The organism is Shinella sp. CPCC 101442, assembly GCF_024704725.1.
Lineage (GTDB): Bacteria > Pseudomonadota > Alphaproteobacteria > Rhizobiales > Rhizobiaceae > Shinella.
Map to the genome: position 1 here is coordinate 1 of NZ_JALIQS010000017.1, position 57,145 is coordinate 57,145.

A 57,145-nucleotide genomic window follows, 5' to 3' on the forward strand; every position below is an offset into this window, starting at 1 on the left:
AGAGCGAGTTCGTCGGCCGCCAGAAGCGCCGCCGCTCTCGTTCGATGGCCGGGTTATAGGCCCCCCCAACCCAATCCGTCAACACCCGTTTTCATAAAAAATGAGAAAATCGACAAGTGTCTGATTTTATTATTGGATTTTGAAAGTCAGGTGCGACGTCCACCCGAGATCCCCGCAAAAACTGCGATTCCGCAATTTAAAATCTTGTCCAGGTGGTAAAATTTTTTCGCCGGACCGCATAACGTGCTCTCGGCAGGCCGGAAGACCCTTTCAACCCTTTTCCGGACTTCACCAGCGGGCTATTCAAACGGAAACACACCGCTGGCCGGCCCCGAACATCACGGGCCCTTTTCCTATATATACGTGCGGGCACGATCATGGCGTCGATATCAGATACTCTGCCGAAGCTGCCGATAACGGACGTCCTGCCGGATCTGGGCGCAGCTCTGTCCGCGGGAGCGCGCGCGGTGCTGTCTGCGCCACCCGGCGCGGGCAAGACGACGCTGGTGCCGCTTTACCTGCTCGACCAGGCCTGGCGCGGCGATGGCAAGATCATCCTGCTCGAACCGCGGCGGCTCGCGGCGCGCGCGGCAGCGGGGCGCATGGCATCCCTGCTTGGTGAAAAGGTGGGCGAAACGGTCGGCTATCGCATGCGGCTCGACAACCGCGTTTCGTCGAGGACGCGCATCGAGGTGGTGACCGAGGGTGTCTTTGCCCGGATGATCCTCGACGATCCCGAACTGTCCGGTGTGTCCGCTGTCCTCTTCGACGAATTCCATGAGCGTTCGCTCGATGCGGATTTCGGACTGGCGCTGGCGCTCGACGTGCAGGCGGCGCTGCGCGAGGATCTGCGGATCGTCGTCATGTCCGCGACGCTCGACGTGGACAGGCTTTGCGCACTGCTCGACCACCCGCCCGCCATCGTCAGCGCGGGCCGCAGCTATCCCGTGGAAACCCGCTATCAGGACCGACCGACCGGCGAACGCATAGAGGACAGCATGGTGCGCGCTATAACAGAGGCGCATCGTGGGGAGGCCGGGTCGATCCTCGCCTTCCTGCCGGGCCAGGCCGAGGTCACCCGCACCGCCGAGCGGCTTGAGGGCCGGTTCGGGCCGGAGACGACGGTCGTTCCCCTTTACGGTAATCTCAGCCAGAAGGAACAGGACGCGGCCATCCGTCCCGCACTGGCAGGAACGCGCAAGATCGTTCTGGCGACCTCCATTGCCGAGACGTCGATTACCATCGACGGTGTTCGCATCGTCATCGACAGCGGGCTGCAGCGCCTGCCGGTCTTCGAGGCGGCGACCGGGATCACGCGGCTGGAAACGGTGCGCGTGTCGCGCGCTTCGGCCGACCAGCGCGCCGGCCGGGCCGGGCGAACGGAACCGGGCATCGCGATCCGGCTCTGGCATGCCGGCCAGACCGCCGCACTGCCGGCCTTCACGCCACCGCAGATCCTGTCCTCCGATCTCTCCGGCCTGGTGCTCGACCTCGCCCATTGGGGCGTGACCGATCCGGCGGCGCTCCGCTTCGTCGATCAGCCGCCGGCAGCAGCGATGGAGGAGGCGCGCAACCTTCTGCGCCTGCTTGGTGCGCTCGACGCGGATGGAGCGTTGACGCCCGCCGGAAAACGCATCCGCGCGCTCGCCCTGCCGCCCCGGCTTGCGGCGATGATCCTCAACGCCGCCCGGGACGGCGAGCAGGCGGCGGCCGCCCGGCTTGCGGTGTTGCTCACCGAGCAGGGGCTTGGCGGTTCAGGTATCGACATGGAAGAGCGTTTGCGACGGTTCGCCAACGAGCGTGGCGAGCGGGCGGATGCGGCGCGGCGGCTTGCCCAGCGCATGGCCGAAGGTTTTGGCACGGCGAAGGCCGCGACCGCCAGCACGCCGGGCGCTCTGCTGCTGCATGCCTTTCCCGACCGGATCGCCCTGCAACGTGGCGGCCGGGGACGCTTCGTCATGGCGAACGGCCGCGGCGGCGAATTGCCGGAGACGGAGCGACTGGCGGGCGCCGACATGATCGTCGTCGCCGATCTCACCGGCCAGGCCGGGCGGCAGCGCATTCTGGCCGCCGCCGAAATCGACCGCGCGACCGTCGAGGCCGAACTTGCGGACAAGATCGTGCGCGAGGATCAATGCGTCTTCGACCGGGCAAACCGCCAGGTCCGGGCGCGCCGTGTCGTGCGTCTTGGTGCGATGATTCTGGAGGAGACGCCGCTCAAGCGCCCGTCCGGGCCGAAGGCGGCTCAGGCATTGGCAGATGGCGTTCGCCAGCTCGGCATCCAGGTTCTGCCGTTTTCCCGCGAGGCGGCGCAGCTGCGCGACCGCATCGGCTTCCTGCACCGCTCGATCGGCGTGCCGTGGCCGGACACGGCCGACGACGCGCTGCTTGCCGATCTCGATACGTGGTTCGTGCCCTTCCAGGAAAACACCCGGGGGATCGACGACATCTCGGCGGCGAGCCTGCATGACGGCCTGATGGCGCTGGTGCCCTATGACATGCAGCGCGATATCGGCAAGCTTGTACCCACACATTTCGAGGCGCCGACGGGACAGCGTCATCCGATCCGCTATGATGGCGACGAGCCGGTGCTGGCGATCCGCGTGCAGGAGCTGTTCGGACTGAAGCAGCATCCCTCCGTTGCCGGCGGGCGGCTGCCGCTGCTGCTCGAACTCGTTTCGCCGGCCCACCGGCCGATCCAGACGACGCGCGACCTGCCCGGTTTCTGGGCGGGATCCTGGCGGGACGTGCGCGCCGACATGCGCGGACGCTATCCGAAACATCCCTGGCCGGAGGATCCGGCCGAGGCCATGCCGACGACGCGCGTCAAGCCGCGCGGCACATAGAGACAGAACGGAAGGACCGGGAATGACAGGCTATCAGGATATCGACTTCCAGGGCTCCGGCCGGCGGCTGCGCCTTGAAACGCTCATTCGCCTAAGATGGCTGGCCGTTGCCGGCCAGTCGATCAGCGTCATCGTCGTCGCATTCTGGCTGAAGTTCCCGTTGCCACTCCTGCCGGCGGCGGTGCTGATCGCGCTGCTTGCGGCGGTGAACTTCTTTCTTGCCGTGCGCTTTGCGCCGGCGCACCGGCTGACGCCGGCTTCGGCCTTCACGCTGCTTGCCTTCGATCTCTGCCAGCTGATGGCGCTGCTTTTCATAACCGGCGGCCTCGCCAATCCCTTCGCGCCGCTCGTCTGCGTGCCCGTCATCATCTCCTCGTCGCTGCAGCCGATCCGCTTCAGCCTGACGCTGGGCGGTCTTGCCGTCGCCGGCATCACCGCACTTGCCTTCACGCCGTTCCAGCTCCCCTGGTTTCCCGGAACCGTGCTCGTCGTACCGCCGATCCTGACGGCCGGCTTCTGGTTCGCCATCGTTTCCACCACGGCCTTCGCCGCCTTCTATTCCTACAGGGTGTCGCAGGAAGCCATCGAGCTTTCGGACGCGCTGGCGGCGACCGAGCTCATCCTCCAGCGCGAAAAGCACCTGTCGCAGCTCGATGGCCTTGCCGCCGCCGCCGCCCATGAGCTCGGCACGCCGCTCGCCACGATCAGCGTCGTCGCGCGCGAAATGGAGCGCGAACTCGGCACGGACGACCGCTTCAAGGAAGACGTGCAGCTTCTGCGCAGCCAGAGCGAACGCTGCCGTGACATCCTGCGCCGGCTGACGACGCTATCGACGGAAGACGAGGCGCATATGCGCATCCTGCCGCTTTCCTCGCTGATGGAGGAGGTTTTGGCGCCGCATCGCGAATTCGGCATCAAGCTCAACCTCGTCGAAAATGGCGAGCGCGCAGGCGAGCCCGTCGGCAACCGCAATCCCGGCATTCTCTACGGCCTCGGCAACCTCCTGGAAAACGCCGTGGACCACGCACGCGAGGACGTCACCGTCACCGTCGGCCACACGCAGGACCGGGTGACGATCGTCATCGAGGACGACGGCGACGGGTATGCCGCGGATATTCTCCAGCGCATCGGCGATCCCTATGTCACCAAACGACAGAAGGACGAGCGGGCGGGCGGGCTCGGGCTCGGACTGTTCATCGCAAAAACGCTGCTGGAGCGTTCCGGCGCCAAATTGACCTTCGGCAACCGCACCGGCGACCAGCCGGGCGCGCGCGTGTCGGTCGATTGGCCGCGGGCCCGCATGGAGGCCAAGGGCGCAAAATGACTTTACCGGCGCACCCTTAGGGGTGATAAGCTGATCCCGATCAAGAATGGACCAAATCCGCGACGGAAGACGAGACAATGGCAGAAAACACCGAACCGCAGATGGCACCCGACGATATCGGGCCGGACCCCTCGCTTCTTCTCGTCGATGACGACGCGCCGTTCCTCCGCCGTCTTGCGCGCGCCATGGAAACGCGCGGTTTTGCCGTCGATACCGCCGAGTCGGTCGCCGAGGGTATTGCCAAGGCCAAGACGAACCCGCCGAAATATGCCGTGGTCGATCTTCGCCTCGGCGACGGCAGCGGCCTCGACGTGATCTCCGCCATCCGCCAGCGCCGCGACGACACGCGCATCATCATGCTGACCGGCTACGGCAACATCGCCACCGCCGTGAACGCGGTGAAGCTCGGCGCCGTCGATTACCTCGCCAAGCCCGCCGACGCCGACGACATCTTTGCCGCGCTGACGCAGCGCCCCGGCGAAAAGGTCGAGCTGCCCGAGAACCCGATGTCGGCGGATCGCGTGCGCTGGGAACATATCCAGCGCGTCTATGAAATCTGCGACCGCAATGTTTCCGAGACGGCCCGCCGCCTCAACATGCACCGCCGCACGCTACAGCGCATTCTGGCGAAGCGCGCGCCGAAGTAAAACTAGGCAGGCTCGTCGCGCCGTCCCGAGACGATGGCGGAGATATCCGGCCCGTCGCGCTTGGAATCCATCGCAAATTCCGCCAGCAGCAGCCGGCCCGCGGCAACGCGGGCGAAGGCGAAGGTGACGGCCTTGCGTGTCGGGGCGGCCAGCTTGTGTTCCGGCGCTTCGCGCAGCATATGCGCGCCGTAGCCGTCCGAAAGGATCAGGCCGCATTCTTCCGGGAAGATATCGAGCGGCACATCCTTGTGCGTGGCGAAGAACAGCCGGTCGCAATGGCGGCGGTAATTCGGCCATTTACGGTCGACGCGAAAATCCTCGATCGAGGTCTTGATCTCAACGATCCAGATCTCGCCCTTGTCCGACAGACTGATGAGATCGGCGCGCCGGCCGCTCGCCAGCGTCAGCTCCGGCATCACGGCATGGCGCATCTCCATGAGCATGCGCTGCACGCCGCGGCGCACCATCATGGCACGGTCGGACTGCCGCCCGTCGAGCAGCGGATTGTCGTTGTGAATGGAAACGATCGTCATCGGTTCAAACCTCGCGAATCGCATTCTAACCGCGAATCATGCGGATTCGATCCGGCAATGCCGGAAACGTTAAGACAGCGGGCAAAACTGCGGCGAGAAAAAGGTTCTATTAACTGCGCGAAACTGTTCTTGTGCGGCTTGGGCACTCTCGGCCGCAAGGCCATTGAACGGCGCGGCGCGGCGTGCTTGGCATGATCCGGGCGCGGTGAAAGCGGCGGGACACCGGCATTGTTGTTGCAAAAAAACAATCCGGCAGCTTTTTGCTTTGGCCGAAGCCCATGCCGCAGCGCACACACTTGCATTGACTGGTTTAATCGAAAATAAACCATAATCGATGAAAGTTCCCGCGTCCCGGAACTTCTTAATTCCTTTACAAGAGAATCTCATGCGCTTCCGCAATGCCCTCCTCCTGTGCGGCCTCGCAGCAGCCGTCACGCTCGCTGGTTGCTCCTCGTCTTCGACCTCCCTTCCGGGCGAGAAGGTGGCGACCAATGCTATCTTCACGTCGGATTATGGCGCCGTCGAAGATAATGGCTATGCCCTGCCGGCAATCCCGATCAGCAAGGTGAACACCAAGTTCCACCGCCAGATCGTCGACTACGCCACCAGCGAAAAGCCCGGCACGATCGTCGTGAACACGCCGAACCGCTTCCTTTATTATGTGCTGCCCGGCGGCAAGGCCGTGCGCTACGGCATCGGCGTCGGCAAGTCCGGCTTCGCATGGAAGGGTGAGGCCTATATCGCCTGGAAGCAGGAATGGCCGAACTGGCATCCGCCGCAGGAAATGGCCGACCGCAAGCCGGAAGTTGCTCGCTACGTCAAGGACGGCATGGGTCCGGGCCTGAAGAACCCGCTCGGCGCCCGCGCGATGTATCTCTTCAACGAGAAGGGCCAGGACACGCTGTTCCGCCTGCACGGCACGCCGGAATGGGCCTCCATCGGCACGGCCGCCTCGTCGGGCTGCATTCGCCTGATGAACCAGGACATTATCGATCTCTACAGCCGCGTCCGTCCCGGCAAGGGCGCCCGCGTCGTCGTGCAGCAGTAAGCAAACGACACTCTCTTCATAAAGAAGCCGCCGGAGCGATCCGGCGGCTTCTTTCGTTCTGCGCTTTGGAAAGCGCAAGGCGGTCGAACCGCCTTGCCGCAAGACAAATCAGGCGCCGGCGGCCTTCAGCTCGAGGCGGCGGCGGTGCAGGACCGGCTCGGTATAGCCGTTCGGCTGCGCACGGCCCTTCAGCACGAGTTCGACGGCGGCCTGGAAGGCGATCGAGCCGTCGAAATTGCCTGCCATCGGGCGATAGAGCGAATCGCCGGCATTCTGCCCGTCGACGACGGCGGCCATGCGCTTCATCGTTTCGAGGATCTGCGCCTCGGTGATGACGCCGTGGTGCAGCCAGTTGGCGAGGTGCTGGGCGGAGATGCGCAGCGTCGCGCGGTCCTCCATCAGGCCGACATCGTTGATGTCGGGAACCTTCGAGCAGCCGACGCCCTGGTCGATCCAGCGCACGACATAGCCCAGGATGCCCTGCGCATTGTTGTCGAGTTCGCGCTGGATCTCCTCCGACGTCCAGTTCGGGCGCACCGCGACCGGGACGGAGAGGATATCGGTGAGCTTTGCCCGCGGGCGCGAGCGCAGCGCCGCCTGCACCTCGGCGACATTGACCTTGTGATAGTGGGTCGCGTGCAGCGTGGCGGCCGTCGGCGAGGGCACCCAGGCGGTGTTGGCACCGGCCTTGGGATGGGCGATCTTCTGCTCCAGCATGGCGGCCATCAGGTCCGGCATGGCCCACATGCCCTTGCCGATCTGCGCATGGCCGGACAGGCCGCATTCCAGGCCGATATCGACGTTCCAGTTCTCATAGGCGGATATCCAGGCGGCCTGCTTCATGTCGCCCTTGCGGATCATCGGACCCGCTTCCATCGAGGTGTGGATCTCGTCGCCCGTACGGTCGAGGAAGCCGGTATTGATGAAGACGACACGCTCCTTCGCGGCGCGGATCGCCTCCTTGAGATTGACCGTCGTGCGGCGTTCCTCGTCCATGATGCCCATCTTCATGGTGTTCTCCGCCATGCCGACGGCGGCCTCGGCGCGGCCGAACAGTTTTGAAGCGAAAGCAACCTCTTCCGGGCCATGCATCTTCGGCTTGACGACATACATCGAACCGGCCGGCGAATTCTGGCGGCGGCCGTTGACGCCGACATCGTGCAGCGCGATCAGCGCCGTCACCATGGCGTCCATGATGCCCTCGGGCACCTCGTTGCCGTTGCGGTCGCGGATCGCCGGATTGGTCATGAGGTGACCGACATTGCGCACCAGCATCAGCGAGCGGGCGCGCAGCGAGCCGGCCGAACCATCCGGCGCGGTGTAGGCGCGGTCCGGGTTGAGGCGGCGCGTGATGGTCTTGCCGCCCTTGGCAACCTCTTCGGACAGATCGCCCTTCATAAGGCCGAGCCAATTGCGGTAGACGACGACCTTGTCCTCGGCATCGACGGCGGCGACGGAGTCTTCGCAGTCCATGATCGTGGTCAGCGCCGATTCGATGATCAGGTCGGAAATATGCGCCGCATCGTCCTTACCGGTCGGCGTCGTGGCATCGATGCGGATCTCGATATGCAGGCCATTGTTGCGCAGGAGGACGCTCGTCGGCGTAGCCGTCTCGCCGAGATAGCCGGCGAACTTCCTTTCATCCGCAAGACCGGTCTTGCCGCCACCGACAAGCGCGACGACGAGTTTGCCGCCCTCGACGGACAGACCAGCCGCATCGCGCCAGGATGCGCCGGAAAGCGGTGCCGCATCGTCGAGGAAGCCGCGCGCCCAGGCGATGACCTTGGCGCCACGAACGGGATTGTAACCCTTGCCCTTTTCCGCGCCGTCGGTTTCGGCAATCGCGTCCGTGCCGTAGAGCGCATCGTAGAGGGAACCCCAGCGCGCATTGGCGGCGTTCAGCGCATAACGCGCATTCATGACGGGAACCACGAGCTGCGGGCCGGCGAGGCTGGCGATCTCCGGATCGACATTGTCGGTCGTCACCTTGACGTCGCCGCCCTCGGGCAGGAGATAGCCGATCTCGCGCAGGAACGCCTCATAGGCCGCCATATCGACCGGCGCGCCGTTTGCGCGATACCAGGCGTCGAGCTTTTCCTGCAGGGCGTCGCGCTTGGCAAGCAGAGCGCGGTTTTCGGGTGCCAGTTCATGCACGATGGCGGAGAAATCGGTAAAATAGCGGTCCGCATCCACGCCCGTGCCGGGAAGAGCCTCCTTGACGAGGAAATCGTAAAGGGCGCTGTCGATCGAAAGACCGGCTTTTTCGGTATAAGTCATCTGAAAAGGCTCCGAATGGCGGGACAATGGGGGAGTATCCCGAATGGTCCCACTTTCCGGAGCTTTCATTCATAGTCAATTCGGCAATAGCATAAAGAATTTATTCCACTCGGGAATAAATCCTACTTATGCCTCTTCGGCGATGCGCGGCCGGCCACTGGCCGTCGCCGTAAAACGCGCCTCGATCAGCTTGCGCGACCCTTCGACCTCGGGCGCATCGACCGCTTCCGACAGCGTCACGACCGGCTCGTCGGCCCCGTTGGCGCGTGCGGCATGGAGCGCTGCCGTCATTGCGCGTTCCTTCGCCAGCGAGAAGGCTTCGTGCTCGTTGACGAGACGCACGCTATCGCCCGCGCCGTTGACGATGAACACACCCTCCTCCGGCTGTGTCACGAAAACCGTCACCGAATTGCGCACCTGGCCGACGACGGCACCGACGGCATTGGCAACGCCGGCATCGGAGGGAATGGAGGATTCCGCGCCGAGCATATCGGCAATGGCGGGATAGTAGACCGGCGCCGAGGCACCGAGGCCGACAAGCGGCCGGTCGAGCGCGACGCGAAACTTCACAATGCCGGGAACGCGGTGCAGCGCCCGGTCGATGGAGATGGAATTGGCAGGATCGAGCGCCCCAACGCCGTCGTCGGCAAGGCAGGCTGACAGAATGACATCCGCCGACTGCCGCGTCAGGCGGTCGACCAGCGTGCGCGCCAGTGCCTCCGGCGTCTCGGCGATCGCCCGGCCGGTACCGTCCTTGGTGCGCGCGGCAAGTTCCAGGCCAAGGCGGGCGGCCGTGGCATCCCACTGTCCCTGCCCGCCCAGCACATGCATGGCATCCGACGGCGTGATGCCACAAACATGCACGAGGCCGCGCGCGACCAGCCGGTCGAGCGTGGCCTTCTGCGGCGTCGAGACCAGCAGGCCGTCGAGCGGCAGCGGCGTGGCGCCGATCTTTTCGTAAAGCGCCTGTTCCTGCGCCGTGAGGCCGCTCGCCAACCGTTCCGGAACGCCGGTGCGCACGGCGAAACGTCCGTCGTGGCGGCCTATATGCGCGGTGCGCAGCTGGCGCTCCAGCACCGGAACGACACTATCGGGATGCAGCGCCGAGGCAAGACTGAGCGGCATGAAGCGGCGCGGACCGAGATCGATCTTCGCCTTCAGGCCACGGTCGTTGATGCGCACTTCCGAATCGCCGCCAAGCCCGAAGGTCCGCATGGCGACCGCTTCCACCATGGTGCGGTAGCCGCCGACGACCGCGCCTTCCGAATCGAGCTTCGGCCGGCCGTTGTCAAGGACCGCGACATCGGTGGTCGTGCCGCCGATATCGGAGACGACGGCATTGTCGAGCCCCGTCAGGTGCCGCGCGCCGACAAGGCTCGCCGCCGGGCCGGAGAGAATGGTCTCGATGGGCCGCAGCCGCGCTTCGGCCGCCGAAATCAACGCGCCGTCGCCGCGCACGACCATCATCGGCACATGGATGCCGCGGCGCGTGAGATAGTCCTCGCAGGCGCCGATCAGCCGGTCGATCATCGAGACGAGGCGGGCATTCAACAGCGTCGTCAGCGCCCGGCGCGGCCCGCCGAGTTTCGAGGACAGTTCGTGGCTACAGGTGACGGGCAGGTGCGAGACTTCGCGGATGCGGTCGCGCACCCGCTGTTCGTGCGCCGGGTTGCGCACGGCGAAATAGCCGGCGACAGCGAAGGAGGAAACGGTTTCGGAGAGCAACGGCAGGGCTTCGTCGAGCGCGGCCATGTCCAGCGGCGTCTCGTTGCCATGCACATTGTGCCCGCCGGGCAGGAAGAGCACGGGGTCGTTGCCGAGCGCATCGGCCAGCCCGTCGCGCTTCAGGTCTTCGGGACCGAAGCCGATCATCACGAGGCCGGCACGACCGCCCTGGCCTTCGACCAGCGCATTGGTGGCGAGCGTCGTCGACAGCGAGACGAGACCGATGGCCGCGACCGGCACCTGCGCCTGTTTCAGCACCGCCTCCACCGCGCCCGATATGCCAACCGCGAGGTCATGGCGCGTGGTGAGCGCCTTGGCACGGGCAACGACGCCCCTGGTTTCGCTGTAGAGTACGGCGTCCGTATAGGTGCCGCCGGTATCGATGCCGAGTAACAAATGGTCTGCCACGAGAATTCTTCCGGATGCCGCCCCGTCTTTGTCAAAAGGGCCGGGCTCTTTTCAAAGCGGGTCTGGAATGGTGTTATTGCATGTCCAAGCCAAATGCCACCATCCCGCCGGCGACATCAGGTGAAAGAACGAGGAGCCTTTGCAGTGATCAAACTCTCCATTCGACGGCCGATTCTGGCGAGCCTTTTCCTTGGCGCGACGCTGCTTGCCTGCGGCCTGCCCGCAAGCGCGCAGGAGGACGGCGAGGAGGAATACAAGGCCCAGATTCCCGACGTCTCCATCTACAAGGCGATGCTGGACGCCAACAAGCAGACCGGCTGGGTGCAGTTCCGCGAATTCTCCGGCCAGCAGCTCATCTATTTCACGGCGTTGCAGACCATGCATTGCCGACTCAGGGAAGTGCGCTACTCGATCAACAGCGACACGCTCGACAAGACGTTTCCGATGGCGAAATGCGATCCGGAACTGCCCTTCAACCTGCCGTCGGACGACAGCCAGAACTGGCTCTATCTCAACCTGAAGCCGGGTGAGGCCCAGACCATCGCCGTGCAGGCGGTGTGGGACGACGGCAGCGGCAGCGAGATCGTCGTCTACCAGCCCTGCAAGAACCCGGAAGCGACCTGCGCCTCGATCAAGACGATCAAGAAGGCGAAGAAGCGCGGGGACGAGCCCGCACCCGCAACGCCAGTCCGTTAGCCGGCTGCGTCGTCAGGCGCTGCACCGGCCAGGGTCTGGTATCCTCCGTCATGTCGAAGCGGAAGCGATGCATCAGCACGCCGAGCGCGATGATCGCCTCCTGCATGGCGAAGGTCGCGCCGATGCAGATGCGCGGCCCGGCACCGAAGGGCAGATACTGGAAGCGATGGATCGCCTCGCGATTGTCCGGCAGGAAGCGTTCGGGCATGTAGGCGCGCGGCTTGTGCCAGAGAAGCGAATGGCGATGCAGCGTCCAGGGCATGACGAGGATGGTGACGTCCTTTGGGATATCGACCACCTCGCCGGACGGGCTCGTCCAGCGGTCGTCGGAGATCGCCTCGCGGTTGATCGAGGGAGCCGGCGGATAGAGCCGCATCGCCTCCTCGAAGGCCGCCCGCGTCCAGGGCATCCTGTCCAGCCAGTCGACGGGATCGGCGCCTCTTGAAACGACGCGGTCGATCTCCTCCTCCATCGCCTCGCACACATGCGGTGAATTGGCGACGCAATAGAGCGTCCAGGCGAGCGCGCGGGCCGTCGTCTCGTGACCGGCGCCGATAAAGCTGAGGATATTGTCCTCCACCTCCTCCATGGTCAGCCCGTCCGGTCCCGCCGCACGCAACAGCAGCGTCAGGAAATCGTTCGGGGCATCACCATCGTCCGCCGCCATGCGCTTAAGCCGCAGATCCATTGTATCGCGCACAATCTTTCGGAACTTTTTCAGAACCTTGAACCCGCCGATACGCGTCACGCGCGGCACCCAGGCGGGTGCGCGCAAAAGATCCATCGGATCGACGCGGCCCATGGAATGCAGGAGATCGTCCACGTCATCGGCGAATTGGTCGGAGGACGTGACGATCTCGCCGGAAAACAGCGTTTCCGAAAGGATCGCGAAGGCCAGCTCCGTCATGTCGTTGCCGATATCGAAGACTTCGCCCTCCGCGCCTTCGTACTTCTTCGCATAAAGCTCGGACTGCGCCAGCATCTGCGTGGCAAAGCCCTTGGCGTGGCGTGGCGTGAAGATCGGCGCGACGGCTTTTCGCGACCGGCGCCAGACCGCGCCTTCCGCCGTCAGCAGCCCGTCGCGCAGGATGGGGCGCAGCACGAGTTGGCGCACCACGGCCATCTTGTAATTGGCGGCATTGTCGACGAGCAGGTATTTGATCAGACCGGGATCGTTGACGATCAGCGTCTTCTCGCCGAAGAAACTCGTCATGATCCAGGGCAGCGTGTAGGACGGCTCGCCCCACAATTCGAGCGGATTGCGGAAGACCGTGCGGATGATTTCGAGCTTCGACGGCGGCACCGTACGCGGGATCGGCGCCGGCGGTTCGAACGGCTCGGGACGCATATCCATCATTCGCCTCCTTGTGATCGGCCATCTCACGAAAAGACTGGGCCGATATAGAGGCGGAAGTTAGAGCAGGCCCTGAAGCTCCGCCAGCTTGTCGTTGATCAGCCAACCGTAATAATTCTCTTCCGGCCAGGTCACTTCACCCGCTGCGCGGCGCGCGGCGAAGGCGCTCGCGCGCGCATCGGGATTGCCGATATTATAGAGCGTCGAGGTCAGGCCGGGATTCTTCGAAATATCGACGCCGGCGATCTTCCTGTAGGCGTCGATCGAGCGGCGGATGGAGGCGGCCATGTAGGCAAGCGAGATGTCGGGATCCATGATGGCCTGATAGACATCGGCCGCATCGTTCTCGTCGAGCTTGTCGTAGCCGGAAATGCGCGCCACGTCGTCGGTCAAGGTCAGCGCCGTCAGCGGGTTGATCTGGCCGAGCCCAAATGTCTGGCCGGCATAGAAGGGCTGGAAGAACACCGCGCTGAAGCGGTTGTCGGGGAAGGATTTTCCACCGACCGTCTCGCCCTTGAACGTGCGGTTCCAGACGCCTTCACGGCAGGTCCAGAGTGCGTAGGATCCCTTCTTGTCGGCGCATTTGGCGAATTCCGGCCGTGCGACGAAATCGGCGACGCTCTCGCCGTCATAGGCGAAACGGAAGCTGCCGGTATAGGAGGCGGCCTTCACATAATAGCTCTGCAGCCGGTCATAGGCATCGACATTGTAGGTGTGCTCGCCGACGATGGCGCCGACCATGTGGATCGGAGCGATACCGTATTTGGCCGCCGTCGCCTTGATCTTGCTCGTCAGCTGGCCGTCGCTCGCCAGCAGGTCCCGCACCTTCTCGTACTTGGCATCGAAGGAGGTCTTGCCTGCCTTGGTGCGGCGCACGGAAGCACCGGGAATGGCGGGCTGCTCGGCATTGCGGTTGCCTTCGGGCACCACGTCCACGGCATGCGCCACGGTCTGGCTCTGGAAAACGAGCGTGGCGGCAAGGGCAAACACAGGGATGAGCTGACGCACGATTGCGGTTCCTGTCTGGTCAAATCTCTCGGCGGATGGCGGGACCGATGCAAGACAATCGTGTCGGAATGATGCCAGGCGCGGGCAAAGGCCTAGGCCGCGTCGTTCTGCCTGTCGAGAGGCAGGCCATGAAAAATTCGGCACCGGCCGCCCCTATTGGGTGGCCGGTGCCGAAAGGTCACAGGATGTAGCGCGACAGGTCGGTGTTGGCCGCAAGCGTCCCGACATGCTTCTTCACATATTCGGCGTCGATCAGAAGCTTGTTGCCGCCCTTGTCCGGCGCGTCGAACGAGATTTCGTCGAGCACCCGCTCCATCACCGTCTGAAGACGCCGCGCGCCGATATTCTCGACGCTCGCATTGAGCTGGACAGCGACATCGGCCAGCGCATCGAGCGCATCCTCGGTGAAATCGAGCTCGACGCTTTCCGTCTCCATCAGCGCCTTGTACTGGCGGATGAGGCTCGCTTCCGTCTCCGTCAGGATGCGGCGGAAATCCTCCTTGGTCAGCGCCTTGAGTTCGACGCGGATCGGCAGGCGGCCCTGAAGCTCCGGCAGGAGATCCGACGGCTTCGAGACGTGGAAGGCGCCGGAAGCGATGAAGAGGATATGGTCCGTCTTCACCGGCCCGTACTTCGTCGCGACCGTCGTGCCCTCGACAAGCGGCAGCAGGTCGCGCTGCACGCCCTCGCGGGAGACACCCGCGCCCATGCCGCCATCACGCGCGGCGATCTTGTCGATCTCGTCGATGAAGACGATGCCGTCGTTTTCCGCCGAACGCACCGCCTCGCGCTGGATCTGCTCCATGTCGAGCAGCTTGTCGGATTCGTCGTCGATCAGGATCTTGTACGAATCCTTGACCGTCGTCTTCACCTTCTTGCTGCGGCCGCCCATCGCCTTGCCGAACATTTCCGACAGGTTCAGCACGCCGATATTGGCGCCGGGCATGCCGGGAATCTCGAAGCCGCCGGGTGTTGCGGTATCGGCCACATCGACTTCGATTTCCTTGTCGTCCAGCTCGTTGCTGCGCAGCTTCTTGCGGAAGCTGTCGCGGGTCGCCGGCGAGGCGGTGGCCCCGACCAGCGCGTCGAGCACGCGTTCCTCGGCATTGGCATGGGCCTTGGCTGTCACCTCGGAGCGCTTCTTCTCGCGCACCAGGCCGATGCCGACCTCGACGAGATCGCGCACGATCTGCTCGACGTCACGGCCGACATAACCGACTTCGGTGAACTTGGTGGCCTCGACCTTGACGAAGGGCGCACCGGCGAGTTTCGCAAGACGGCGGGAAATCTCCGTCTTGCCGACACCGGTCGGCCCGATCATCAGAATGTTCTTCGGCATCACCTCGTCGCGCAGGTCCGGTTCCAGCTGGTGGCGGCGCCAGCGGTTGCGCAAGGCGATGGCCACGGCGCGCTTGGCGTCGTGCTGGCCGATAATATAGCGGTCGAGTTCGGAGACGATCTCGCGGGGGGAAAAGTTGGTCATGATCTCTCGTTCGCTTTCGGGTCGAATTGCAGGATCAGCACGTCGTCGCCGGTGCGGCCCAGGAGCTTTTCCACCGGTCGGAAGCCGGCTTTCTCATAGGCGCGAACCGCACGGGCATTCGTGGGATCGGGGTCGATGATGATGGTCTCGTGGCCAAGACCGCGAAGATGGGAAACGAAGGCGGCAAGCGCTGCGGAGCCGATACCGATGGAAAGCTTGTCGGCATGGCCGATCGACAGATCGACACCGACAGCCGCCCGCGGCAGCTCCAGCAGCCAGGGATTGTCCTTCGTCCAGTCCTCGTTCTGGTGATGGCCGAGAAACCAGACTTGTATGTAGCCGACCGGCTCTCCGTCGAACTGGATCAGGTAGGGACGCGTCGTGTCCCTGCCCTCCACCATGTCTCGGATGAAGCCGATCTCTTCCTCGGGATCGCCCCACCATTCGCGCACATGCGGCGTTTCCAGCCATGCGCGAAGCAGCGGGTAGTGCTCCTCCCCCACGGGGGAAAAGCCGATCCTTCGGGGATCAAGCGGCATCCAGCGTCTCCACCACGAAGTTGTGGTTGGTATAGACGCAGATGTCACCGGCAATCTGCATGGCCTTGCGGGCGATCTCTTCGGCCGACTTGTCGCTGTCCATCAGCGCGCGAGCCGCCGCATAGGCATAATTGCCGCCCGAGCCGATCGCCATGGTGCCGTGTTCCGGCTCCAGCACGTCGCCGTTGCCGGTGAGCGCCAGCGTCACGGTCTTGTCGGCGACCAGCATCATGGCTTCGAGCCGGCGCAGATACCGGTCGGTGCGCCAGTCCTTGGCAAGCTCGACGGCGGCGCGCATCAGCTGGTCGGGATATTGTTCGAGCTTGGCTTCCAGCCGCTCGAGCAGCGTGAAGGCATCGGCGGTCGCGCCGGCAAAACCGGCGATCACGTCGCCTTTGCCGAGCCGGCGCACCTTGCGCGCATTGCTCTTCATCACCGTCTGGCCAAGGCTCACCTGGCCGTCGCCCGCCATCACCACCTTGCCGTCCTTGCGGACGGTGATGATCGTCGTGGCGTGCATGGAAGCGTAGGGGTTGTGTTCACTCATGAGCATACCTTCGAAAGCCCGGCATCCCGGGCATGGCGCCGCCAGCGAGGCGGCCTCGTTGTTTCCTATGTAAGCGGCGTTTCGCCAATTGCAAACGCCGGCATCCGGTCGCTCCCGGCCCTCACGCATGGAAAGCGGGACAAGCATGCCGCCGTCCAAAATAAGCCTTGCTTTCCCCACCTGATGAGGCGGTTATGGTCTCCCAGCAACGCAAAGGGGTTACGGCAATGGCAAAAGGGCAAGTCCGCAGCAACAAGGAAACGCGCAAACCCAAGAAGGACAAGGTGGCCGAAAAAGCCGCACCGACCCTGGGATCGCAGGTGAAGAACAGCGAAAGCGCGACGAAGAAGAAGTAACGCGACGCAGAGGGATGCCGACAACTTCGCATCCCTCTCTTCCACTCTTCTTTCCGACACCACCCTCCTCGGGCTCCACCTGCGGATGACGCCAGGAGGACCGGATAGGCTTGCCAAAAAACCTGGCTTCGACCTACCCGACGGCATTTTTCACACCCCACATTTTCCTTCTCCCAAAACCTCGCCTGTCCTGAACATCCTTCCGCCACCGGACGGATCGTGTCGATGCGGACGCAAGGAGGCGCTTTCGTTTCCGGCGGCAACGGACGGCAGGCGCGGAAGAGGCTTGGAGCGTCGGGGCAGACATCCCCGGCGGCCCCCCGTGTAGGCCGTCTGCGCCTGCGCCCGAAAGCCCTCGAAAGACTGGCCTTTTGTGAAGAGCCCTGTTAAGGAGCGGCGACAATTTACCGGAGACCGCAATGAGCCGCACTGCCAGCGTTTCGCGCAAGACGAACGAGACCTCCGTATCGGTCACCGTCGATATCGACGGCACCGGCGCGTCGAGCATTTCGACGGGCGTCGGTTTCTTCGATCACATGCTCGACCAGCTGTCGCGCCATTCGCTCATCGACATGCAGATCAAGACCGAAGGCGACCTGCATGTCGACGACCACCACACGGTGGAAGACACCGGCATCGCCATCGGCCAGGCCATCGCGAAGGCGCTCGGCGACCGCCGCGGCATCACGCGCTACGCCTCGCTCGATCTCGCCATGGACGAGACGATGACGCGCGCCGCCGTGGATGTCTCCGGCCGGCCCTTCCTCGTCTGGAACGTCAACTTCTCGGCGCCGAAGATCGGCACCTTCGATACCGAACTGGTGCGCGAATTCTTCAACGCGCTTGCCCAGCACGCCGGCATCACGCTGCATATCCAGAACATCTACGGCGCGAACAACCATCATATCTCGGAGACGTGCTTCAAGGCCGTCGCGCGCGTGCTGCGTACCGCGACCGAGATCGATCCCCGCCAGGCGGGCCGCGTTCCCTCGACGAAGGGTTCGCTGGCCTAAGGGCTAATCTGGAGGCCTGTTGATGGCCACGTTCCTCGTTCTGATACCGCCGGGCACAAAATCCGGTGACGAAAAAGCCCGGATCATCCGCGACCGCTTCTCGTGGATCGCCCTTTTCGTGCCGGTCCTCTGGCTGCTCTGGCACCGCGCCTGGCTGGCTGCAGCGCTTGCCTTCGCCGTGCAGGCGCTTGGCTCGGCGATTTCGGACCATCCCGTCTTCGGTCTTACCGGCCTCGGCATCTGCCTTGCGGCCAGCCTGCTGGTCGCGCTCGAAGGCCCCTCGATGGTCGTCGCCGGCCTCGAGCGCAAGGGCTGGACGGTCGATGCGGCGATTGTGGCCGACGACCGTGCAACGGCGGAAGAGATTTATTACATGGAAACCCCGGCCGGCGAGGCGGAGGCGCGCGACAGCGCCGCCCTGCCGGCTTCTGAAACCTCCGCACGCCGGCACGCTCCCATGCTCGGCCTCGTCGGTTTCAAGGAAGGACGCTGAGATGCGCGTTGCAATCATCGACTACGGCTCGGGCAATCTGCGCTCGGCCACCAAGGCTTTTGAACGCGCCGCGCGCGAGGCCGGCATTGCCGCCGAGATCGACCTGACGGACAAGGCCGAGCGCGTCGCGACCGCCGACCGCATCGTGCTGCCCGGTGTCGGCGCCTATGCCGATTGCCGCCGCGGCCTCGACGCCGTGCCCGGCATGGTGGAGGCGCTGCGCGACGTGGTCGAGGCCAAGGCCCGTCCGTTCCTCGGCGTGTGCGTCGGCATGCAGCTGATGTCCTCACGCGGTCTCGAAAAGACCACGACCGAAGGCCTCTGCTGGATCAAGGGCGATGTCGTCCTGATGACGCCCGCCGACCAGGGCCTGAAGATCCCGCAGATCGGCTGGAACACGCTCGACCGCAGGCGCGCCCACGCGCTGTTCGACGGCATTCCGGAAACGCTGCACGCCTATTTCGTGCACTCCTACCACCTCGCCGCCGAGAACCCCGACGACGTGGTCGCGACGGTTGACTACGGTGGCCCGATGACCGCCTTCGTCGCCAATGGCAACAAGGCCGGCGCGCAGTTCCATCCGGAAAAAAGCCAGACGCTCGGCCTCGCCCTCATCACCAATTTCCTGCGCTGGAAGCCCTGATATGATCCTCTTTCCCGCCATCGACCTGAAAGACGGCCAGTGCGTTCGCCTCAAGCTCGGCGACATGGACCAGGCCACCGTCTACAATCCCGACCCGGCCGCCCAGGCGAAAGCCTTCGAGGATCAGGGTTTCGAATGGCTGCATGTCGTCGATCTCAACGGCGCCTTCGCGGGTGAAAGCGTCAACGGTGCTGCCGTCGACGCCATCCTGAAGGCCACGAAGAACCCCGTGCAGCTCGGCGGCGGCATCCGGACGCTCGACCATATCGAAAGCTGGCTGTCACGTGGCCTTTCCCGCGTCATCCTCGGCACCGTCGCCGTGCGTGATCCCGCGCTCGTCATCGAGGCCTGCAGGCAGTTTCCGGGCAAGGTCGCCGTCGGCATCGACGCCAAGGGCGGCAAGGTCGCCGTCGAGGGCTGGGCGGAAGCCTCCGAACTCGGCGTGATCGAGCTTGCGAAAAAATTCGAAGGCGCCGGCGTCGCCGCGATCATCTACACCGACATCGACCGCGACGGCATCCTGACCGGCATCAACTGGGAGGCCACGCTGGATCTCGCCGATGCCGTCTCCATCCCCGTCATCGCCTCTGGCGGCCTCGCCTCGATGGACGATATCCGCCACCTCGTCGCCCCGGAGGCTCGCAAGCTGGAAGGCGCGATTTCCGGCCGCGCCCTCTATGACGGCCGCATCGATCCCGCCGAGGCGCTCGCCATGATCCGCGACGCGAAAGGACGTGCAGCATGACCCTGAAAGCCCGCGTCATTCCCTGCCTCGACGTGAAGGACGGCCGCGTCGTCAAGGGCGTCAGCTTCCTCAACCTCGTCGATGCCGGCGATCCCGTCGAATCGGCGAAAGTCTACGATGCGGCCGGCGCCGACGAACTCTGCTTCCTCGACATCACCGCCTCCGCCGACAACCGCGACACGATCTTCGACGTCGTGGCGCGCACCGCCGATCATTGCTTCATGCCGCTCACGGTTGGTGGTGGCGTGCGCACGGTCGCCGATATCCGCAAGCTCCTGCTCGCCGGTGCCGACAAGGTCTCGATCAACTCGGCCGCCGTCTCGAACCCGGATTTCGTGGCCGAGGCGGCCGATAAGTTCGGTAACCAGTGCATCGTCGTCTCGATCGATTCGAAGAAGGTTTCCGCCGAAGGCGAGGAAGACCGCTGGGAAATCTTCACCCATGGCGGCCGCAAGCCGACCGGCATCGACGCCGTCGCCTTCGCCGAAAGGATGGTGGAGCGGGGTGCCGGCGAACTGCTGCTCACCTCCATGGACCGCGACGGCCAGAAGGGCGGCTATGATATTGCGCTGACCCGCACCATCGCCGACCGCGTTTCCGTTCCGGTCATCGCGTCCGGCGGCGTCGGCACGCTCGATCACCTGGTCGAGGGTGTGCGTGATGGCCATGCGACGGCCGTGCTTGCCGCCTCCATCTTCCACTTCGGCACCTACACGGTCGGCGAAGCCAAGCGCTACATGGCCGAGCATGGCATTGCCATGCGGCTCGACTAGCGCATTTTCAGCAAAAGCGCGAAGCGATTCCGCATCCGGAAATGCGCAGGAATGAACAAGGAGAGAGCATGAGCACCTTCACCCTTGCCGATCTAGAGGCGATCATCGACGCCCGTTCGAAGGCTGATCCGTCGGAAAGCTGGACGGCGAAGCTCGTGGCTGCCGGACAGCAAAAAGCGGCAAAAAAGCTCGGAGAAGAGGCAATCGAGACCGTTATCGCCGCGATCGAGGGCGAAAAGGCCGCTTTGACGAGTGAAACGGCCGATCTGCTCTATCATCTGATCGTCGTATTGAAAATCGGTGGCGTGGCGTTACAAGATGTCATGGGAGAGCTGGAAAGGCGTACGAGCCAGTCCGGCCTAGCGGAGAAGGCCAGCCGGAAAAGCTGATGATCCAAGCAGCGCGTGACAAGGACCAGGCGGATATTCCGGACGATTTCGGCAACCGCGACTATTCTCCCTACCGTTTCTTTACCGCAGACGAATGGGCCCATTTCCGGGCCGATACGCCCCTGACCCTGAAGGCCGACGAGGTCCAGCGCCTGCGCTCGCTGGGCGACCCGATCGATCTCGATGAAGTCCGGCGGATCTACCTCTCGCTGTCGCGCCTGCTTTCGGCCCATGTCGAATCCTCGCAGATGCTGTTCGAGCAGCGCAAACGCTTCCTCACCCTGTCCGACGAGGCGAAGACGCCCTTCGTCATCGGCATTGCCGGCTCGGTCGCGGTGGGCAAATCGACGACGGCGCGTATTCTTGCCGAACTGCTGTCGCGCTGGCCCTCCAGCCCCAAGGTCGATCTGGTGACGACCGACGGTTTTCTCTATCCGAATACGGTTCTCCAGCGTGAGAGCCTGATGGAGCGCAAAGGCTTTCCGGAAAGCTACGACACCGGTGCGCTCCTGCGCTTCCTGTCGGCGATCAAGGCCGGCAAGAAGGCCGTCCAGGCGCCGACCTATTCGCACCTCACCTATGACGTGCTGCCGAATACGTTTCGCACCATCGACCGGCCTGACATTTTGATCTTCGAAGGCATCAACGTGCTGCAGTCGCGCAATCTGCCGGCGGACGGCAAGATCGTGCCGATGGTCTCCGACTTCTTCGATTTCTCGATCTATATCGATGCCGAGGAGGCGCTGATCCACACCTGGTATGTCGATCGTTTCATGCGCCTGCGCGAAACGGCCTTCAAGAACCCGGATTCCTACTTCCATCGCTATGCGACGATCAGCGAGGACGAGGCGCTCGCGATCGCCGAGGGCCTGTGGCGCAACATCAATCTCAAAAACCTGCGCCAGAATATCCTGCCGACCCGCCCGCGCGCCGACCTGATCCTGCAGAAGGGCGAAAACCACCTCATCGAAACGGTGGCGCTGCGCAAACTGTAGCCGGCTTAAGGGTTCACCCGACGAAGCGTCAGGTTGATGCGCCCGGCATTTTTCAGAAGCGTGGACGTATCGGGATAGATGCGGTCGACGCCGTGAAAGATCATCCGGCTTTCGCCCCCGAACACGAAAACATCGCCGCTCGACAGCCGGAACGACCGCGTCGGATCGTTGCGCGACACGCCGCCGACGCGAAAGAGACATTGATCCCCCAGCGATACGGAAACGACCGGCGCTGCGAATTCGCTCTCGTCGCGGTCCTGATGCAGGCCCATCCTAGCGTCGGGATCGTAGAAATTGACGAGGCATGCCTCGGGCGGCTTGTCGAAGCCGGAAACGGCCTGCCACAGGGATAGAAGCGCTTCGGGGATCGCCGGCCAGGGGCGGCCGGTCTCGGGATGGCTTGGCTGGTAGCGGTAGCCGCGCTCCTTGTCCGTCACCCAGCCGAGCGATCCGCAATTCGTCATGCGCACCGACATGGGTTTGCCGGTCTTCGGCATGCGCGGCACGAAGAGCGGCGCCTCCGCCACGACCTGCCTGATCGCAGCGACAAGCGCCTCCTGCGCCGCGCGGTCGAAATGATCGGGGAAGTAGCGCAGCCCCGGAGCGAGGCCGCGCTCGGGCGCTACCACTTACGCTTCCGAAAGGTCCGGAATGCGCAGCACCTGGCCGGGATAGATCTTGTCCGGATGAGAGAGCATCGGCCGGTTGGCATCGAAGATCACCGTATGCTTGGTGCCCTTGCCCTTGCCGTAGTGCGCCTCGGCGATCTTCCAGAGATTATCGCCCTTCTTGACGGTGTAGAGCGTCGGCGCGCTTGCCGGCGTCGAGGTCTTCAGGAGTTCCGTCAGGTCAAGCTTTTCGAACTTCAGACCGGATTCGGGAGCAACCTTGAGCTCGGCGGCTTCCACCTTGGAAATGCCCAGCGTGTTGCCGACGGCGATGACGGCCTTTTCAAAGGCGGTCTGGTCGGCCACGACGCCCTTCAGCACGCATTTGTCGCCCTCGACGGACACTTCGACATTCTTGGTGCCGAGATCGAAGGAATCGAGCTCCTTCTTTACCGCTTCGGCCGCCGGCGCTTCCTCGTCGTCACCGATGCCGAGCTTCTTGCCGGCGTTCTTGATAAAGCTGAAGAGACCCATGCCTACCTCCCTGTTTTTTTAAAACTAAAGCAGAGCCTTCCCGCAAAGGAAAGGTTTCGTTTCATTCCCATCGATTAACGGCCAAGTTGCGGCAATCATTCGCCGCCAGGCTTGGACCGCATGCGCTTCACATCCGAGCGGCCTGATTTTTCCTTGAGCCGGCGCTCGATCGAGCCTTTCGTCGGCTTGGTTTTCCGGCGCGGCGGCGGTGGCGGCTCGGCGGCCTTGAGGATCAGCTCCTTCAGCCGCTCGCGCGCATCCTCCCGGTTGCGTTCCTGGCTGCGGAAGCGGTTCGCCTCGATCATCAGCACACCGTCCTTGGAAACCCTGCGGCCGGCGAGTTTTTCGGCGTTCGCCTTGACCCGCTCGTTCAGCGAGGGCGAGTTGCGCAGGTCGAAGAACAGCTGGACCGCGGTGGAGACCTTGTTGACGTTCTGCCCGCCCGGACCGCCCGCCAGCACGAACTGCTCGGTCAGTTCCCAGCCGGCGATCGTGATCGTGTTGCTGATATAGAGAGGGTCGCTGGCCATGGAAATTCCTTTCCCGGCCGTTCTAGCGGGCAAACAGACAAACGGAAAGCCGGTTGCAGAGACGAAAAACCCGGCCTTGCGAGCCGGGTTTCACGTGAATCATTGCGAAAAGTCTTACTCGGCGGCGGCCTTGAGGCCGGGCGCCGCGTCGCGCACGCTGCCGTCCACCTGATCCTCGAACTTCTCGAAGTTCGCGACGAACATGTCGACGAGCTTCTGGGCCTGCTTGTCGTAAGCGGCACCATTGGCCCAGGTCGAGCGCGGGTCGAGGATCTTGGTGTCGACGTCAGGCACGGAAACCGGGACCTGGAAGCCGAAATTGTCGTCGCGGCGGAAGAGCGCGCTCTTCAGCGAGCCGTCGAGGGCCGCGGACAGCAGGGCGCGTGTCGCCTTGATCGGCATGCGGCGGCCTTCGCCATAGGCGCCGCCGGTCCAGCCGGTGTTGACCAGCCAGCAATCGACGCCGTGCTCGGCGATGAGTTCCTTCAGGAGGTTGCCGTAGACCGTCGGGTGACGCGGCATGAAGGGGGCGCCGAAGCAGGTCGAGAAGGTGGCTTCCGGCTCGGTCACGCCACGCTCCGTGCCGGCAACCTTAGCGGTGTAGCCGGAGAGGAAGTGGTACATGGCCTGGTCGGGCGTCAGCTTGGCGATCGGCGGCATGACGCCGAAGGCATCGGCCGTCAGCATGATGATGGTCTTGGGATGCGGCGCGCGGCCGGTGTCGCTGGCATTCGGGATGAAGTGCAGCGGATAGGCGCAGCGCGTGTTTTCCGTCAGCGAACCGTCGTTGAAGTCCGGAACGCCGTTGGCGTCGAGCACGACGTTTTCCAGAACGGTACCGAAACGCTGGGTCGTCGCATGGATTTCCGGCTCGGCTTCGGCCGAAAGGCGGATGGTCTTGGCGTAGCAGCCGCCCTCGAAGTTGAAGATGCCGTTTTCGCCCCAGCCATGCTCGTCGTCGCCGACCAGCGTGCGGTTCGGATCGGCCGACAGCGTCGTCTTGCCGGTGCCAGACAGGCCGAAGAACACGGCGGCGTCGCCGGCAGGGCCGACATTGGCCGAGCAGTGCATCGGCATGACCTTTTCCGACGGCAGCAGCCAGTTGAGAACGGTGAAGACCGACTTCTTCATCTCACCGGCATAGTAGGTGCCGGCAATCAGCACGATGCCGCGCGATAAATCGCAGGCGATCATGGTTTCGGTGCGCGCGCCGTGGCGGGCCGGGTCGGCCTTGAAGGTCGGCAGGTCGATAATCGTCAGCTTCGGGGCGAAGCCGGCCAGGTCCTTCTCTTCCGGGCGGATGAGCAGGTTGCGGATGAACAGCGAGTGCCAGGCAAGCTCGGTGACGACGCGGGTCGGCAAGGCGTAATCCTTGTCGGCACCGCCGACGAGATCCTGCACGAAGAGGTCGCGGCTGCCGGCATGGGCCAGCATGTCGGCGTGCAGCGCATCGAAATGCTCGCGCGACACGGCCTTGTTGTTGTCCCACCAGATGGCGTTTTCGGTGTTTTCGTCGCGAACGACGAACTTGTCCTTCGGCGAGCGGCCGGTGTGCTGGCCGGTCAGTGCGCGAAGGGCGCCATGGGCGGTCTTCACAGCTTCGCCGCGACCGAGCGCCTCTTCATAGAGAGCCTCTGCTGCAAAGTTGTACCGGACCGTGCCGTTGGTGTTGATACCCATCGCGGTGAGCCCCAGAGCGGGGTTGCGAACGCCAATTTCCTGCATGGTCCAGATTTCCTCCGTGGACGAAGACCCATGGTGAATTTTGCCGGAAGCTAATCTGCTCTTGTCACAAAGACAAGGGGGAAATCGAAATTAGGCAATAATATCAATTATTTAATCGATTTAAATATTTGTCTGACTTTTTTAATCGGTTGAATAATCGATTTAAAAGCCCTTCGGAAAATGCCCGCAAAACGTCACCCTTTATCTTTGCCACAATTTGTTCCACCTTTACCCCCAGGAAGGCGCATCACATCCAGGACAGGAACTCGGATCCGAGGTCGGGAAAGGCGCCCATGAATATGGAGACTAACAGGATGCAGACGATCGCACTCGTCGACGACGACCGGAACATTCTCACATCCGTGTCGATCGCCCTTGAGGCGGAAGGCTACAAGGTCGAGACCTATACGGACGGTGCGTCCGCGCTCGACGGCCTTCTGGCCCGCCCCCCGCATCTCGGCATCTTCGACATCAAGATGCCGCGCATGGACGGCATGGAGCTGCTGCGCCGCCTGCGCCAGAAGTCGGACATTCCCGTCATCTTCCTCACCTCGAAGGACGAGGAGATCGACGAACTGTTCGGCCTCAAGATGGGCGCCGACGACTTCATCACCAAGCCGTTCTCGCAGCGCCTGCTCGTCGAGCGCGTCAAGGCGATCCTGCGCCGCGCCTCGAGCCGCGAGGCCGCAGCCTCCGCCGGCGGCACAGCCGGCACCCCGGCAAAGCCCGGAGAAGTGACCGCCCGCTCGCTGGAACGCGGCCAGCTCGTCATGGACCAGGAGCGCCATACCTGCACCTGGAAGGGCGAGCCGGTGACGCTGACCGTCACGGAATTCCTCATCCTGCATTCGCTGGCCCAGCGCCCCGGCGTGGTGAAGAGCCGCGATTCGCTGATGGATGCCGCCTATGACGAGCAGGTCTATGTCGACGACCGCACCATCGACAGCCACATCAAGCGGCTGCGCAAGAAGTTCAAGATGGTCGATACCGACTTCGACATGATCGAAACGCTCTACGGCGTCGGCTACCGTTTCCGCGAAGCCGCCTGAAGCGTAAAATCGCTTGCATGAACCGCGGCGGCAATGGCATGCCGCGGTCGGCGGCGTGATGCCGCCCGCAGAGGAACAGAATCACGTGCTGCAGACCGTGCCGGAAAGGGATGGGGACGACGTCGAGGGCAAGCCCGCGCCGCGCTCGCTGCGCCGCCGCTGGACGCATCCCTTCACGATCGCGCGCCGCCTCTTTGGCAATGCCGTCTTTTCGAGCCTCACGCGCCGCATCCTCTTCTTCAACCTCGTCGCGCTGGTCGTGCTCGTAGCGGGCATCCTCTACCTCAACCAGTTCCGCGAGGGGCTGATCGATGCGCGTGTCGAGAGCCTGCTGACGCAGGGCGAAATCATCGCCGGCGCGATTTCAGCCTCCGCCTCCGTCGATACCAATTCGATCACCATCGATCCGGAAAAACTGCTGGAATTGCAGGCCGGCCAGAGCATCACGCCGCTGCCGAACGACGAGGACCTGGAATTCCCGATCAATCCCGAGCGCATCGCCCCGGTCCTCAGGCGCCTGATTTCGCCGACCCGCACCCGCGCCCGCATCTACGACACCGACGCCAACCTGCTGCTCGATTCGCGCCATCTCTATACGCAGGGCCAGGTGCTGCGCTTCGACCTGCCGCCGGTGGAGCCGGAAAGCTCGAGCATCACCGAACGGCTGAACATCTGGTTCAACCGCATGCTCCAGCCGGGCAACCTGCCGCAATACAAGGAAGCGCCCGGCGGCGACGGTTCTATCTATCCGGAAGTGATGAACGCGCTGACCGGCGTGCGCGGCGCCGTGGTGCGCGTCAACGACAAGGGCGAGCTGATCGTCTCGGTCGCCGTGCCCGTGCAGCGTTTTCGCGCCGTGCTCGGTGTTCTCCTGTTGTCGACGCAGGCGGGCGACATCGACAAGATCGTGCATGCCGAACGGCTTGCCATCATGCGCGTCGCCGGTGTCGCGGGCCTCGTCAACATCGCGCTGTCGCTCTTGCTCTCCAGCACCATCGCCAATCCGCTGCGCCGGCTTTCGGCCGCCGCGATCCGTGTGCGGCGCGGCGCCAAGGAGCGCGAGGAAATCCCCGACTTCTCCGTGCGCCAGGACGAGATCGGCAACCTCTCCATCGCGCTGCGCCAGATGACGAACGCGCTCTACGACCGCATCGACGCGATCGAGAGTTTTGCCGCCGACGTCAGCCATGAGCTGAAGAACCCGCTGACCTCGCTGCGCAGCGCCGTGGAAACCCTGCCTCTGGCACGCACGGACGATTCGAAGAAGCGGCTGATGGACATCATCCAGCACGACGTGCGCCGTCTCGACCGCCTGATCAGCGACATCTCCGACGCCTCGCGGCTCGATGCGGAGCTGGCCCGCAGCGACGCCCGCACCGTCGACCTCGAAAAGCTGCTCGCCGACCTCATCGACATTTCCCGCCAGGTCAACACGCGCAAGAAACCCGTCAGCCTCGACTTCGTCGTCGATCGCAAGGACAATCCGAAGGTCAAGTTCGAGGTCTCCGGCTACGAGCTGCGCATCGGCCAGATCGTCACCAACCTCATCGAGAACGCCCGCTCCTTCGTGCCGGATCCGGGCGGACGCATCGTCGCGCGGCTGTCGCGTGGCCGCAACGACCGCTGCATCATCCAGATCGAGGATAACGGCCCCGGCATCCAGGCCGAGGATATCGACCGCATCTTCGAGCGGTTCTATACGGACCGGCCGGCCACCGAGGATTTTGGCCAGAATTCCGGCCTTGGCCTCTCCATTTCCCGCCAGATCGCCGAAGCGCATGGCGGCACGCTGAAGGCGGAAAACATCGTCGACAAGGCGACCGGCGCGGTGCGCGGCGCGCGTTTCACCCTTGCCCTTCCCGCCGGTCCCCGGAAATGACCAATCCCGCCAACGTGCACGCAACGGCAATCGTTATCGGCACGACGGGGCTTCTCTTCACCGGCCCCTCCGGCGCCGGCAAGAGTGCGATTGCGCTGCATTGCGTCGAAGAGGCGCGCGCGCGCGGCGTGTTTGCCGCTGTCGTCAGCGACGACCAGGTTCTGGTTTCCGAGGCGAGCGGCCGCCTCGTCGCCCGTGCGCCAAAAAGCATTGCCGGGCTTGCGGAAGTGCGTGGTGCGGGCATCGTTTCCGTCGAGGCCATCGAGGCGGCGGTGCTGCACCGCGCTGTCCGCCTGCTGGAGGCGCGGTTCGAGGAGCGCCTGCCGCCGGAGGAGGAACGCCTTGAAGTTCTTCCCGACCGCTTCCTGCCCTTGACCCGCCTGCCCCTATTTCCGGGTGCGACGGCATTTTCGACTTTGATCGCACTTCACCCGGAATTGCTGCGATCTTGATCGCAAAAGCCCCGCCAAAACGTAAAATCGCCCATTTAGGGCTTGCGCTCGGCCTTTTCATTGACAAGATGGCCACCCCAGCGGTGGACGGAATTGTTGCATTGCGGTATTCGGCCGACCGTTTCGAGTTGGGAAAGTGGAGCGATTGCTGATGATCGGACTGGTGCTTGTCACCCATGGCAGGCTGGCGGAGGAATTTCGTCACGCGCTGGAGCATGTGGTCGGTCCGCAGAAGGCGATCGAGACCGTCTGCATCGGCCCCGAGGACGACATGGACCAGCGCCGCCAGGACATCCTGGAAGCGGTCCTGAAGGCCGACCAGGGCCACGGCGTCATCATCCTCACCGACATGTTCGGCGGCACGCCCTCCAACCTCGCGATATCCGTGATGTCGGGCGAGAAAATCGAAGTGATCGCCGGGGTCAACCTGCCCATGCTGATCAAGCTCGCCGGCATCCGCGGCGAGAACAACATGGAAAAGGCGCTGATCGACGCTTCCGAGGCAGGCCGCAAATATATCAACGTGGCAAGCCGCGTCCTCAGCGGCAAATAAGGTTTCCCGCCGTCCATGACCGTCTCGAAAGAGCTTCTCATCATCAACAAGCGTGGCCTGCACGCCCGCGCTTCGGCGAAATTCGTCCAGACGGTCGACGGTTACGATGCGGAAGTAACCGTGTCCAAGGACGGCATGACCGTCGGCGGCACATCGATCATGGGCCTGATGATGCTTGCCGCCAGCCCCGGCTGCTCCGTCTTCGTGACGGCGACGGGCACGCAGGCGCAATCGGTGCTCGATGCACTCGACGCCCTTGTCGCCGACAAGTTCGGCGAGGAAATGTAATCTTCCCGTTAATATAAGGACATAAAGACTTCTTTATGTCCGGTTGCTCCAGCTGGTGTTTCCTGATAGGAAGCGCCATCGATCAGAGCCAGAAGGCTGGAGATTTTCATGACCACCACGCAGGACTACCACGTCGCCGACATCGCGCTTGCCGATTTCGGCCGCAAGGAAATTCAGATTGCCGAGACCGAAATGCCGGGCCTGATGGCCTGCCGCGAAGAATTCGGCACGGCAAAGCCGCTCAAGGGCGCACGCATCACCGGCTCGCTGCACATGACCATCCAGACCGCCGTCCTCATCGAGACGCTGGTCGCGCTCGGCGCCGACGTGCGCTGGGCCTCGTGCAACATCTTCTCCACGCAGGACCACGCCGCCGCCGCGATCGCCGCCGCCGGCATCCCGGTCTATGCCGTGAAGGGCGAAAGCCTCACCGAATACTGGGAATATACCGACAAGATCTTCCAGTGGACCGATGGCGGCCTCTCCAACATGATTCTCGACGACGGCGGCGACGCCACCATGTACATCCTGCTCGGCGCGCGCGCCGAAGCCGGCGAGAACATCCTGGTCAACCCGGGCTCGGAAGAAGAGGAAATCCTCTTCGCACAGATCAAGAAGCGCCTTGCCGCAACGCCCGGCTGGTTCACCAAGCAGCGCGACGCCATCCAGGGCGTCACCGAAGAGACCACGACCGGCGTCAACCGTCTCTACCAGCTCCAGCAGAAGGGCCTGCTGCCCTTCCCGGCGATCAACGTCAACGATTCGGTCACCAAGTCGAAGTTCGACAACAAATACGGCTGCAAGGAATCGCTGGTCGACGGCATTCGTCGCGGCACCGACGTGATGATGGCCGGCAAGGTCGCCGTCGTCTGCGGCTACGGTGACGTCGGCAAGGGCTCCGCCGCATCGCTCAGCGGCGCCGGCGCCCGCGTGAAGGTCACGGAAATCGACCCGATCTGCGCGCTGCAGGCCGCCATGGACGGCTTTGAAGTCGTCAAGCTCGAGGACGTCGTGTCCTCCGCCGACATCTTCATCACCACCACCGGCAACAAGGACGTCATCCGCATCGAGCACATGCGCGAGATGAAGGACATGGCGATCGTCGGCAATATCGGCCACTTCGACAACGAGATCCAGGTCGCCTCGCTGCGCAATCTCAAGTGGACGAACATCAAGCCGCAGGTCGACATGATCGAGTTCCCGAAGGGCAACCGCATGATCCTGCTCTCGGAAGGCCGCCTCTTGAACCTCGGCAACGCCACCGGCCACCCGTCCTTCGTGATGTCCGCTTCGTTCTCCAATCAAGTTCTGGCGCAGATCGAGCTCTTCACCAAGGGCGATGCGTACAAGAACGAAGTCTACGTCCTGCCCAAGCAGCTCGACGAGAAGGTCGCCCGCCTGCACCTCGCCAAGCTTGGCGCAAGGCTCACCGAACTCTCCGACGAACAGGCCGGCTATATCGGCGTGACGACGACGGGTCCGTTCAAGGCCGAACACTACAGGTACTGATCCTTACCCGGATTATCCACAACATCTAGAGGCGGCGCGCTTGACACAAGCGCGCCGCCTCTTTTTTGGGCCCATCCCTTCCCGTCGATTCGGGAAACAAGTATCGTTTAAAGCATTGATTCGGCGTGCAGATGCGGACCCTTCACGCCGAGTTGGGATGTCTTGTCGATCAGGCGGCAAACGGACGGAGACATACCGGGGATGATGGCGGAATTGAAACGAGGCCGTTCCGGGCAGGCTTTTTGCGTGCCGGAGCGGGACTGCGCGCGTCGACTTGCGCTGCAAAATAATCTTATGGTTAACAAATGGTTGACGACCGGCAGGCGCCGTTTCGTTTCGGCACTTTCGGCAGGATCGGCGCTCATGGCTTTTGCCGGCCCGGCCCATGCAGCCGACCGCTATTTCGCCACCACGGAAATCGTCACGGGCTCCATGCTGCTCGGTGTCATGTCGGCGGCGGTGGTTTCGGCCCTGTGGATGGGTCGCCTGCGCGCGAAAATGGCGGCTGAAAGCCGCGCGCTGAAAGCCAACCTGTCCGATGCCCACCACAATGTTTCCCGCCTGCAGGCGCTGATCGGCGACAAGGACCGCCGCATCGTGGTGTGGGACGGACGGTCCGGCAAGCCGGAGTTTCTCGGCCAGCTGCCGTCCGAGACCGGCGCACCCCAGGCCGACAACGAATTCCTGGCCTTCGGTCGCTGGTTGAAGCCCACGTCGGCCGGCGAGATCGAGCGCGCGGTGGAAAAGCTGCGCTCGCAAGCCCAGAGCTTCGACCTCGTCCTGGAAACGAGCCGCGACGAGGTGCTGGAAGCCCAGGGCCGCGTTTCCGGCGGACAGGCCTTCGTGCGATTCGTGGCGCTGAACAACCTGCGCGCCGAGGCTGCCGAGCTGAAGCTGGAACGCGACCGGCTGGTCGCGGCGCTGACGACGCTGCAAGGCCTGCTCGACCAGATCGACCTGCCTGTCTGGCAGCGCGCCGCCGATGGGTCGCTCGCCTGGGTCAACGAAGCCTATGCCGAAGCCGTCGAGGCGAAGGACGCCGCAAGCGCCGTGCATGAAGGCCGCGAACTGCTGCCGACGATCGCGCGTGAAAAAATCCGCGCCACCAGCACCTATGACATGCCCTACCGCGACAAGGTCTCGACCGTCGTGCACGGCAACCGCGGCTTCTTCGACGTGGTCGATGCCCGCAGCCCGACGGGCTCGGCCGGCATCGCCGTCAACGTCTCCGACGTGGAGGCCGTCCGTGAAGAGCTCATGCGCACGCTGAAGAGCCACGCCGAAACGCTCGACCATCTCGCGACGCCAGTCGCGATCTTCGACGGCGACCAGCGCCTGCAATTCTACAACCAGGCCTTCCAGCATATGTGGGAGGTCGACATGTCCTTCCTCGAAGGCAAACCCGGCAATGGCGAGCTGTTCGACAAGCTGCGCGCCGCCGGCAAGCTGCCGGAACAGCTGAACTGGAAGCAGTGGAAGGACGCGGCTCTTGCCGTCTACCGCGCCATCGAAACGCAGACCGACCTCTGGCACCTGCCGAACGGCCAGACGCTGCGCGTCTTCGCCACCGCGCGCCCGCAGGGCGGCGCGACCTGGGTCTTCGAGAACCTGACCGAAAAGGTCGATCTCGAAACACGCTACAACACCCTGGTGCAGGTGCAGGACGAAACGATCGACCATCTGGCCGAAGGCGTCGCCGTGTTCAGCCCGGATGGCCGCATCCGTCTGTCCAATCCGGCCTTCCGCGCGCTCTGGGGCATCAGCGAGGCCGAGGCGAAATCCGGCACGCATATCCGCGCCATCGAGCAGGCCTGCGCGCCCTCCTACGACAAGCCGGATGGCTGGAAGCGCTTTGCGCATATCATTACCAGCTTCGACGACGAGCGGCCGTCCTGCCAGGGCGTGCTGGAACTGCGCACCGGCCTGGTGCTCGACTTCGCCGTCATTCCGCTGTCCAACGCCCAGACGATGCTGACCTTCGTCAACATCACCGACAGTGTGCGCGTCAGCCGCGCACTCACCGAGAAGAACGATGCCTTGCGCAAAGCGGATGCGCTGAAGAACGATTTCGTCCAGCACGTTTCCTACGAGCTGCGTTCGCCGCTGACCAACATCATCGGCTTCGCGGATCTCCTGAAGACGCCGACCATGGGCGAACTCAACGACAGACAGTCGGAATATGTCGATCACATCGCGACCTCTTCGGCCGTGCTGCTCACAATCGTCAACGACATTCTCGACCTTGCGACCGTCGATGCCGGCATCATGGAACTCGACTATACCGAGATCAACCTGACGGACCTGCTCGACGACGTATCGATGCAGTTCGCCGACCGGCTGCACGAGGCGCAGGTGACGCTGGAAATCACCGCGCCCGACAATCTCGGCACCATCGTCGCCGACCAGCAGCGCCTCAAGCAGATCCTCATCAAGCTGCTCGGCAATGCCGCGAATTTCGCGCCCGCGCACAGCTCGATCGGCCTGCGCTGCTGGCGCGAAGGCGTCGATCTCGTCTTCACGGTCTCCGATCGCGGCCCCGGCATTCCACAGGATGTCCTGAAAACGGTGTTCAACCGCTTCGAAAGCCACGGTCGTCATGGCGGCGCCGGCCTTGGCCTGTCCATCGTCGAGAGTTTCGTCAGCCTGCACCACGGCACCGTCGCCATCGACAGCCATGAGGGCCGCGGCACGAACGTCACCGTACGCATTCCCTCGGCGACGATGACCTCCTTCGCAGCGGCGGAATAGGGTGCGCATGGCGCTCGACATCTTCCTCGCCGACGAAGCCGCGACCATCCGCTTCGGCGAGGACATGGCGCTGGCCGCAAAGCGCGGCGACTATATCGCGCTGTCAGGCGATCTCGGCGCCGGAAAGTCGACTTTCTCGCGCGCCTTGATCCGGGCGGTTGCCGACGATCCATATCTCGAAGTGCCAAGCCCGACCTTCACGCTCGTGCAAAGCTACGACCTGCGCATCCCCGTCGCGCATTTCGACCTCTACCGTATCGCCGAGGCCGCCGAGATCGATGAACTCGGCTTTGACGAGGCGCTCTCCGACGGCATCTGCCTGGTCGAGTGGCCGGAAAAGGGTTTTGGCGCGCTGCCGACGGACGGTATTGTGCTGACCTTCACCCATGAGGGTGATGGCCGTCGTGTCGCCATCGAGGGCCCTGCACCGGCCATGAGCCGGATTCGCCGCTCGCTCGCGATCCGCGCCTTCCTCGACGACGCCGGCTACCGGAACGCCACCCGACGCCATCTGACGGGCGATGCCTCGGTGCGCGCCTACGAGCATGTCTATTCCGGAGACCGGCGTTTCGTGCTGATGGATGCGCCGCGCCACACGCCCGGCCCGATCCTCGCGCAGGGCAAATATTATCAGCAGATCGCCCATATCGCCGAGGACGTGAACCCCTTCATCGCGGTTGGGAAACACCTCGTATCCCGCGGACTGCGCGCCCCTGAAATCTACGAAACGAACATCGAGCAGGGCATTCTGCTGATCGAGGACCTCGGTAGCGACGGCGTGCTCGATGGCAACGGCGTTCCCATTGCCGAGCGCTATCGCGAAAGTGCCGCTTGCCTCGTCCGTCTGCATGGACAGCCGCTCGCCAACGATCTGCCGGTGACCGACGACATCGTGTATCGCGTACCGGATTTCGACCGCGACGCGATGCAGATCGAAGTAAGCCTTCTCACCGACTGGTATCTGCCTTGGAAACGCGGCACGCCGGCAAGCGACGAAGAACGCAGCGCCTATGTCGCGATCTGGGACGGCCTGATCGGCAGCCTTTCGGCGGCGGAGCACAATCTGCTGCTGCGTGATTTCCATTCGCCCAACATCATCTGGCGGCCGGACGCCACCGGCACCGACCGCGTCGGCATCATCGATTTTCAGGATGCGATGATCGGCCCTTCCGCCTATGACGTCGCCTCGCTGGTGCAGGATGCCCGCGTGGACATGCCTGATGGCGTGGCGGACGGCGTGCTCGGCCACTATCTTTCGCTCCGCGCAAACCATGCTGGTTTCGACCGCGAGCGGTTCATGCGCGACTGGCATGTCATGGCGGCGCAGCGCAATTGCAAGCTCGTCGGCATCTGGGTGCGCCTGATGCAGCGCGACGGCAAACCGGCCTATATGCGCCACATGCCGCGCACCTTGCGCAATCTCACGCACGCGCTTTCCCATCCTGACCTCGCCCCCTTGCGCGAGTGGTGCGAAAAGGCTGGAATCCTCGCGACCGAATCATAAGCGCGGGATCACGATGAAGATCGAAGACGCCATGGTGCTGGCCGCCGGCCTTGGAACGCGCCTGCGCCCCATCACCGATACGATGCCGAAGCCGCTGGTGCCGATCGCGGGAAAGCCGATGATCGACTACGGACTGGATGCGCTGGCAGCGGCGGGCGTGAAGCGCGCCGTCGTCAACGTCCATCACTTCGCCGACCAGATGACCGCGCATCTTGAAAAGCGTTCTGAGCCGCAAATCATCCTGTCCGACGAGACGAGCGAGCTGATGAACTCCGGTGGCGGTCTTGCCAAGGGTCTGAAGCTGCTTGGACGGGCGCCCGTCCTCGTCATGAATGCCGATCTCTTCTGGATCGGTGAGACGGTTGGCGAAAAGACCAATCTGCAGCGTCTAGCGGAGGCGTTCGATCCCGAAAGCATGGACATGCTGATGCTCTGCGTGCGGCTGGAGGATACGACCGGTCACAACGGCAAGAAGGATTTTTCCATGGATGCGCATGGCCGCCTCGCCCGCTACCGCGAGGAGAGCGGCAATCCGGTCGTCTATGCCGGCGCCATCGCCATGATGCCCGCGCTGCTCGACGACGCGCCTGACGATGCCTTCAACCTCAACATCTACTTCGACCGCGCCATCGAAAAGGGCCGGCTCTTCGGCCTGATGCTCGAGGGGCACTGGATCACGGTGGGCACGCCGGATGCGATCGGCGCGGCGGAAGCCGTGATCGGCCGTTTGCGCGAGGCGGCAGCGTGACGAGTGCGCGCGGCGGCCGCATCTTTTCGATCCCGGCAAGCCTGCCCTTTCTGAAGACGGTGGCGGAAAGCCTGATCGACGGGCGTCTGGTTCCCGGCTTCACCTACGATCCCGCCGATCCGCTGGCGCTCGCCGACGTCACCATCTATGTACCGACCCGGCGTTCGGCCCGCGTGCTGCGCTCGGAATTCGTCGATCTCTTCGGCGGCAAATCGGCGATCCTGCCGGTCATCCGCGCGCTTGGCGAGACCGATGACGACAGCGGCTTCTTCGACGAGGTTGCACCGGCCCTGCTTGACATGGCCGAACCGCTGTCCGGCCCGACGCGCCTTCTGGAACTGGCCCGGCTGGTGCTCGCCTGGCGCAACAGCCTGCCCGCCGCCGTCACCTCCATCCATGCCGAAAGTCCGCTCGTCGCACCCGCAAGCCCCGCCGACGCCGTCTGGCTTGCCCGCAACCTCGCCGACATCATCGACGCGATGGAGACGGAAGAGCTGGACTGGTCGGCGCTCGACGGGCTCGATGTCTCCAACCACGCCCTGTGGTGGCAGCTCACCGCCGAGTTTCTGAAGATCGCCAGCGTGTTCTGGCCGGCCCGCCTCGCCGAGATCGGCCGTTCCTCGCCGTCGCTGCGCCGCAATGCGACGCTGCATGCGGAAACCGAACGGTATCGCCACACGCCACCGGCCGGCCCAGTCATCATCGCCGGCTCGACCGGCTCCATTCCCGCGACGGCCGGACTGATCGCGGCCGTGGCCGGATTGCCAAACGGCGTCGTCATCCTGCCGGGGCTCGACCGCTTCATGTCGGATGCAGAATGGCTTCTGGTCGGCCATCAGGGCGGCGCGGAAGGCGGGCAGAAACCGGATGCCGCCGCGCGCAGCCATTCGCAATACGGCCTTCACCGCCTGCTCACCCGCATGGGCTGCACGCGCAACGATGTCGACGTGCTCGGCACGCCACCCGCTGACCTGGAATACCGCTCGAAACTCATCTCTAGCGCTTTCCTGCCGACACAGGCCACAGCCGGCTGGGGCGAGGTGCGCGAGGCTCTCGATGCAAACCAGGTGGCCGACGCCTTTCGTGCGGTCTCTCTTGTCGAAGCGGCGAACGAACGCGAGGAGGCGCTGGCGATCGCCATCGCGCTGCGCCTTGCGCTTGAGGACAGCGACGAGGCCCAGGCAGCGCTGATCACGCCCGATCGAAAACTCGGCCGGCGCGTCGCGGCGGAATTGGCCCGTTTCGGCATCGAAGCGGACGATTCGGCCGGCACGCCGCTGCTCTCAACACCGCAGGGCACCCTGCTGCGCCTTCTCGCCGAGGCTGCGCTGCGCCCCGGCGATCCGGTGCCGCTCGTCGCTCTGCTTAAACATCCCCTCGCCCGCTTCGGTTTGCCGATCGAGGAGCTCCACCAAGCCGTGACCGCGCTGGAACTGACGGCGTTGCGCGGCGGCACCGCGGAGATCGATGTTTCGGCACTGGAGCCGCTGCTCGAAGCCGCCGTTGCGCGGCAGGCCGGGGATCGCCATCCGCCCGTCTGGCGCACCGCGTTGCCGGAGGCGGCGATCCCGCTTGCCCGCGACCTCACCCGACGCATCGCGGCAGCCGTCGAGCCGCTGGCCGGCCTCCTGGTTCATGAGAGCCGCACCGGACGGCGCTTTACCTCTAAACTGCCGCTCTCCGACTGGGCCGGGCGCACCGGGCGTGCGCTGGAGGCAGTTGCGGTGGACGAGCGCAACGACCTTGCGGCCCTCTGGTCGGGTGAAGCCGGTGACAGTCTCGCCAATCTTCTCAAGGGCGTGATCGAGACCGACGGGCAGATCGAGGCCGACGGACCGCAATGGTGCGATATCATCGAGGCCCTGGCAGCGAGCGAAAGCGTCAAGCCGCGATCCATGCGCCATCCGCGCGTCTTCATTTTCGGCGCGCTCGAATCGCGCCTTCAGAGTGTCGATACCGTCGTCGTCGGCGGGCTCAACGAGGGCACCTGGCCGGGACAGTCGGCAAACGATGCCTTCCTGTCGCGCATCATGAAGGTGGAAATCGGCCTCGAACCACCGGAACGCCGCATCGGCCAGCTCGGTCACGACCTGCAGATGGCCGCCGCCACGCCGAAACTCGTTTTCACGCGCGCCTTGCGCAGCGGCACCGCGCCGACGGTCGCCTCACGCTGGATTCAACGCCTCATCGCCGTCGGCGGGCCGACGCTGGCGGCCGACCTGCGCGCCCGTGGCAAGAACCTCACCGACTGGGCGGCCCAGATCGATAAAAGCGCCAGCGTGCCCACCGCCGCGCGCCCCGAGCCGCGTCCGCCGGCGGAACTTCAGCCGAAAAAATACTCCTTCAGCGAGATCGGGCGCCTGCGCCGCGATCCCTATTCCATCTATGCCCGGCATATCCTGCGGCTTCATCCCATCGCCCCGTTCAATCTCGATCCGGGACCGGCGGAGCGCGGTTCGCTCTATCACCGCATCGTCGACCGTTTCGTTCGCGCGGAGGGAAGCGGCGAGCCGCTGACCGTCATCGGCCATATCCTCGACGAGGAGTTCGATGCCATCGCCCTGCCGCCGCATATCGACGCCGTCTGGCGGCCGCGCTTTGCCGCCGTCGCGCGCGCCTTCGTGCACTGGCATCTGAAACGTGCGCCGGGCGTGCGCGAAAGCCTGACGGAAGTCCCGGCCTCGCTCGATCTTTCGGTCGGGGGCATCCGGCTGACGGGCATTGCGGACCGCATCGATCTTCTGCCCGATGGCAGCGCCGATATCCTCGACTACAAGACGGGCAGCACGCCTTCGCTGAAGGTGGCGCGCGCACTGCTCGATCCGCAGCTGGCGCTGGAGGCCGCAGCCATCCGCCGGGCTGCCTTCCGCGGTCCGGGCCAACGCGAGCCGGCGAACCTTCTCTATGTGCGCCTCAAACCCGGCGAACGGTTCGATGCCGAACAGGTCAACAACGAGGGCGCCAAGAACAATCCGAAATCAGCCGTGGAGCTGGCGGAAGACGCGCTCGGCGAACTGGAAAAACTGCTGACCGGCCTCATCGAGGGCCGCTTCGGCTTCAAATCCCGCGTCGTGCCCGAGCAGGAGCGCGACTATGGCGGCGAATACGACCATCTGGCCCGCGTCGCCGAATGGTCTTCTGCGGAAAACGGCGAGGAGGGCGACGATGCCTGAGACCGAAAGCCCCGTCGAGGACCGCCCCGCTTCCGCAGATCCCGCCGCCTGGCTGAGCTGGACCTCGCAAAAACAGGCGACGGCCTCCGATCCCGCCCGCTCCGCCTGGGTTTCGGCCAATGCCGGCTCGGGCAAGACGCATGTCCTGACGCAGCGCGTCATCCGGCTGCTGCTCGCCGGCTGCCGCCCGTCCGCCATCCTTTGCCTCACCTATACCAAGGCGGCCGCCTCTGAAATGTCGAACCGCGTCTTCGAGCGGCTTGCCGAATGGGCGACGCTTTCCGACGAGGCCCTTTCCGACCGCGTTGCCGCCATCGACGGCACGCGGCCCGACCTGTTCAAGCTCGCCGAGGCGCGCCGGCTCTTTGCCCGCGCGCTGGAAACGCCGGGCGGGCTGAAAATCCAGACCATCCACGCCTTCTGCGAGGCGCTGCTGCACCAGTTTCCGCTGGAGGCCAATGTCGCGGGCCATTTCGCCGTGCTCGACGACCGCTCCGCCGCCGTGCTGCTGGCCGATGCGCGCCGCACGCTGCTGACCGCGACGGCGAACGAGGATGACCGTGCGCTTGCCGAGGCCTTTGCGACGGTGCTCGACATCGCCGACGATACGGGGCTCGAAAAACTGCTCTCGGATATCGTCGCCGCACGCGGGCCGATCCGCATCTTCCTCGATGGCGCCGCGAAGGTCGGCGGCGTGGAGGCGGTGCTGCGGCGCGAGACAGGGCTGGCGGCGACCGAAACCGCCGAAAACATTCTTGCCGCCTTCTGGCCGCTGGACGGCCTTTCGGGACCAACGCTCGAAGCCTATCTTTCGGCCGCCGAGACGCTGGGCAGCGATACCGTCAGGACATCGGCCGCCGGTTTGCGCTCCGCAAGCCGGCTCACCGACGCGGAAGCCCGGCGCACCACGCTGCATGCGCTGTTCTTCACGAAGGACGGTTCGCCCAAAAAAATCGGCACGGCCTTTTTCTCCGCAGCACTCAAGAAACAGTTTCCACAGTTCGAGGACGCCCTGATCGCCGCGCAGGACCATGTCGTCGCCTGCACCGAGCGGCTGCGACGCCTGCGCATGGTCGAGGCGACACTGGCGGCACTGACCATCGCCGAGCGGCTGATCGGCGACTACGAGGACCTGAAGCGCGCGCGCAGCCTGCTGGATTTCGACGACCTGATCGACCGTACGGCAACGCTTCTTACCCGCGAACGGGTGAGCGCCTGGGTGCACTACAAGCTCGACCAGGGCATCGACCATATCCTCGTCGACGAGGCGCAGGATACCAGCCCGCGGCAATGGCAGATCGTAAAAGCGCTGACGGACGATTTCTTTGCCGGTGAGACGGCGCGCCGCCTGGAGCGCACGATCTTCGCCGTGGGCGACGAGAAGCAGTCGATCTATTCCTTCCAGGGCGCCCGGCCGGAGCGTTTTGCAGAAGAGGGACGCGACGTTTCCCGGCGCACGCAGGCGGCGGATGCAGCCTTCAGCCCGATCCGGCTGCTGTTGTCCTTCCGCTCGACGCGTGACGTGCTCTCGGCCGTGGACCGTGTCTTTCTCGACCCGGCCAATGCCCGCGGCCTGTCGCCCGATGGCGGCGAGATCGTGCATGCCTCCAACCGCGGGCGCGAGCCCGGTGCCGTCGATATATGGGAGGTGATCGCCGCCCCCCCGGCGCTCGACGAAGAGGACTGGACGGCCCCCTTCGACGCGGTGGCCGAGGAGGCGCCGATCAACATGCTGGCACGGCGCATCGCCGACACGCTTGCCGGATGGATCGGCCGCGAGACGGTGACGGAAAAGGGCAAGGCACGGCCGATGGAGGCCGGCGACATCATCGTGCTCGTGCGCAAGCGCGACGCCTTCGTCAACGCGCTGACGCGCACGCTGAAGCAGCGCCACAGCCTGCCCGTCGCCGGCGCTGACCGGCTCGTGCTGACAAAACACATCGCGGTGCAGGACCTGATGGCGCTTGGCCGCTTCGCCGTTCTGCCGGAGGACGACCTTTCGCTCGCCGCCCTGCTGAAGAGCCCGCTCTTCGGGGCGAACGAAGAAACCGTTTTCGAGCTTGCCGCCCGACGAGGCGAATGGCAGAGCCTTTGGACGCGGCTGCTGGAGACGGCGGAGACCGATTCGATCCTCGAACCCATCGTTCGCCGGCTCGAAAACATGATCGGCGATGCGCGCAGCCAATCCGTGCATGACTTTTACGCACGCATTCTGGGCGCGGGTGGCGGGCGGCGCGCGTTTCTGGCCCGGCTCGGCGCGGAAGCCGGTGAAATCATCGACGAGTTCCTGACCTTTGCGCTGGAGCAGGAGGAAAACGGCCTTCCTGGCCTGCAGGCTTTCGTTTCCACGCTGGAACTGGAGGCGCCGACCGTCAAGCGCGAGCAGGACAAGGCGCGCGGCGAAATCCGCATCATGACCGTGCACGCCGCCAAGGGCCTGGAAGCACCGGTCGTCTTCCTCGTCGATGGCGGCTCCAAACCGTTCAATTCAAACCATATGCCGAAACTGCGCTTCCTTGCGGGAGAGCATCCGGCGGGCGGCCTGCCGATCTGGCTGCCGCTGAAGGATCTCGGCAATGCGCTGACGGAGGCCGATGCCGAGCGCATCAAGGCCGGGGCGGAGGAGGAATATCGCCGGCTGCTCTACGTGGCGATGACGCGGGCGGCGGACCGGCTCGTCGTCTGCGGCTATCGCGGGCGGCAGGAGGTCAAGGACACCTGGCATCCGATGATCACGACCGCGCTCTCTACCGACGAAACACGCTGCGTCGAGACAGCCTTCTCGACACCGGGTGAAAGCTGGCAGGGTTTCTCCTGGCGCGAGGCGGGTGCGGCCGTCGTCGGTGCGGCTTCGGTGACACTTGCCGAGGATCGGGCGAAAACGGTGCTGCCCGAAGCGCTCGGCAAGCCTTTGCCGCCACAGAAGGCATTGCCCCGACCCCTCAGCCCTTCGGGTGCGGCTGCCGTCATCGAGACCGATGCGGCCGATCTTCTGGTGCCCTCCGCACTTTTTAGCCGGAAGGGTGGCGTGCCCGGCAGCGGGCTGGCGCTGGAACGCGGACGCATCCTGCACCGGTTCCTGCAGATCCTGCCGTCCTTCCCGCCGCAAGAACGCCCCGCGGCGGCGCGGCGCTATCTGGAACGGGCAGCGGCGCATTGGCCGGAACATGCCCGCGCATCACTGCTGGACGCGGCACTCGCAGTCATCGGCGACGACAGCCTTGCGACGATCTTTTCACAGGGTGCGCGGGCGGAAGTGTCGATCATGGGCACGCTGACGCTTGGCCGCCGGGACTTTGCCGTCTCCGGCCGTATCGACCGCATGGCCGTCAACGACCATGCGGTGGAGATCGTCGACTTCAAGACGAACCGCGTGCCGCCGGCATCGATTGCGGAGATACCCTTCGAGCATCGGGCGCAGCTTGCGATCTACCGCGCGATCCTCGAACCGCTCTATCCGGGTCGCGAAATCCGCTGCGGGCTGATCTATACGGAGGCGGCGAAAACCTATTGGCTGGACGCCGGCCTGCTGGATACGAGCCTTGCCGAACTCACGGCAAAGTGAGATACCGGGCGGGACCGATCGTGCCGGCCCGACGATTCAGGCCTTGAAACAGACGGCCCGCCGCATCACATTTCCTGCAACACTCATCGTTCAAGGAGAGCCTCATGGCTACCGTAAAAGTCGACCAGTCCAACTTCCAGGCTGAAGTCCTGAATTCCGCAGAGCCTGTCGTCGTCGATTTCTGGGCTGAATGGTGCGGCCCGTGCAAGATGATCGCTCCGGCACTCGAGGAAATCTCGACGGAACTCGCCGGCAAGGTGAAGGTCGCCAAGCTGAACATCGACGAGAACCCGGAACTGGCTGCCCAGTTCGGCGTTCGCTCGATCCCGACGCTTGCCATTTTCAAGGGCGGCGAAGTGGCCGACATCAAGGTCGGCGCTGCCCCCAAGACGGCGCTTTCCTCCTGGATTTCCAGCGCCGCCTGATCGGCCAGACTGGTCCAACTGAAAAGCCCGGCTTCGGCCGGGCTTTTTTCGTTTGTCAGGTCGGTGGGGTTCCGTTGTCGGCCAGGACATCGCCGACCAGATAGAGCGAGCCGCCGATCAGGATGCGCGGGGGGACGGCGTCTTCCTCCGTGATACGGGCGATCTCGACAAGCGCCTCGGCGACGCCGGAAAAGGGTTCAGCCTCCAGCCCGGCGCGCGCGGCGTCTTCGGCAAGCGCCACCGGGTCCAGCCCGGCGTCGGAGCCTCGGACCGGCACGGTAAAGACACGTTCGGCGAGCCCCCCGAAAGGCTCGAAATAGCCGACCGGATCCTTCGTGTTGATCATGCCCGTGACGAGGAAAAGCGGGCGTGCCTCGCGTTCCTCGAAATTTGCCATGGTCTCGGCGATCACCTGGCCGGCACCGGGATTGTGGCCGCCATCGACCCAGATCTCGCTGGCGCGCGGGGCAAGCCGGGCGAGAACGCCGTCCGTCAGACGCTGGAGGCGGCCGGGCCATTCGACATGGGTGAGGCCGATTTCCAGCGCGTGGTCGGAAATCGTGAAGCCGGTGGCCTTCACCGCGCGGATCGCCGCGGCGGCATTGGCATATTGGTGGCGGCCAGGCAGGCGCGGCAACGGCAGGTCGGCAAGGCCGAATTCGTCCTGATAGACGAGGCGACCGTATTCCTGATGCGCCATGAAATCCTGACCGTAGACGGCGTGCGGGCAACCGAGCCGCTCGGCGGTCTCGATCAGCACGTCGCGGGCGGCGTCTTCCGTCTGGAAGCCGATGACCACGGGCACGCCACGCTTCATGATGCCGGCCTTCTCGGCAGCGATCAGCTCGACGCGATCGCCGAGATAGGCCTGATGGTCGAGCGAGATCGGCATGATGATGGAGACGGCCGGGCGGGGCATGACGTTCGTCGCATCGAAACGCCCGCCAAGGCCAACCTCGATGATCGCCACATCGGCCGGATGTTCGGCAAAGAGCACGAAGGTGACGGCCGTCAGGATTTCGAAGACGGTAATCTTCTGGCCGCCATTGGCATCCGCGACACGGCGTACGGCATCGGCAAGGACCGCATCCTCCACGAACTGGCCGCGGCCGCCCGCTACACCAAGCCGATAGCGCTCGTGCCAGTTGACGAGGTGGGGCGAGGTGTGGACATGGACGCTGAGACCCTGGGCTTCCAGGATCGCGCGGCAGAAGGCCGTGACCGAGCCCTTGCCGTTGGTGCCGGCCACATGAATGACCGGCGGCAGTTTCAGATGCGGATCGCCAAGGGCGGAAAGCAACCGCGTGATGCGATCCAGCGAAAGATCGAAGCCCTTGGGATGGAGACCGAGAAGCTTCTCGATCTCCGCTGCCGCTTCGCTCACCACCAGGCCGGTCATGTTACTGGGCCGCGATGGCGACGGCGCCGTTTCCGACCACCGATGCCGCCGGCTTCTTCATGAGGATCTTCAGAAGACGGGCGAGCGTATCGGGAATGTCATGGCGCTTGATGACCATATCGACCATGCCGTGATCCAGCAGGTACTCCGAAGTCTGGAAGCCCTCGGGCAGCTTTTCGCGGATGGTCTGCTCGATGACGCGCTTGCCGGCAAAGCAGATTTCGGCACCCGGCTCGGCCAGGTGGATATCGCCCAGCATGGCGTAGGACGCCGTGACACCACCCGTCGTCGGGTTGGTGAGCACGACGATATAGGGCAGGCCCGCTTCCTTCAGCATTTCCACGGCAACGGTGGTGCGCGGCAGCTGCATCAGTGAGAGGATGCCTTCCTGCATGCGCGCGCCGCCCGAGGCGGGGAACATGACGAGCGGGCACTTTTCGGCAATCGCCCGTTCGAAGGCCTTGATGATGGCCTCACCGGCGGCAATGCCGAGCGAACCGCCCATGAAGTTGAATTCATGCACGACGCCGACGAGCTTGACGCCACGCACCTTGCCGACGCCAGCGACGATCGTGTCTTCGAGGTCCGTCTTGATGCGGCTGTCCTTGAGGCGATCCGCATACTTCTTCGAATCGCGGAACTTCAGCGGGTCCTGCGCGACCTTCGGCTGCTGCAGAGCCTCATAGACGCCATCGTCGAAGAGGTCCTTGAGGCGGGCCTTGGCCGGCATCTTCATGTGGTAGCCCGAGGCCGGGATGACCCACTTGTTTTCCTCGAGATCGCGATGGAATACCATCTCGCCGGTTTCCGGGCACTTGATCCAGAGATTTTCCGGTACATCCCGGTCAGGGCGGCCAAGCATCGAGTTGATCTTCGGCCGAACGTAATTCGTGATCCAGTTCACGGTCTAGACTCCCGTTATAATGGTGGTTCCCATGTGGGAACTTTATTCCGCCGCCGCAAGGCGCGACGCACGCACGCCCGATGCGAGGCTCATGACCAGCGTTTCGACACCGGCAACGGTGGCGGCACTGGCCTTGCCTTCCGCCGTCAGGCTGGAGGCGATCTGGTTGACGATGGCCGTGCCGACGACGACGCCATCCGCCGAAGCGCCGATGGCCCGTGCATGCTCGGCCGTCTTGACGCCGAAGCCGACGCAGACCGGCAGCTTCGTATGGGCCTTGATGCGGCCGACGGCGCTGCCGATAAGCGAGGGATCCGGCAAGGCAGAACCGGTGATGCCGTTCATCGAGACGTAATAGACGAAGCCCGACGTGTTCTTCAGAACAGCCGGCAGGCGCTTCTCGTCCGTCGTCGGCGTGGCGAGACGGATGAAGTTGATGCCCTTGGCAAGCGCCGGGATGCACAGTTCGTCGTCCATTTCGGGCGGCAGATCGACGACGATCAGGCCGTCGATGCCGGCGTCCAGCGCCTCATCGAGGAAACGCTCGACGCCGTAGATGTAGATCGGGTTGTAGTAGCCCATCAGCACGATCGGGGTCGCGTCATCTTGCCTGCGGAAGTCGCGCGCCATCTGGAGCGTCTTGGCGAGCGTCTGGCCGGCCTTCAGCGCGCGCTGGCCGGCGAGCTGGATCGCCGGGCCGTCGGCCATCGGATCGGAAAAGGCCATGCCGAGTTCGATGACGTCGGCACCGGCCTTCGGCAGCGCCTTCATGATCTCGATCGAGCTCGCATAATCCGGATCGCCGCCCATGAAATAGGTGACGAGGGCCGGGCGGCCTTCCGCGGCGAGATCCGCGAAGCGTTTGTCCATGCGTGCAGTCATGCTCAGAGCTCCATGCCGAGGATCTTGCCGACGGTGAAGATATCCTTGTCGCCGCGGCCGGAGAGGTTCATCAGGATGATCTGGTCCTTGCCCATCTTGGGCGCACGCTTGATCACTTCGGCTATGGCATGGCTCGGCTCCAGCGCCGGGATGATGCCTTCAAGTCTGGTCAGCAGCTGGAAAGCTTCCAGCGCCTCGTCGTCCATGATCGGAACGTATTCGGCACGGCCGATCTGGTGCAGCCAGGCATGTTCCGGGCCGATGCCGGGATAATCGAGGCCGGCCGAGATCGAATGGCCCTCCTTGATCTGGCCGTCGGCATCCTGCAGCAGATAGGTGCGGTTGCCATGCAGCACGCCCGGCGAGCCGGCGGTCAGCGAGGCACAGTGCAGATCGCCGTCGAGGCCCTTGCCGCCGGCTTCGACGCCGACGATCCGGACGCTCTTGTCGTCGAGGAACGGATGGAAGATGCCGATGGCATTGGAACCACCGCCCACGGCCGCGATGACCATATCCGGCAGACGGCCTTCGGCTGCGAGCAGCTGTTCGCGGGCTTCCGTGCCGATGACCGACTGGAAGTCGCGCACCAGCTCCGGATAGGGATGCGGGCCGGCGGCGGTGCCGATCAGGTAATAGGTGTCGTCGACATTGGTGACCCAGTCACGCAGCGCCTCGTTCATAGCATCCTTCAGCGTGCCGCTGCCGGCGGTGACGGGCTTCACCTCGGCACCGAGCAGCTTCATGCGGAAGACGTTCGGCGCCTGACGCTCGACGTCGGTCGCACCCATATAGACGACGCAGGGGAAACCGAAGCGCGCGGCGACGGTGGCCGAGGCCACGCCATGCTGGCCGGCACCGGTTTCGGCGATGATGCGTGTCTTGCCCATGCGCTTGGCGAGCAGGATCTGGCCGATGCAATTGTTGATCTTGTGCGAGCCGGTGTGGTTCAGCTCCTCGCGCTTGAAATAGATCTTTGCGCCGCCGAGATGCTGCGTCAGGCGTTCGGCATAATAGAGTGGGCTCGGGCGGCCGATATAGTGCGCACCGAGGTCCTTCAGCTCCGCCTGGAAGGCCGGATCGGTCTTGGCCTTGTCCCATTCCGCCTGAAGTTCGAGGATCAGCGGCATCAGGGTTTCGGCGACGAAACGACCGCCGAAAATGCCGAAGCGACCGTCCTCATCGGGACCTTCGCGATACGAATTCAGGTTGGGTGACTGGTTCACTTGCCTCTCCCTGCGACGGCGGTCTTGTCGTCCGCCTTGTTCGCCGCCTCAAAAAACGCTTCCATCAGGCCGAGATCCTTGACCCCAGGCGCGCTTTCGACACCCGAACTGGTGTCGATGCCCGGCGCGCCGGTCAGTTGAATGGCCTCGGCGAGGTTATCCTTGTTCAGCCCACCCGAAAGCATGTAATCGACGCTTCCGTCAAGCAAATGCATGAGTTTCCAGTCGAAGGAGACCCCGTTGCCGCCCGGAAGTTCAGAGCCTGCCGGCGGTTTCGCGTCAAACAGGAAGCGGTCGGCGATGCCGATATAGGGATCGATCTTCTTCAGGTCGTCCGCCTCACGCACCGAAAAGGCTTTCATGACGGGCAGGCCATAGACCGCCTTGACCGTCAGCACCCGTTCCGGGCTTTCCGCGCCATGCAGTTGCAGAATGTCGGGCGAGAGCTGGTCGACGATCTCGTCCAGCGTATCGCTGTCGGCATCAACCGTCACCGCAACAATCTTCACGCGGCCGCGAACGCGGTCGGCCAGACGGCCGGCGTCGGAGGGCTCGATGTTGCGCGGGCTTTTCGGAAAAAAGATGAAGCCGATATGGGTGGCACCGAGCGCAACCGCCTTGTCGACGGCCTCTTCGGTCTTCAGCCCGCAGATTTTAATGTCGCGTTTCATGGGGAACGGGTTCGCACGAATCACCGGAAGAGTCGAGCCGAAAGACGGCGACAACAGGACCGGAAACGCCACCCTTGCACGGGCCGCAGCGCTGCCCATATGGAAGGAAACGACAGACCGGAGACCATCATGCGGCTCATCATCGCCATCCTTCTGCCCTTTCTCGTGTTTTTCACCATCGGGCGGCCGATTGCCGGCATTATCTGCCTCATTTTGCAGGTGACGCTGATCGGCTGGCTGCCGGCCGCGATCTGGGCAGTTTATGCGCTTAGCCAGTACAATACGGACAAGAAGATCAGCGAAGCGCTTGCAAATCGTCGCTAGTTTTTGGCGGAACGCGCTTCGGGCTGCCTAGCCGAAGTCCACGGCATGAAGCAGGCTGCCGTTGCGCTTCAACCAGCGCTTGGCCTCTTGCGTCGTTGGGCACAGTTGCTCGCAAAGGTCCCAGAAATCCGGGCTATGGTTCATTTCGCGAAGATGCGCCACTTCATGGGCAGCGAGATAATCGATGACATGCGGCGGCGCCATGGCAATGCGCCAGGAGAAGCTGAGCGCGCCATCCGCGGAGCAGGAACCCCAGCGGCTGCGGGTATCGCGCAGCGTCAGCGACTTCACTTTCCTGCCGATGCGGCCCGCATGGACGGCAACCAGCCGGTCCAACTCCAGCCGGGCTTCCTTCTTCAGGAAATCCGATATGCGGCGGGGAATACTCTCCTCCATGCCGCCGACACGCAGCACCGCCTCGTCCTCGACGATGACGGCCTCGGTCAGACCGCGCAGCCGGCCCGTCGCCTCGATGCGGTGGGCGATGCCGCGGATCATGACATAACCGCCGTCGGCCAGTTCGTTCGTCGTGCGGAATTTGGCGAGCTTCGTCATCAGCCAGCCCTGATGGCGATCGAGGAAATCGCGGATATCGCGCTCGGCAATACCTGACGGCACCGTCATGCGCAGCGCCCGGCCGCCCGGCTCGATGCGAAGCGTCAGCCGTGTCGCGCGAGAATCCCGTTTGATGGTGAGCGGCAGGCGCCTGCCATTGACGTCAAGCTCGCGCCGTTCCGGCGGAGGCGGCGTCTTCAGGGCCTTTCGGGGCTTGCGAAGCAAGGAGAACATGCTGCCTTTCATAACCGATTCGAGGCCGGCTGAAATGCCTCAACGCAAAACCGGCGCTCGCGGCGCCGGCTCTGTCTTCATCTGTCCCGATGGTATCAGGTCGCCGGGAAGCCCGGCACATCGCCACGACCCTCGGCACGGCGTTCGCGCATAAAACGGTCGAACTCCTCCTGGTCCTTGGCGCGGCGAAGCTCGCGGCTATAGGCATCGAACTGTTCGCGCATCTCGTCGAGCTTGCGGCGCTCTTCGTCGAGGCGGGCGAGTTCGGCATCACGCCAATCGTCGAAGGCGACGTTGCCGGTGGCGCTGCGGAACGCATGGCCACGGCCACCGCGGAACTTGCTGCGGCAGGAGGCGAACATGCCGTCGAGATTGTCGTTGGCGTCTTTCTTGAAGTTTCTCAGGCGATCGCCGAAGATGATGTAGGCAAGCATGGCAAGGCCGAGCGGCCAGAATACCACGAAGCCCAGCACCATCAGGGCGATGGTCGCAGGCGTCCAGTCCGGACGAATGAGCGCTGACTGGTTCATGTGCAATCTTCCTCACGATCGGCGGAAACCACCTCGGTTTCCGATGAATCCGATGTGGTTAGACCGCCCATCGCGTTCAAGACGATGGCGCATGAATTCGGACAAGTGCCTGAAACGAGCCCGAAAAATCAGGCTGCGCCGCCGGCCTTGCCGCCCTTGATGACATGCGGCACCAGCTTTGCCTTGTTGGCCTTGCCGTGGGTCTCGATGAAAGACAGGATGCGCGGCGCGATCTCCTTGCGGAAGCGCGAGCCGTTGAACACGCCGTAATGGCCGACATCCGGCTGCATGTAGTGCATGCGCATGTCGTCGGGAATGTTGGTGCAGATCGTCTGCGCCGCCTTGGTCTGGCCGACGCCGGAGATATCGTCGTTCTCGCCCTCGACGGTCAAAAGCGCCACCTTGCGGATCGCCGTCGTATCGACGGGGCGCGAACGGTGCATCATTTCACCCTTCGGCAGCGCGTGCGTCATGAACACGGTTTCGACGGTCTGGAGATAGAACTCGGCGGTCAAATCCATGACGGCGAGATATTCGTCGTAGAAATCGCGGTGCTTTTCGGCCGCGTCGCCGTCGTTCTTGACGAGATGGGCGAAGAACTCCTTGTGCGCGACGACATGGCGGTCGAGGTTCATCGACATGAAGCCCGAGAGCTGCAGGAAGCCCGGATAGACCTGGCGCATGAAGCCCGGCTGCGGCCACGGAACCGGCATGATGACATTGTCGCGGAACCAGTCGAGCGGCTTTTCCTTGGCGAGGTTGTTGACCGCGGTCGGATTGATGCGCGTGTCGATCGGCCCGCCCATCAGCGTCATGGTGGAGGGCGACAGCGGATCGTTGTCCGCCTCCATGACGGCAACGGCCGCCAGCACCGGCACCGCCGGCTGGCAGACGGCGATCACATGCGTATCCGGACCCAGCGCATGCAGCATCTGGATAACGTAGTCGATATAGTCGTCGAGATCGAAGGAGCCCTCGGAAATCGGCACCATGCGGGCATCGATCCAGTCGGTGATATGCACCTCGGCATGCGGCAGCAGCGCCTCGACGGTGCCGCGCAGAAGCGTCGCATAGTGGCCCGACATCGGCGCGACGATCAGGATCTTCGGATCCTTGCGGTGGCCGGCCGGCAGACAGCGCTCGAAATGAATGAGATTGCAGAAGGGACGCTTCCAGACGATCTTTTCGTGAACGGAGATGTCCTTGCCGTCGATCGGCGTGGTGGGCAGGTCGAAGGCCGGCTTGCCGTAGCGCCGGGTGGTCCGCTCGAGAACCTCGAAGCCCGCGGCCATGGTGCGGCCGAAATAGGTATGCGAGATCGGATTGAGCGGGTTGCGGAAGGCGATCCGCATCTGGTCCGCCGCAGCGCGCCAGGGCGCCATCATCGCATGGTTGAGTTCGTAGAGCTGATAATACATCGGACGCGTTATCCCATTTTCCCGGTGCGGTGCTCTTGCACCACGCCGTCTCACCCGGTTTCCGCAGTTGCGAAAACACTAACAGGTTTTCGCTGCGTGGCAACATGCCACACTGGCATCCTACGCCCGTGAACCTTTCGCGGAAATGAACGAACCGCCGCCGTTCCAGGCACCGTTCCATCCGGCACCTATCCGGCAACGCGCACGACGGCCTTGATCAGTCCGGTCTTTTCAGTCGCCCAGCGCGCCAGGTCAATGGGCACGTCGTCCAGCGTCGTGCGATGGGTGACGAGCGCCTCCACCGGTACATGGCCGGCGCGGATACTCGCCACGACATGCTCGAAATCGGCCCGCGTCGCGTTGCGACTGCCGATCAGCATCATTTCGCGCTTGTGGAACTCCGGATCGGAGAAGCGAATCTCGTCCTTTACCACGCTGACCAGCACCAGCGCCCCGCCATGGGCGACATAGCCGAAGGCCGCCTCCATGGATTTGCCGTAGCCGGTCGCATCGAAGACGACATCGAAGCCGTCGCCTCCCGTTACCCGCCTCACCTCTTCGGCGGCAGTTTCATCGGCAACAATGCCGGATGCGAAGCCGAAGCGCCCGGCGGCCATGGCGAGGCGCTCGGCCGATGTGTCCATCAGCGTCACGGCATGACCGGCGATGCGCGAGAAGAGCGCAGTACCGAGACCGATCGGGCCGGCACCGATGACGAGGGCGCGGGAGCCGGTATGCGCCAGCGAGCGGCGCACGGCATGGGCCCCGATGGCCAGGAATTCGACGGTCGCCGCAGCCTCCAGGGAAAGGCCTTCAGCCGGGTAAAGGTTTTCCGCGGGTACGGTGATTTCTTCACAGAAGGCACCATCGGTATGGACGCCGAGCACGCGGATGGCCGTGCAGCAGTTCGGCTTGCCCTTGCGGCAGGCAATGCAGGTGCCACAAGCAATATAGGGGTTCACGACGACCGGCGCGCCAACGGCAAGGCCGCTTGCGCCGGGATGGATAACCGTCGCGGAGACCTCGTGACCCATGACACGGGGATATTCCAGAAACGGGTGCTTGCCTTCGAAGATATGATAATCCGTGCCGCAGATACCAACATGGCTGACGGCGACGCGCGCCCAGCCATCCGGCACCGCGACCGGCCGCCCCCGTTCGACCGCCTCGAGGCGGCCGGGTTCCATGCAGACGACAGCTTTCATCTCAACGGCTTCCGCGACGACGCAACTGGTCGAAATAGACGATGACGATGATCAACAGGCCCGTGATGATGCGCTGCCAGAACGAATTGACGTTGAGCAGGTTCGCACCGTTGTTGATGGTGGCCAAGATGAAGGCGCCGAGCAGCGGGCCATGCACCGAGCCGACCGCGCCGAACAGGCTGGTACCGCCGATGACCGAGGAAGCGATCGCCTGCAACTCCCAGCCTTCCGCCTGCGTCGCATTGCCGATGCCGATGCGCGAGGCGAGCAGCAGGCCGACGAAGGCCGCGCAGGTGGCCGAGAGAATATAGGCGAGATAGATCGTGCGGTTGACATTGACGCCCGACAGGCGCGCCGCCTCGCTGTTCGAACCGACCGCGAAGAGATAGCGGCCGAAGCGCGAAAGGTGCAGGAAGACAAAAGCCGGGATCGCCACCAGGATGACCATCCAGAACAGGCTCGGCACACCGAGGAAATCGGTGCGGGAGAAGTTGGTGAAACCCTCGTGGTTGATCGAAATCGTCGAACCGTTGGTGATGAGCAGGCCGATGCCGCGCAGGGATGTCAGCGTCGCCAGCGTGATGATGAAGGGCGGCAGGCCCATGCGCACGATGCCAAAACCATGGAAGGCACCGATCGCCACACCCATCAGGAGTGTCAGGATGATCGAGGCCCAGAGCGGAACACCCGCCTGAAGCAGCCAGGCGACGATGACGCTGGTGAAACCGACGATCGCCCCGACCGACAGGTCGATGCCGGCGGTGATGATGACAAATGTCTGGCCGACGGCGAGGATGGCCGTCATCGCGCCCTGACGCAGCAGATTGGAAATGTTACCCGGAGTCCAGAAGGCATTGGTGGACAGGCCGAGCGCCAGCCACAGCGCCGCCAAAAGCCCGAACAGCGTGAGGCCAAGCAGGATGTTCCTGCCTCTCTTCGGTGCCGGTGCGCTTTCCGTCGTCGTATCCACGCTCATGTTTCTTCTCCCTTTTTTAGCGCAGCGTTCAGATGCCGATAGCCTGGGTCAGGACGTCTTCATGGGTGCCCGCCCGATGGTCGTGGCTCGCAACGAGCCGGCCGCCACGGAAGACGTGCAGCCGGTCGGACAGTTCGTAGACCTCCGGCAGGTAGGACGAGATCAGGATGATGCCGGCGCCCCGTTTCAGAAGCTCGCCGAACAGCCGGTAAATCTCCGCCTTGGTGCCGACGTCGACGCCGACGGTCGGCTCGTCGAAGATGAAAAGTTTTGCGCCGTGGCTCAGCCACTTGCCGATGACGATCTTCTGCTGGTTGCCGCCGGACATGGCGGACGCCAGCACGCGGCGCGACGGCGTCTTGATGCGCAGGTCGCGGATCTGCCGTTCGGCATTCTCAGCCTCGTCGCCCTTACGGATGACGAGGCCCGAACTCAGCCGCTTGAAGACCGGCAGGTTGATGTTGAGGCCGATGGGCAGGTTGAGGCAAAGGCCCTGGTCGCGCCGGCTTTCCGGCGCCAGCGCAATGCCGAGATCCATTGCCTTGCGCTCATGGGGAATCTCGACCTTCTGCCCTTCCCAGTAGATTTCACCGGATTTCACCGGCTGGCGGCCATAGAGCCCCAGCGCGAATTCGCTGCGCCCGGCACCGATGAGGCCGTAAAGACCGACGATCTCGCCCGACCGCACCGTCAACGATACATCCTCGAAACCGGGTCCGGAAAGGCTCTTGGTCTCGACGATCGGCTTGCCGATGGCGACTTTCTCCTTGTGATAGATCTGCTCGATCGTGCGGTTGATCATCAGCGCGATCAGCTCGGTCTCGTTGGTCTCGCCAATCAGGCGCGTGCCGACATGGGTGCCGTCGCGCAGCACCGACACGCGGTCGGCCAGTTCGAAGACTTCTTCCATGCGGTGGCTGATATAGACGATGGTGACGCCCTGATCGCGCAGCCGGCGAATGAGCCGGAAGAGCTGCGCCGATTCCTGCCGTGTGAGATAGGCCGTCGGTTCATCGAAGATGAGGAAGCGGATACCGCGCATGGCGGCTTTTGCGGTCGCGACAAGCTGCTGCTGGCCAATGGTGAGGCTGCCGAGAAGTGCGGCGGCGGGAAGCTGGAAACCGAGATCGTCCAGAACGGCCTGAGCGGCCTTTTCCATGGCGCCCTTGCGCATCATGCCGTAGCGGTTCATCTCGTCGCCGAGAAACATGTTGGCGGCAACGGAGAGATGCGCGCAGAGCACGACCTCCTGGTGCACGGCATTGATACCGCGCGAAATCGCCTCGGTGGGGGTCGCGAGCTGGACGGGCTTGCCGCACCAGAACACTTCGCCCGCCGTGCGCGTGATAACGCCGGTCAGAAGCTTGATCAGGGTCGATTTGCCGGCGCCGTTCTCGCCGACGATGGCGTGGATTTCGCCCGCGAGAAAGGTCACGGTCGCGGGCTTCAGTGCTTCGACGAGGCCGTATTTCTTCTGCAAGCCCCGCAGTTCGAGGATCGCCGCGCCGCGCGGCACGGTGTCGGCGCGTTTCGCCTGGTCGTCATGCCGATGGCTGAGCTCTTCGAGGCTGCTCATCGCGTTGTCCTCCCTGACTGCGGAAAGCGTCCCGCCCGGATGATGCCGCCCGGGCGGGGCGTGGTCAAACCGTCATGGCCTGACCGATCAGTTGACCTTCGGGTTCAAGAGGGCGTCGATCTTCGGATCGGCCATGTTGTCCTTGGTCACGAGGTTGGCGCCGGTGTCGACGAAAGCCTCGACCTTCTCGCCCTTGGAGACGGCGAGCGCCGTCTTCACGCCGTCATAGCCCATGCGGTAGGGGTCCTGCACGACGAGGCCGGCCAGCACGCCTTCCTTGAGGAAGCCGACGGTCTTCTCGTCCGAGTCGAAGCCGATCACCTTGATCTTGTCACCGAGCTTGTTTTCGGCGATCGCCTGGCCGACGCCCTGCGCCATGATGAGGTTGGAGGCGAAGACGCCGACGAGGTTGGGGTTGGCGGTGATGAGGTCGGTCATCATGTTGAGGCCGGTGGTGGCCTGACCGTCCGCATATTTGTCCGCCACGACCTTCAGGCCCGGATACTTGGTCTTGACCTGATCGAGGAAGCCTTCGCGGCGCTGGTCGAGCGAACCGACACCCGGCAGACTGGTGATGATGGCGATCTCGCCCTCTTCCTTGCCCGTCACGGCCTTGACGGCAGCGGCAAGGCCATCAGCGCCGATGCGGCCGCCCTGCACGTTGTCCGTGGTCAGGAACGAGGTGAAGGCCTTGGAATCCGCCGACGAGTCGATGCCGATGATCGGAACGGATTTTGCCGCTTCATCGACCGGCTTGCCGAGCGCCTTGAATTCCGTCGGCGAGATGACAACGGCGGCAGGACCACCGGCGACGGCGTTTTCGAGAATGCTGATCTGGCCGTTGATGTCGGATTCCGACTGGGCGCCGAGTTCCGGCACATTGACGCCGAGATCCTTGCCGGCAGCACGGGCGCCGGCGAGCACGATCTGCCAGTAGAAGGACGTGGTGTCCTTGACGATGATCGGGATGGTGACCTCCTGCGCGACGGACGCGCCGGGCACCATGGTGGCGAGGACTGCGGCACCCGCCAGTGCCGTGAAGGCGCGACGGGACAGAAGCGATCTTACAATGCTCATCTGGTTTCTCCTCTCAGATGCTTCCTGTCCTCCTTGCGGGATCGTGTTGCAGGAAGCGAACAACTCGACCTTTTATCGATAAAAAACATTTATGCGGCACGCTACACCCGAGCCGTTTCCCTGGCAAGCAGATGAAGTTCAGCGAAAAAACTGCAATTCCAAGCGTTCCGGTTCATCGCCCCGTCCTCCCAAACGGTGGCCGCCGCGTTCTACGACGCCCGGAAGACCTCATGCGGGTGCAAAACACCCTTCTTCAGAATGATATTGCCATAGAGGCGGAATTCCGTCGTGGCGACAATGTAGGCCGCCTTTTTTGCCATCTCGTAGAAGGCGAAGCGTTCGACCGAGTGAACGGTGAAATCGCCGGCCAGCCGATGCACCAGATTCTGGAACGTCACACAGACCTCCGGCACCGCCGCAGGATCGCCGACCACCTCCATGCGCCAGGCCGCCTGCGGCACGAACGTATCGAGCGGCATATGGGCAAGGATGGCCTCGGTGATCGAGACGGCATCCACGCCATCGGCGCGAATGACCTTGGGGCCTAAAAAACTCGAAGGGAAATTGGCGTCGGCAATGACGATGTCGTCGCCGTGGCCCATTGTCCGGATGGCGTGCAGAAGCTCGGGTCCGAGCAGCGGATGAATGCCTTTCAACATGGTTTTCCGATCCTCCCGATCGAAATCTATTGCCTGACGGCGTCTTGCCCAAGCGCGGGCGCCACCAGTGTATGCGGCTCGAAAGCCGGGTAAATGTCTTTTGGCAGATCCAGACGCGCCAGCGCCATGTTGCCGCGCAGGCTCTCCGGCCTCGCCGTCCCCAACAGCACGGAGGCGACGGCCGGGTGCTGCAGCGGGAATTGCAGGGCTGGCGCCGCAAGCGGCACATCCCAGCTCCTGGCACTGTCCATCATCGCGCCGACCTTGCGGGCTATATCAGGTGTCGCCGGCATATAGTCGAAATGTGCGCCCTCGACCGGGCCCGTTGCGAGAATGCCGGAGTTGAAGACGCCGCCGACCACCAGCGACGTGCCCTTCCG

53 protein-coding genes (1 of these 53 cut by a window edge) are annotated in these 57,145 nt (G+C 64.0%); 26 read left to right on the forward strand and 27 right to left on the reverse strand.

All coding sequences use genetic code 11. From position 1 onward, the window contains the following. Window positions 1-377: 377 nt before the first annotated feature. The 3 genes from hrpB (at window position 378) to MUO32_RS28475 (ending at window position 4,817) form a co-directional block, all read left to right on the forward strand. A complete protein-coding gene (hrpB, locus tag MUO32_RS28465; protein ID WP_257951756.1) occupies window positions 378-2,846 on the forward strand; it encodes an ATP-dependent helicase HrpB in 2,469 nt (822 codons plus the stop codon). A gap of 22 nt (window positions 2,847-2,868) precedes the next feature. Then, window positions 2,869-4,170 (forward strand): ActS/PrrB/RegB family redox-sensitive histidine kinase, encoded by a 1,302-nt coding sequence (locus MUO32_RS28470; protein ID WP_257951757.1) that lies wholly within the window; start codon window positions 2,869-2,871, stop codon window positions 4,168-4,170. A gap of 77 nt (window positions 4,171-4,247) precedes the next feature. Continuing rightward, window positions 4,248-4,817, forward strand: coding sequence for an ActR/PrrA/RegA family redox response regulator transcription factor (locus MUO32_RS28475; protein WP_308311345.1), 570 nt, complete (start codon window positions 4,248-4,250; stop codon window positions 4,815-4,817). 2 nt (window positions 4,818-4,819) lie between these two features. On the opposite strand, the gene MUO32_RS28480 is transcribed toward MUO32_RS28475, so the two are convergent. After that, the gene (locus tag MUO32_RS28480) at window positions 4,820-5,350 is read right to left on the reverse strand and encodes an MmcB family DNA repair protein (protein WP_257951758.1); all 531 of its coding nucleotides are present in this window, start codon (window positions 5,348-5,350) and stop codon (window positions 4,820-4,822) included. A 385-nt stretch (window positions 5,351-5,735) separates the two neighbouring features. On the opposite strand from MUO32_RS28480, the gene MUO32_RS28485 reads away from it, so the two are divergent. Continuing rightward, the gene (locus MUO32_RS28485; RefSeq protein ID WP_257951759.1) at window positions 5,736-6,398 is read left to right on the forward strand and encodes a L,D-transpeptidase; all 663 of its coding nucleotides are present in this window, start codon (window positions 5,736-5,738) and stop codon (window positions 6,396-6,398) included. Between the two features lie 108 nt (window positions 6,399-6,506). Here the strand turns inward: MUO32_RS28485 and MUO32_RS28490 are convergent, their stop codons facing one another. Beyond that, entirely contained in the window at window positions 6,507-8,675 is a 2,169-nt protein-coding gene (locus MUO32_RS28490) for a malate synthase G (RefSeq protein WP_257951760.1), read from the reverse strand. 126 nt (window positions 8,676-8,801) lie between these two features. Next, window positions 8,802-10,808, reverse strand: a complete 2,007-nt coding sequence (locus MUO32_RS28495; RefSeq protein ID WP_257951761.1) for a hydantoinase/oxoprolinase family protein — start codon at window positions 10,806-10,808, stop codon at window positions 8,802-8,804. A 144-nt stretch (window positions 10,809-10,952) separates the two neighbouring features. On the opposite strand from MUO32_RS28495, the gene MUO32_RS28500 reads away from it, so the two are divergent. Beyond that, window positions 10,953-11,504, forward strand: coding sequence for a hypothetical protein (locus tag MUO32_RS28500; RefSeq protein WP_257951762.1), 552 nt, complete (start codon window positions 10,953-10,955; stop codon window positions 11,502-11,504). Here MUO32_RS28500 and MUO32_RS28505 read toward each other — a convergent pair. From MUO32_RS28505 to hslV, 5 genes are all read right to left on the reverse strand, one after another. Further along, complete coding sequence (locus MUO32_RS28505) at window positions 11,449-12,858, reverse strand: cytochrome P450 (RefSeq protein ID WP_257951763.1); 1,410 nt, start codon at window positions 12,856-12,858, stop codon at window positions 11,449-11,451. The genes MUO32_RS28500 and MUO32_RS28505 overlap by 56 nt on opposite strands. 60 nt (window positions 12,859-12,918) lie before the next feature. After that, window positions 12,919-13,866, reverse strand: coding sequence for a DUF1402 family protein (locus MUO32_RS28510; protein WP_374708736.1), 948 nt, complete (start codon window positions 13,864-13,866; stop codon window positions 12,919-12,921). Window positions 13,867-14,044: 178 nt separating this feature from the next. Beyond that, window positions 14,045-15,349 carry an ATP-dependent protease ATPase subunit HslU gene (gene hslU, locus MUO32_RS28515; protein ID WP_257951764.1) on the reverse strand — a complete coding sequence of 435 codons (1,305 nt, stop codon included), beginning with the start codon at window positions 15,347-15,349 and terminating at the stop codon, window positions 14,045-14,047. After that, window positions 15,346-15,888, reverse strand: coding sequence for a GNAT family N-acetyltransferase (locus tag MUO32_RS28520; protein WP_257951765.1), 543 nt, complete (start codon window positions 15,886-15,888; stop codon window positions 15,346-15,348). The genes hslU and MUO32_RS28520 overlap by 4 nt, the downstream gene beginning before the upstream one ends. Next, window positions 15,878-16,435 (reverse strand): ATP-dependent protease subunit HslV, encoded by a 558-nt coding sequence (hslV, locus tag MUO32_RS28525; protein WP_244763472.1) that lies wholly within the window; start codon window positions 16,433-16,435, stop codon window positions 15,878-15,880. Before hslV ends, MUO32_RS28520 begins: the two co-directional genes overlap by 11 nt. A gap of 227 nt (window positions 16,436-16,662) precedes the next feature. Here hslV and MUO32_RS28530 point away from each other — a divergent pair, with 227 nt between their 5' ends. From MUO32_RS28530 to coaA, 8 genes are all read left to right on the forward strand, one after another. Further along, complete coding sequence (locus MUO32_RS28530; protein ID WP_257951766.1) at window positions 16,663-16,791, forward strand: hypothetical protein; 129 nt, start codon at window positions 16,663-16,665, stop codon at window positions 16,789-16,791. 419 nt (window positions 16,792-17,210) lie between these two features. Next, window positions 17,211-17,804, forward strand: coding sequence for an imidazoleglycerol-phosphate dehydratase HisB (gene hisB, locus MUO32_RS28535; RefSeq protein WP_257951767.1), 594 nt, complete (start codon window positions 17,211-17,213; stop codon window positions 17,802-17,804). A gap of 22 nt (window positions 17,805-17,826) precedes the next feature. After that, window positions 17,827-18,297, forward strand: a complete 471-nt coding sequence (locus MUO32_RS28540; RefSeq protein ID WP_257951768.1) for a DUF2628 domain-containing protein — start codon at window positions 17,827-17,829, stop codon at window positions 18,295-18,297. Window position 18,298: 1 nt separating this feature from the next. Further along, window positions 18,299-18,940, forward strand: a complete 642-nt coding sequence (gene hisH / locus MUO32_RS28545) for an imidazole glycerol phosphate synthase subunit HisH (RefSeq protein WP_257951769.1) — start codon at window positions 18,299-18,301, stop codon at window positions 18,938-18,940. A gap of 1 nt (window position 18,941) precedes the next feature. Continuing rightward, window positions 18,942-19,685, forward strand: coding sequence for a 1-(5-phosphoribosyl)-5-[(5-phosphoribosylamino)methylideneamino]imidazole-4-carboxamide isomerase (hisA, locus tag MUO32_RS28550; protein WP_257951770.1), 744 nt, complete (start codon window positions 18,942-18,944; stop codon window positions 19,683-19,685). Beyond that, window positions 19,682-20,458 carry an imidazole glycerol phosphate synthase subunit HisF gene (gene hisF / locus MUO32_RS28555; protein ID WP_257951771.1) on the forward strand — a complete coding sequence of 259 codons (777 nt, stop codon included), beginning with the start codon at window positions 19,682-19,684 and terminating at the stop codon, window positions 20,456-20,458. Before hisA ends, hisF begins: the two co-directional genes overlap by 4 nt. Before the next feature lie 68 nt (window positions 20,459-20,526). Further along, window positions 20,527-20,847 (forward strand): phosphoribosyl-ATP diphosphatase, encoded by a 321-nt coding sequence (locus MUO32_RS28560; RefSeq protein WP_257951772.1) that lies wholly within the window; start codon window positions 20,527-20,529, stop codon window positions 20,845-20,847. After that, window positions 20,847-21,842, forward strand: a complete 996-nt coding sequence (coaA, locus tag MUO32_RS28565) for a type I pantothenate kinase (RefSeq protein ID WP_257951773.1) — start codon at window positions 20,847-20,849, stop codon at window positions 21,840-21,842. Before MUO32_RS28560 ends, coaA begins: the two co-directional genes overlap by 1 nt. A gap of 5 nt (window positions 21,843-21,847) precedes the next feature. On the opposite strand, the gene MUO32_RS28570 is transcribed toward coaA, so the two are convergent. The 4 genes from MUO32_RS28570 to MUO32_RS28585 all read right to left on the reverse strand — a co-directional run bounded on the left by MUO32_RS28570 (window position 21,848) and on the right by MUO32_RS28585 (window position 25,239). After that, window positions 21,848-22,471: an alpha-ketoglutarate-dependent dioxygenase AlkB gene (locus tag MUO32_RS28570; protein WP_257951774.1), complete on the reverse strand. Its 624-nt coding sequence runs from the start codon at window positions 22,469-22,471 to the stop codon at window positions 21,848-21,850. After that, window positions 22,472-22,984, reverse strand: coding sequence for a peptidoglycan-binding protein LysM (gene lysM / locus MUO32_RS28575; protein ID WP_257951775.1), 513 nt, complete (start codon window positions 22,982-22,984; stop codon window positions 22,472-22,474). 95 nt (window positions 22,985-23,079) lie between these two features. Further along, on the reverse strand, window positions 23,080-23,514 hold the full coding sequence (gene arfB, locus MUO32_RS28580; RefSeq protein ID WP_257951776.1) for an alternative ribosome rescue aminoacyl-tRNA hydrolase ArfB: 435 nt from the start codon (window positions 23,512-23,514) through the stop codon (window positions 23,080-23,082). Window positions 23,515-23,628: 114 nt separating this feature from the next. After that, the gene (locus tag MUO32_RS28585) at window positions 23,629-25,239 is read right to left on the reverse strand and encodes a phosphoenolpyruvate carboxykinase (protein WP_257951777.1); all 1,611 of its coding nucleotides are present in this window, start codon (window positions 25,237-25,239) and stop codon (window positions 23,629-23,631) included. Window positions 25,240-25,553: 314 nt separating this feature from the next. On the opposite strand from MUO32_RS28585, the gene MUO32_RS28590 reads away from it, so the two are divergent. The 6 genes from MUO32_RS28590 (at window position 25,554) to ahcY (ending at window position 30,969) form a co-directional block, all read left to right on the forward strand. Then, complete coding sequence (locus MUO32_RS28590; RefSeq protein ID WP_257951808.1) at window positions 25,554-26,288, forward strand: response regulator transcription factor; 735 nt, start codon at window positions 25,554-25,556, stop codon at window positions 26,286-26,288. Between the two features lie 148 nt (window positions 26,289-26,436). After that, window positions 26,437-28,167, forward strand: a complete 1,731-nt coding sequence (locus tag MUO32_RS28595; protein ID WP_257951809.1) for a sensor histidine kinase — start codon at window positions 26,437-26,439, stop codon at window positions 28,165-28,167. Further along, window positions 28,164-28,619 (forward strand): HPr kinase/phosphorylase, encoded by a 456-nt coding sequence (locus tag MUO32_RS28600; RefSeq protein ID WP_257951778.1) that lies wholly within the window; start codon window positions 28,164-28,166, stop codon window positions 28,617-28,619. Before MUO32_RS28595 ends, MUO32_RS28600 begins: the two co-directional genes overlap by 4 nt. Before the next feature lie 151 nt (window positions 28,620-28,770). Further along, window positions 28,771-29,172 carry a PTS sugar transporter subunit IIA gene (locus tag MUO32_RS28605; protein WP_257951779.1) on the forward strand — a complete coding sequence of 134 codons (402 nt, stop codon included), beginning with the start codon at window positions 28,771-28,773 and terminating at the stop codon, window positions 29,170-29,172. A gap of 15 nt (window positions 29,173-29,187) precedes the next feature. Further along, the gene (locus MUO32_RS28610) at window positions 29,188-29,460 is read left to right on the forward strand and encodes an HPr family phosphocarrier protein (protein ID WP_257951780.1); all 273 of its coding nucleotides are present in this window, start codon (window positions 29,188-29,190) and stop codon (window positions 29,458-29,460) included. A gap of 108 nt (window positions 29,461-29,568) precedes the next feature. After that, complete coding sequence (gene ahcY, locus MUO32_RS28615) at window positions 29,569-30,969, forward strand: adenosylhomocysteinase (RefSeq protein WP_257951781.1); 1,401 nt, start codon at window positions 29,569-29,571, stop codon at window positions 30,967-30,969. A gap of 107 nt (window positions 30,970-31,076) precedes the next feature. Here the strand turns inward: ahcY and MUO32_RS28620 are convergent, their stop codons facing one another. Beyond that, a complete protein-coding gene (locus tag MUO32_RS28620; RefSeq protein ID WP_257951810.1) occupies window positions 31,077-31,334 on the reverse strand; it encodes a hypothetical protein in 258 nt (85 codons plus the stop codon). Here MUO32_RS28620 and MUO32_RS28625 point away from each other — a divergent pair. The 6 genes from MUO32_RS28625 (at window position 31,264) to trxA (ending at window position 43,132) form a co-directional block, all read left to right on the forward strand. Next, complete coding sequence (locus tag MUO32_RS28625; protein WP_257951782.1) at window positions 31,264-33,717, forward strand: PAS domain-containing sensor histidine kinase; 2,454 nt, start codon at window positions 31,264-31,266, stop codon at window positions 33,715-33,717. The genes MUO32_RS28620 and MUO32_RS28625 overlap by 71 nt on opposite strands. A gap of 7 nt (window positions 33,718-33,724) precedes the next feature. After that, on the forward strand, window positions 33,725-35,221 hold the full coding sequence (gene tsaE, locus MUO32_RS28630; RefSeq protein WP_257951783.1) for a tRNA (adenosine(37)-N6)-threonylcarbamoyltransferase complex ATPase subunit type 1 TsaE: 1,497 nt from the start codon (window positions 33,725-33,727) through the stop codon (window positions 35,219-35,221). A 13-nt stretch (window positions 35,222-35,234) separates the two neighbouring features. Beyond that, window positions 35,235-35,969, forward strand: coding sequence for a nucleotidyltransferase family protein (locus MUO32_RS28635; RefSeq protein WP_257951784.1), 735 nt, complete (start codon window positions 35,235-35,237; stop codon window positions 35,967-35,969). Next, a complete protein-coding gene (gene addB / locus MUO32_RS28640) occupies window positions 35,966-39,142 on the forward strand; it encodes a double-strand break repair protein AddB (RefSeq protein WP_257951785.1) in 3,177 nt (1,058 codons plus the stop codon). The genes MUO32_RS28635 and addB overlap by 4 nt, the downstream gene beginning before the upstream one ends. Further along, complete coding sequence (addA, locus tag MUO32_RS28645; protein WP_257951786.1) at window positions 39,135-42,707, forward strand: double-strand break repair helicase AddA; 3,573 nt, start codon at window positions 39,135-39,137, stop codon at window positions 42,705-42,707. The genes addB and addA overlap by 8 nt, the downstream gene beginning before the upstream one ends. 104 nt (window positions 42,708-42,811) lie before the next feature. Further along, a complete protein-coding gene (gene trxA, locus MUO32_RS28650) occupies window positions 42,812-43,132 on the forward strand; it encodes a thioredoxin (protein WP_257951787.1) in 321 nt (106 codons plus the stop codon). 55 nt (window positions 43,133-43,187) lie between these two features. Here the strand turns inward: trxA and MUO32_RS28655 are convergent, their stop codons facing one another. The 5 genes from MUO32_RS28655 to MUO32_RS28675 are packed head-to-tail and all read right to left on the reverse strand — an operon-like array spanning window position 43,188 to window position 48,211. Beyond that, entirely contained in the window at window positions 43,188-44,531 is a 1,344-nt protein-coding gene (locus tag MUO32_RS28655; RefSeq protein ID WP_257951788.1) for a folylpolyglutamate synthase/dihydrofolate synthase family protein, read from the reverse strand. Window position 44,532: 1 nt separating this feature from the next. Beyond that, a complete protein-coding gene (gene accD, locus MUO32_RS28660) occupies window positions 44,533-45,435 on the reverse strand; it encodes an acetyl-CoA carboxylase, carboxyltransferase subunit beta (protein ID WP_257951789.1) in 903 nt (300 codons plus the stop codon). Window positions 45,436-45,477: 42 nt separating this feature from the next. Continuing rightward, entirely contained in the window at window positions 45,478-46,317 is an 840-nt protein-coding gene (trpA, locus tag MUO32_RS28665; protein ID WP_257951790.1) for a tryptophan synthase subunit alpha, read from the reverse strand. 2 nt (window positions 46,318-46,319) lie between these two features. Beyond that, window positions 46,320-47,540, reverse strand: coding sequence for a tryptophan synthase subunit beta (gene trpB / locus MUO32_RS28670; protein ID WP_257951791.1), 1,221 nt, complete (start codon window positions 47,538-47,540; stop codon window positions 46,320-46,322). Then, window positions 47,537-48,211 (reverse strand): phosphoribosylanthranilate isomerase, encoded by a 675-nt coding sequence (locus tag MUO32_RS28675; protein ID WP_257951792.1) that lies wholly within the window; start codon window positions 48,209-48,211, stop codon window positions 47,537-47,539. The genes trpB and MUO32_RS28675 overlap by 4 nt, the downstream gene beginning before the upstream one ends. Window positions 48,212-48,340: 129 nt before the next feature. Here MUO32_RS28675 and MUO32_RS28680 point away from each other — a divergent pair, with 129 nt between their 5' ends. Further along, window positions 48,341-48,535 (forward strand): YqaE/Pmp3 family membrane protein, encoded by a 195-nt coding sequence (locus MUO32_RS28680; RefSeq protein ID WP_257951793.1) that lies wholly within the window; start codon window positions 48,341-48,343, stop codon window positions 48,533-48,535. 27 nt (window positions 48,536-48,562) lie between these two features. On the opposite strand, the gene MUO32_RS28685 is transcribed toward MUO32_RS28680, so the two are convergent. From MUO32_RS28685 to MUO32_RS28725, 9 genes are all read right to left on the reverse strand, one after another. Further along, on the reverse strand, window positions 48,563-49,324 hold the full coding sequence (locus MUO32_RS28685) for a M48 family metallopeptidase (RefSeq protein WP_257951794.1): 762 nt from the start codon (window positions 49,322-49,324) through the stop codon (window positions 48,563-48,565). Between the two features lie 95 nt (window positions 49,325-49,419). Continuing rightward, window positions 49,420-49,854, reverse strand: coding sequence for a DUF2852 domain-containing protein (locus MUO32_RS28690; protein WP_257951795.1), 435 nt, complete (start codon window positions 49,852-49,854; stop codon window positions 49,420-49,422). 128 nt (window positions 49,855-49,982) lie between these two features. Continuing rightward, a complete protein-coding gene (gene phaZ, locus MUO32_RS28695; RefSeq protein WP_257951796.1) occupies window positions 49,983-51,272 on the reverse strand; it encodes a polyhydroxyalkanoate depolymerase in 1,290 nt (429 codons plus the stop codon). A 188-nt stretch (window positions 51,273-51,460) separates the two neighbouring features. Then, a complete protein-coding gene (locus MUO32_RS28700; protein ID WP_257951797.1) occupies window positions 51,461-52,477 on the reverse strand; it encodes a zinc-binding alcohol dehydrogenase family protein in 1,017 nt (338 codons plus the stop codon). 1 nt (window position 52,478) lies between these two features. After that, a complete protein-coding gene (locus MUO32_RS28705; protein WP_257951798.1) occupies window positions 52,479-53,453 on the reverse strand; it encodes an ABC transporter permease in 975 nt (324 codons plus the stop codon). 28 nt (window positions 53,454-53,481) lie between these two features. Further along, window positions 53,482-55,029, reverse strand: coding sequence for a sugar ABC transporter ATP-binding protein (locus MUO32_RS28710; RefSeq protein WP_257951799.1), 1,548 nt, complete (start codon window positions 55,027-55,029; stop codon window positions 53,482-53,484). Window positions 55,030-55,116: 87 nt separating this feature from the next. Next, window positions 55,117-56,106, reverse strand: a complete 990-nt coding sequence (locus MUO32_RS28715; protein ID WP_257951800.1) for an ABC transporter substrate-binding protein — start codon at window positions 56,104-56,106, stop codon at window positions 55,117-55,119. A 209-nt stretch (window positions 56,107-56,315) separates the two neighbouring features. Further along, on the reverse strand, window positions 56,316-56,765 hold the full coding sequence (locus tag MUO32_RS28720) for an RbsD/FucU family protein (protein ID WP_257951801.1): 450 nt from the start codon (window positions 56,763-56,765) through the stop codon (window positions 56,316-56,318). Between the two features lie 26 nt (window positions 56,766-56,791). Then, a protein-coding gene (locus tag MUO32_RS28725) for an aldo/keto reductase (RefSeq protein ID WP_257951802.1) crosses the window boundary here: on the reverse strand, window positions 56,792-57,145 show its end. Its footprint extends 666 nt past the window's final position; 354 of the gene's 1,020 nt are visible here — the last part of the coding sequence; its start codon lies beyond the right edge, outside the window — the gene reads right to left on this strand; the stop codon is at window positions 56,792-56,794.

Excerpts from the sequence above, each read along its gene's own strand:
- hrpB (WP_257951756.1), top strand. The coding sequence starts at position 378 with ATGGCGTCGATATCAGATACTCTGCCGAAGCTGCCGATAACGGACGTC.
- MUO32_RS28470 (WP_257951757.1), top strand. The coding sequence starts at position 2,869 with ATGACAGGCTATCAGGATATCGACTTCCAGGGCTCCGGCCGGCGGCTG.
- MUO32_RS28475 (WP_308311345.1), top strand. The coding sequence starts at position 4,248 with ATGGCAGAAAACACCGAACCGCAGATGGCACCCGACGATATCGGGCCG.
- MUO32_RS28480 (WP_257951758.1), bottom strand. The coding sequence starts at position 5,350 with ATGACGATCGTTTCCATTCACAACGACAATCCGCTGCTCGACGGGCGG.
- MUO32_RS28485 (WP_257951759.1), top strand. The coding sequence starts at position 5,736 with ATGCGCTTCCGCAATGCCCTCCTCCTGTGCGGCCTCGCAGCAGCCGTC.
- MUO32_RS28490 (WP_257951760.1), bottom strand. The coding sequence starts at position 8,675 with ATGACTTATACCGAAAAAGCCGGTCTTTCGATCGACAGCGCCCTTTAC.
- MUO32_RS28505 (WP_257951763.1), bottom strand. The coding sequence starts at position 12,858 with ATGGATATGCGTCCCGAGCCGTTCGAACCGCCGGCGCCGATCCCGCGT.
- hslU (WP_257951764.1), bottom strand. The coding sequence starts at position 15,349 with ATGACCAACTTTTCCCCCCGCGAGATCGTCTCCGAACTCGACCGCTAT.
- MUO32_RS28520 (WP_257951765.1), bottom strand. The coding sequence starts at position 15,888 with ATGCCGCTTGATCCCCGAAGGATCGGCTTTTCCCCCGTGGGGGAGGAG.
- hslV (WP_244763472.1), bottom strand. The coding sequence starts at position 16,435 with ATGAGTGAACACAACCCCTACGCTTCCATGCACGCCACGACGATCATC.
- MUO32_RS28530 (WP_257951766.1), top strand. The coding sequence starts at position 16,663 with ATGGCAAAAGGGCAAGTCCGCAGCAACAAGGAAACGCGCAAACCCAAG.
- hisB (WP_257951767.1), top strand. The coding sequence starts at position 17,211 with ATGAGCCGCACTGCCAGCGTTTCGCGCAAGACGAACGAGACCTCCGTA.
- MUO32_RS28540 (WP_257951768.1), top strand. The coding sequence starts at position 17,827 with ATGGCCACGTTCCTCGTTCTGATACCGCCGGGCACAAAATCCGGTGAC.
- hisH (WP_257951769.1), top strand. The coding sequence starts at position 18,299 with ATGCGCGTTGCAATCATCGACTACGGCTCGGGCAATCTGCGCTCGGCC.
- hisA (WP_257951770.1), top strand. The coding sequence starts at position 18,942 with ATGATCCTCTTTCCCGCCATCGACCTGAAAGACGGCCAGTGCGTTCGC.
- hisF (WP_257951771.1), top strand. The coding sequence starts at position 19,682 with ATGACCCTGAAAGCCCGCGTCATTCCCTGCCTCGACGTGAAGGACGGC.
- MUO32_RS28560 (WP_257951772.1), top strand. The coding sequence starts at position 20,527 with ATGAGCACCTTCACCCTTGCCGATCTAGAGGCGATCATCGACGCCCGT.
- coaA (WP_257951773.1), top strand. The coding sequence starts at position 20,847 with ATGATCCAAGCAGCGCGTGACAAGGACCAGGCGGATATTCCGGACGAT.
- lysM (WP_257951775.1), bottom strand. The coding sequence starts at position 22,984 with ATGGGTCTCTTCAGCTTTATCAAGAACGCCGGCAAGAAGCTCGGCATC.
- arfB (WP_257951776.1), bottom strand. The coding sequence starts at position 23,514 with ATGGCCAGCGACCCTCTCTATATCAGCAACACGATCACGATCGCCGGC.
- MUO32_RS28585 (WP_257951777.1), bottom strand. The coding sequence starts at position 25,239 with ATGCAGGAAATTGGCGTTCGCAACCCCGCTCTGGGGCTCACCGCGATG.
- MUO32_RS28590 (WP_257951808.1), top strand. The coding sequence starts at position 25,554 with ATGCAGACGATCGCACTCGTCGACGACGACCGGAACATTCTCACATCC.
- MUO32_RS28600 (WP_257951778.1), top strand. The coding sequence starts at position 28,164 with ATGACCAATCCCGCCAACGTGCACGCAACGGCAATCGTTATCGGCACG.
- MUO32_RS28605 (WP_257951779.1), top strand. The coding sequence starts at position 28,771 with ATGATCGGACTGGTGCTTGTCACCCATGGCAGGCTGGCGGAGGAATTT.
- MUO32_RS28610 (WP_257951780.1), top strand. The coding sequence starts at position 29,188 with ATGACCGTCTCGAAAGAGCTTCTCATCATCAACAAGCGTGGCCTGCAC.
- ahcY (WP_257951781.1), top strand. The coding sequence starts at position 29,569 with ATGACCACCACGCAGGACTACCACGTCGCCGACATCGCGCTTGCCGAT.
- MUO32_RS28625 (WP_257951782.1), top strand. The coding sequence starts at position 31,264 with ATGGTTAACAAATGGTTGACGACCGGCAGGCGCCGTTTCGTTTCGGCA.
- MUO32_RS28620 (WP_257951810.1), bottom strand. The coding sequence starts at position 31,334 with ATGAGCGCCGATCCTGCCGAAAGTGCCGAAACGAAACGGCGCCTGCCG.
- tsaE (WP_257951783.1), top strand. The coding sequence starts at position 33,725 with ATGGCGCTCGACATCTTCCTCGCCGACGAAGCCGCGACCATCCGCTTC.
- MUO32_RS28635 (WP_257951784.1), top strand. The coding sequence starts at position 35,235 with ATGAAGATCGAAGACGCCATGGTGCTGGCCGCCGGCCTTGGAACGCGC.
- addA (WP_257951786.1), top strand. The coding sequence starts at position 39,135 with ATGCCTGAGACCGAAAGCCCCGTCGAGGACCGCCCCGCTTCCGCAGAT.
- trxA (WP_257951787.1), top strand. The coding sequence starts at position 42,812 with ATGGCTACCGTAAAAGTCGACCAGTCCAACTTCCAGGCTGAAGTCCTG.
- MUO32_RS28655 (WP_257951788.1), bottom strand. The coding sequence starts at position 44,531 with ATGACCGGCCTGGTGGTGAGCGAAGCGGCAGCGGAGATCGAGAAGCTT.
- trpA (WP_257951790.1), bottom strand. The coding sequence starts at position 46,317 with ATGACTGCACGCATGGACAAACGCTTCGCGGATCTCGCCGCGGAAGGC.
- MUO32_RS28675 (WP_257951792.1), bottom strand. The coding sequence starts at position 48,211 with ATGAAACGCGACATTAAAATCTGCGGGCTGAAGACCGAAGAGGCCGTC.
- MUO32_RS28680 (WP_257951793.1), top strand. The coding sequence starts at position 48,341 with ATGCGGCTCATCATCGCCATCCTTCTGCCCTTTCTCGTGTTTTTCACC.
- MUO32_RS28685 (WP_257951794.1), bottom strand. The coding sequence starts at position 49,324 with ATGTTCTCCTTGCTTCGCAAGCCCCGAAAGGCCCTGAAGACGCCGCCT.
- MUO32_RS28690 (WP_257951795.1), bottom strand. The coding sequence starts at position 49,854 with ATGAACCAGTCAGCGCTCATTCGTCCGGACTGGACGCCTGCGACCATC.
- phaZ (WP_257951796.1), bottom strand. The coding sequence starts at position 51,272 with ATGTATTATCAGCTCTACGAACTCAACCATGCGATGATGGCGCCCTGG.
- MUO32_RS28700 (WP_257951797.1), bottom strand. The coding sequence starts at position 52,477 with ATGAAAGCTGTCGTCTGCATGGAACCCGGCCGCCTCGAGGCGGTCGAA.
- MUO32_RS28705 (WP_257951798.1), bottom strand. The coding sequence starts at position 53,453 with ATGAGCGTGGATACGACGACGGAAAGCGCACCGGCACCGAAGAGAGGC.
- MUO32_RS28710 (WP_257951799.1), bottom strand. The coding sequence starts at position 55,029 with ATGAGCAGCCTCGAAGAGCTCAGCCATCGGCATGACGACCAGGCGAAA.
- MUO32_RS28715 (WP_257951800.1), bottom strand. The coding sequence starts at position 56,106 with ATGAGCATTGTAAGATCGCTTCTGTCCCGTCGCGCCTTCACGGCACTG.
- MUO32_RS28720 (WP_257951801.1), bottom strand. The coding sequence starts at position 56,765 with ATGTTGAAAGGCATTCATCCGCTGCTCGGACCCGAGCTTCTGCACGCC.